General features: G+C 58.9%; 55 protein-coding genes, 1 tRNA gene and 2 rRNA genes. 36 read left to right on the top strand and 22 right to left on the bottom strand.

Features of this window, described 5'->3' with window-relative positions:
* Window positions 1-76 precede the first annotated feature (76 nt).
* The 3 genes from PYR65_RS26610 (at window position 77) to PYR65_RS26620 (ending at window position 3635) form a co-directional block, all read left to right on the top strand.
* A 23S ribosomal RNA gene (locus PYR65_RS26610) occupies window positions 77-2962 on the top strand.
* A gap of 236 nt (window positions 2963-3198) precedes the next feature.
* A 5S ribosomal RNA gene (gene rrf / locus PYR65_RS26615) occupies window positions 3199-3313 on the top strand.
* Between the two features lie 245 nt (window positions 3314-3558).
* A tRNA-Met gene (locus PYR65_RS26620) sits at window positions 3559-3635 on the top strand.
* A 172-nt stretch (window positions 3636-3807) separates the two neighbouring features.
* Here the strand turns inward: PYR65_RS26620 and PYR65_RS26625 are convergent.
* Complete coding sequence (locus PYR65_RS26625; RefSeq protein WP_276122308.1) at window positions 3808-4707, bottom strand: LysR family transcriptional regulator; 900 nt, start codon at window positions 4705-4707, stop codon at window positions 3808-3810.
* A 119-nt stretch (window positions 4708-4826) separates the two neighbouring features.
* On the opposite strand from PYR65_RS26625, the gene PYR65_RS26630 reads away from it, so the two are divergent.
* The 7 genes from PYR65_RS26630 (at window position 4827) to PYR65_RS26660 (ending at window position 12260) form a co-directional block, all read left to right on the top strand.
* Window positions 4827-5756, top strand: coding sequence for a ring-cleaving dioxygenase (locus tag PYR65_RS26630; protein WP_276122310.1), 930 nt, complete (start codon window positions 4827-4829; stop codon window positions 5754-5756).
* A gap of 106 nt (window positions 5757-5862) precedes the next feature.
* Window positions 5863-6552, top strand: a complete 690-nt coding sequence (locus PYR65_RS26635; RefSeq protein WP_276122311.1) for a hydrolase — start codon at window positions 5863-5865, stop codon at window positions 6550-6552.
* Window positions 6553-6623: 71 nt separating this feature from the next.
* The gene (locus PYR65_RS26640) at window positions 6624-6914 is read left to right on the top strand and encodes a XapX domain-containing protein (RefSeq protein WP_276122312.1); all 291 of its coding nucleotides are present in this window, start codon (window positions 6624-6626) and stop codon (window positions 6912-6914) included.
* The gene (locus PYR65_RS26645; protein ID WP_276122313.1) at window positions 6914-8896 is read left to right on the top strand and encodes an amidohydrolase; all 1983 of its coding nucleotides are present in this window, start codon (window positions 6914-6916) and stop codon (window positions 8894-8896) included. The genes PYR65_RS26640 and PYR65_RS26645 overlap by 1 nt, the downstream gene beginning before the upstream one ends.
* Before the next feature lie 200 nt (window positions 8897-9096).
* A complete protein-coding gene (locus PYR65_RS26650; RefSeq protein WP_276122314.1) occupies window positions 9097-9540 on the top strand; it encodes a DoxX family protein in 444 nt (147 codons plus the stop codon).
* Window positions 9537-11138, top strand: coding sequence for an MFS transporter (locus tag PYR65_RS26655; protein WP_276122315.1), 1602 nt, complete (start codon window positions 9537-9539; stop codon window positions 11136-11138). The genes PYR65_RS26650 and PYR65_RS26655 overlap by 4 nt, the downstream gene beginning before the upstream one ends.
* A gap of 285 nt (window positions 11139-11423) precedes the next feature.
* Window positions 11424-12260, top strand: a complete 837-nt coding sequence (locus PYR65_RS26660; RefSeq protein WP_328518525.1) for an alpha/beta fold hydrolase — start codon at window positions 11424-11426, stop codon at window positions 12258-12260.
* A gap of 94 nt (window positions 12261-12354) precedes the next feature.
* Here PYR65_RS26660 and PYR65_RS26665 read toward each other — a convergent pair whose 3' ends face one another.
* Window positions 12355-13275 (bottom strand): helix-turn-helix transcriptional regulator, encoded by a 921-nt coding sequence (locus PYR65_RS26665; protein WP_276122317.1) that lies wholly within the window; start codon window positions 13273-13275, stop codon window positions 12355-12357.
* 271 nt (window positions 13276-13546) lie between these two features.
* Here PYR65_RS26665 and PYR65_RS26670 point away from each other — a divergent pair, with 271 nt between their 5' ends.
* The gene (locus tag PYR65_RS26670; protein ID WP_060637717.1) at window positions 13547-14380 is read left to right on the top strand and encodes an AraC family transcriptional regulator; all 834 of its coding nucleotides are present in this window, start codon (window positions 13547-13549) and stop codon (window positions 14378-14380) included.
* A gap of 72 nt (window positions 14381-14452) precedes the next feature.
* Here PYR65_RS26670 and PYR65_RS26675 read toward each other — a convergent pair whose 3' ends face one another.
* The 5 genes from PYR65_RS26675 to PYR65_RS26695 form a co-directional block, all read right to left on the bottom strand.
* Complete coding sequence (locus PYR65_RS26675) at window positions 14453-15184, bottom strand: aspartate/glutamate racemase family protein (RefSeq protein ID WP_276122318.1); 732 nt, start codon at window positions 15182-15184, stop codon at window positions 14453-14455.
* A 6-nt stretch (window positions 15185-15190) separates the two neighbouring features.
* Window positions 15191-16012: an ABC transporter permease gene (locus PYR65_RS26680; RefSeq protein WP_060637719.1), complete on the bottom strand. Its 822-nt coding sequence runs from the start codon at window positions 16010-16012 to the stop codon at window positions 15191-15193.
* Between the two features lies 1 nt (window position 16013).
* Entirely contained in the window at window positions 16014-16883 is an 870-nt protein-coding gene (locus tag PYR65_RS26685; protein WP_276122336.1) for an ABC transporter permease, read from the bottom strand.
* 210 nt (window positions 16884-17093) lie between these two features.
* The gene (locus tag PYR65_RS26690) at window positions 17094-18383 is read right to left on the bottom strand and encodes an ABC transporter substrate-binding protein (protein ID WP_276122319.1); all 1290 of its coding nucleotides are present in this window, start codon (window positions 18381-18383) and stop codon (window positions 17094-17096) included.
* 32 nt (window positions 18384-18415) lie between these two features.
* Entirely contained in the window at window positions 18416-19504 is a 1089-nt protein-coding gene (locus PYR65_RS26695) for an ABC transporter ATP-binding protein (protein WP_060637721.1), read from the bottom strand.
* A gap of 267 nt (window positions 19505-19771) precedes the next feature.
* On the opposite strand from PYR65_RS26695, the gene PYR65_RS26700 reads away from it, so the two are divergent.
* The 6 genes from PYR65_RS26700 to PYR65_RS26725 all read left to right on the top strand — a co-directional run bounded on the left by PYR65_RS26700 (window position 19772) and on the right by PYR65_RS26725 (window position 24908).
* Window positions 19772-20476: a GntR family transcriptional regulator gene (locus PYR65_RS26700; RefSeq protein WP_060637722.1), complete on the top strand. Its 705-nt coding sequence runs from the start codon at window positions 19772-19774 to the stop codon at window positions 20474-20476.
* Between the two features lie 183 nt (window positions 20477-20659).
* A complete protein-coding gene (locus tag PYR65_RS26705; RefSeq protein WP_060637723.1) occupies window positions 20660-20848 on the top strand; it encodes a YlcI/YnfO family protein in 189 nt (62 codons plus the stop codon).
* Window positions 20849-20853: 5 nt separating this feature from the next.
* On the top strand, window positions 20854-22554 hold the full coding sequence (kaiC, locus tag PYR65_RS26710; RefSeq protein WP_276122320.1) for a circadian clock protein KaiC: 1701 nt from the start codon (window positions 20854-20856) through the stop codon (window positions 22552-22554).
* Window positions 22551-22898, top strand: a complete 348-nt coding sequence (kaiB, locus tag PYR65_RS26715) for a circadian clock protein KaiB (protein WP_082546710.1) — start codon at window positions 22551-22553, stop codon at window positions 22896-22898. The genes kaiC and kaiB overlap by 4 nt, the downstream gene beginning before the upstream one ends.
* Before the next feature lie 32 nt (window positions 22899-22930).
* Window positions 22931-23224 (top strand): circadian clock KaiB family protein, encoded by a 294-nt coding sequence (locus PYR65_RS26720; protein WP_244490144.1) that lies wholly within the window; start codon window positions 22931-22933, stop codon window positions 23222-23224.
* Window positions 23217-24908 carry a response regulator gene (locus PYR65_RS26725; RefSeq protein WP_276122321.1) on the top strand — a complete coding sequence of 564 codons (1692 nt, stop codon included), beginning with the start codon at window positions 23217-23219 and terminating at the stop codon, window positions 24906-24908. The genes PYR65_RS26720 and PYR65_RS26725 overlap by 8 nt, the downstream gene beginning before the upstream one ends.
* A gap of 48 nt (window positions 24909-24956) precedes the next feature.
* Here the strand turns inward: PYR65_RS26725 and PYR65_RS26730 are convergent, their stop codons facing one another.
* Both PYR65_RS26730 and PYR65_RS26735 read right to left on the bottom strand, forming a co-directional pair.
* The gene (locus PYR65_RS26730) at window positions 24957-25241 is read right to left on the bottom strand and encodes a hypothetical protein (protein WP_276122322.1); all 285 of its coding nucleotides are present in this window, start codon (window positions 25239-25241) and stop codon (window positions 24957-24959) included.
* Window positions 25242-25480: 239 nt separating this feature from the next.
* On the bottom strand, window positions 25481-25963 hold the full coding sequence (locus PYR65_RS26735) for a pyridoxamine 5'-phosphate oxidase family protein (protein WP_276122323.1): 483 nt from the start codon (window positions 25961-25963) through the stop codon (window positions 25481-25483).
* 243 nt (window positions 25964-26206) lie between these two features.
* Here PYR65_RS26735 and PYR65_RS26740 point away from each other — a divergent pair, with 243 nt between their 5' ends.
* The gene (locus PYR65_RS26740; RefSeq protein WP_276122337.1) at window positions 26207-28123 is read left to right on the top strand and encodes an AI-2E family transporter; all 1917 of its coding nucleotides are present in this window, start codon (window positions 26207-26209) and stop codon (window positions 28121-28123) included.
* A 70-nt stretch (window positions 28124-28193) separates the two neighbouring features.
* On the opposite strand, the gene PYR65_RS26745 is transcribed toward PYR65_RS26740, so the two are convergent.
* The gene (locus tag PYR65_RS26745) at window positions 28194-28538 is read right to left on the bottom strand and encodes a DUF4112 domain-containing protein (protein WP_060637730.1); all 345 of its coding nucleotides are present in this window, start codon (window positions 28536-28538) and stop codon (window positions 28194-28196) included.
* 376 nt (window positions 28539-28914) lie between these two features.
* On the opposite strand from PYR65_RS26745, the gene PYR65_RS26750 reads away from it, so the two are divergent.
* Window positions 28915-29235, top strand: a complete 321-nt coding sequence (locus PYR65_RS26750; RefSeq protein WP_276122324.1) for a hypothetical protein — start codon at window positions 28915-28917, stop codon at window positions 29233-29235.
* 53 nt (window positions 29236-29288) lie between these two features.
* Window positions 29289-29807, top strand: coding sequence for a 2'-5' RNA ligase family protein (locus PYR65_RS26755; protein ID WP_276122325.1), 519 nt, complete (start codon window positions 29289-29291; stop codon window positions 29805-29807).
* Here the strand turns inward: PYR65_RS26755 and PYR65_RS26760 are convergent.
* Both PYR65_RS26760 and PYR65_RS26765 read right to left on the bottom strand, forming a co-directional pair.
* Complete coding sequence (locus PYR65_RS26760) at window positions 29791-30006, bottom strand: hypothetical protein (RefSeq protein ID WP_060637733.1); 216 nt, start codon at window positions 30004-30006, stop codon at window positions 29791-29793. The genes PYR65_RS26755 and PYR65_RS26760 overlap by 17 nt on opposite strands.
* Before the next feature lie 106 nt (window positions 30007-30112).
* On the bottom strand, window positions 30113-30508 hold the full coding sequence (locus tag PYR65_RS26765; protein WP_276122326.1) for a response regulator: 396 nt from the start codon (window positions 30506-30508) through the stop codon (window positions 30113-30115).
* 261 nt (window positions 30509-30769) lie between these two features.
* Between PYR65_RS26765 and PYR65_RS26770 the strand changes: the two genes are divergently transcribed.
* From PYR65_RS26770 to PYR65_RS26785, 4 genes are all read left to right on the top strand, one after another.
* Complete coding sequence (locus PYR65_RS26770; protein WP_156383115.1) at window positions 30770-30916, top strand: hypothetical protein; 147 nt, start codon at window positions 30770-30772, stop codon at window positions 30914-30916.
* A gap of 58 nt (window positions 30917-30974) precedes the next feature.
* Window positions 30975-31208, top strand: a complete 234-nt coding sequence (locus PYR65_RS26775) for a hypothetical protein (RefSeq protein ID WP_276122327.1) — start codon at window positions 30975-30977, stop codon at window positions 31206-31208.
* A gap of 171 nt (window positions 31209-31379) precedes the next feature.
* Window positions 31380-31625 (top strand): DUF982 domain-containing protein, encoded by a 246-nt coding sequence (locus tag PYR65_RS26780; protein ID WP_276122328.1) that lies wholly within the window; start codon window positions 31380-31382, stop codon window positions 31623-31625.
* A 151-nt stretch (window positions 31626-31776) separates the two neighbouring features.
* Window positions 31777-32040, top strand: a complete 264-nt coding sequence (locus PYR65_RS26785; protein WP_162252653.1) for a DUF982 domain-containing protein — start codon at window positions 31777-31779, stop codon at window positions 32038-32040.
* A gap of 25 nt (window positions 32041-32065) precedes the next feature.
* Here PYR65_RS26785 and PYR65_RS26790 read toward each other — a convergent pair whose 3' ends face one another.
* From PYR65_RS26790 to paoA, 6 genes are all read right to left on the bottom strand, one after another.
* Window positions 32066-32533 carry an MgtC/SapB family protein gene (locus PYR65_RS26790; protein WP_276122329.1) on the bottom strand — a complete coding sequence of 156 codons (468 nt, stop codon included), beginning with the start codon at window positions 32531-32533 and terminating at the stop codon, window positions 32066-32068.
* 88 nt (window positions 32534-32621) lie between these two features.
* Complete coding sequence (locus tag PYR65_RS26795; RefSeq protein ID WP_276122330.1) at window positions 32622-33068, bottom strand: PRC-barrel domain-containing protein; 447 nt, start codon at window positions 33066-33068, stop codon at window positions 32622-32624.
* A 197-nt stretch (window positions 33069-33265) separates the two neighbouring features.
* Window positions 33266-34198 carry an XdhC family protein gene (locus tag PYR65_RS26800; RefSeq protein ID WP_276122331.1) on the bottom strand — a complete coding sequence of 311 codons (933 nt, stop codon included), beginning with the start codon at window positions 34196-34198 and terminating at the stop codon, window positions 33266-33268.
* A 44-nt stretch (window positions 34199-34242) separates the two neighbouring features.
* Window positions 34243-36438, bottom strand: a complete 2196-nt coding sequence (gene paoC / locus PYR65_RS26805; RefSeq protein WP_276122332.1) for an aldehyde oxidoreductase molybdenum-binding subunit PaoC — start codon at window positions 36436-36438, stop codon at window positions 34243-34245.
* 3 nt (window positions 36439-36441) lie between these two features.
* Window positions 36442-37392: an FAD binding domain-containing protein gene (locus tag PYR65_RS26810; protein ID WP_276122333.1), complete on the bottom strand. Its 951-nt coding sequence runs from the start codon at window positions 37390-37392 to the stop codon at window positions 36442-36444.
* Window positions 37389-38027: an aldehyde dehydrogenase iron-sulfur subunit PaoA gene (gene paoA, locus PYR65_RS26815; protein ID WP_276122334.1), complete on the bottom strand. Its 639-nt coding sequence runs from the start codon at window positions 38025-38027 to the stop codon at window positions 37389-37391. The genes PYR65_RS26810 and paoA overlap by 4 nt, the downstream gene beginning before the upstream one ends.
* Window positions 38028-38627: 600 nt before the next feature.
* Here paoA and PYR65_RS26820 point away from each other — a divergent pair.
* Genes PYR65_RS26820 through PYR65_RS26835 form a run of 4 tightly spaced genes read left to right on the top strand, consistent with a single transcriptional unit; the run spans window position 38628 to window position 45036 of the window.
* A complete protein-coding gene (locus PYR65_RS26820; protein ID WP_276122335.1) occupies window positions 38628-42065 on the top strand; it encodes a response regulator in 3438 nt (1145 codons plus the stop codon).
* Window positions 42066-42070: 5 nt separating this feature from the next.
* Window positions 42071-42901, top strand: coding sequence for a CheR family methyltransferase (locus PYR65_RS26825; RefSeq protein ID WP_276121840.1), 831 nt, complete (start codon window positions 42071-42073; stop codon window positions 42899-42901).
* On the top strand, window positions 42898-43464 hold the full coding sequence (locus PYR65_RS26830) for a chemotaxis protein CheB (protein WP_060637744.1): 567 nt from the start codon (window positions 42898-42900) through the stop codon (window positions 43462-43464). Before PYR65_RS26825 ends, PYR65_RS26830 begins: the two co-directional genes overlap by 4 nt.
* Before the next feature lie 6 nt (window positions 43465-43470).
* Window positions 43471-45036: a response regulator gene (locus PYR65_RS26835; protein ID WP_276121841.1), complete on the top strand. Its 1566-nt coding sequence runs from the start codon at window positions 43471-43473 to the stop codon at window positions 45034-45036.
* Between the two features lie 61 nt (window positions 45037-45097).
* Here the strand turns inward: PYR65_RS26835 and PYR65_RS26840 are convergent, their stop codons facing one another.
* Together PYR65_RS26840 and PYR65_RS26845 are read right to left on the bottom strand one after the other, a co-directional pair.
* Window positions 45098-45991 carry an SDR family oxidoreductase gene (locus PYR65_RS26840; RefSeq protein ID WP_276121842.1) on the bottom strand — a complete coding sequence of 298 codons (894 nt, stop codon included), beginning with the start codon at window positions 45989-45991 and terminating at the stop codon, window positions 45098-45100.
* A 62-nt stretch (window positions 45992-46053) separates the two neighbouring features.
* Window positions 46054-46707, bottom strand: a complete 654-nt coding sequence (locus PYR65_RS26845) for an O-methyltransferase (RefSeq protein WP_276121843.1) — start codon at window positions 46705-46707, stop codon at window positions 46054-46056.
* A 90-nt stretch (window positions 46708-46797) separates the two neighbouring features.
* Between PYR65_RS26845 and PYR65_RS26850 the strand changes: the two genes are divergently transcribed.
* From PYR65_RS26850 to PYR65_RS26870, 5 genes are all read left to right on the top strand, one after another.
* Complete coding sequence (locus PYR65_RS26850) at window positions 46798-47433, top strand: TetR family transcriptional regulator (protein WP_276121844.1); 636 nt, start codon at window positions 46798-46800, stop codon at window positions 47431-47433.
* A 291-nt stretch (window positions 47434-47724) separates the two neighbouring features.
* A complete protein-coding gene (locus PYR65_RS26855) occupies window positions 47725-48549 on the top strand; it encodes a transporter substrate-binding domain-containing protein (RefSeq protein WP_060637748.1) in 825 nt (274 codons plus the stop codon).
* 54 nt (window positions 48550-48603) lie between these two features.
* Window positions 48604-49884: an NAD(P)/FAD-dependent oxidoreductase gene (locus PYR65_RS26860; RefSeq protein ID WP_276121845.1), complete on the top strand. Its 1281-nt coding sequence runs from the start codon at window positions 48604-48606 to the stop codon at window positions 49882-49884.
* 19 nt (window positions 49885-49903) lie between these two features.
* Window positions 49904-50875: an amino acid ABC transporter permease gene (locus tag PYR65_RS26865; protein WP_060637750.1), complete on the top strand. Its 972-nt coding sequence runs from the start codon at window positions 49904-49906 to the stop codon at window positions 50873-50875.
* A 55-nt stretch (window positions 50876-50930) separates the two neighbouring features.
* Complete coding sequence (locus PYR65_RS26870; protein WP_276121846.1) at window positions 50931-51680, top strand: amino acid ABC transporter ATP-binding protein; 750 nt, start codon at window positions 50931-50933, stop codon at window positions 51678-51680.
* Window positions 51681-51743: 63 nt separating this feature from the next.
* Here PYR65_RS26870 and PYR65_RS26875 read toward each other — a convergent pair whose 3' ends face one another.
* Together PYR65_RS26875 and PYR65_RS26880 are read right to left on the bottom strand one after the other, a co-directional pair.
* A complete protein-coding gene (locus PYR65_RS26875) occupies window positions 51744-52556 on the bottom strand; it encodes a PfkB family carbohydrate kinase (RefSeq protein ID WP_276121847.1) in 813 nt (270 codons plus the stop codon).
* Between the two features lie 133 nt (window positions 52557-52689).
* Window positions 52690-53703, bottom strand: a complete 1014-nt coding sequence (locus PYR65_RS26880; RefSeq protein WP_276121848.1) for an SIS domain-containing protein — start codon at window positions 53701-53703, stop codon at window positions 52690-52692.
* Window positions 53704-53945: 242 nt separating this feature from the next.
* Here PYR65_RS26880 and PYR65_RS26885 point away from each other — a divergent pair, with 242 nt between their 5' ends.
* The 3 genes from PYR65_RS26885 to PYR65_RS26895 all read left to right on the top strand — a co-directional run bounded on the left by PYR65_RS26885 (window position 53946) and on the right by PYR65_RS26895 (window position 55835).
* Window positions 53946-54677: a GntR family transcriptional regulator gene (locus PYR65_RS26885; protein ID WP_060637754.1), complete on the top strand. Its 732-nt coding sequence runs from the start codon at window positions 53946-53948 to the stop codon at window positions 54675-54677.
* A 326-nt stretch (window positions 54678-55003) separates the two neighbouring features.
* Window positions 55004-55450, top strand: coding sequence for a hypothetical protein (locus PYR65_RS26890; RefSeq protein WP_276121849.1), 447 nt, complete (start codon window positions 55004-55006; stop codon window positions 55448-55450).
* A gap of 118 nt (window positions 55451-55568) precedes the next feature.
* The gene (locus PYR65_RS26895; RefSeq protein ID WP_276121850.1) at window positions 55569-55835 is read left to right on the top strand and encodes a DUF982 domain-containing protein; all 267 of its coding nucleotides are present in this window, start codon (window positions 55569-55571) and stop codon (window positions 55833-55835) included.
* The last annotated feature ends 350 nt before the right edge of the window (window positions 55836-56185 follow it).

The raw sequence follows: 56185 nt of genomic DNA on the forward strand, positions 1-56185 counted from the left end.
CGAATAGTTTGAAAATTCTATTCGCTATTCGCTAGCACCTATTCGCTTCCTATTGATGAGCATTGGCAATGAGAACGATCAAGTGAAATAAGGGCAATTGGTGGATGCCTTGGCATGCACAGGCGATGAAGGACGTGATACGCTGCGATAAGCCGTGGGGAGCTGCGAATAAGCTTTGATCCATGGATTTCCGAATGGGGAAACCCACCTTAAATGCTTGGGAATCTGGCGCCGTTGGCGCCGCGAATAGCCAATAGTGATTAGCGAATAGTTTGAAAATTCTATTCGCTATTCGCTAACACCTATTCGCTGCGTCGCTTAGGCGACGCCAGGTTCCAAGCATTGTGATAAGGTATCTACACCTGAATACATAGGGTGTAAGAAGCGAACCCAGGGAACTGAAACATCTAAGTACCTGGAGGAAAGGACATCAACCGAGACTCCGCAAGTAGTGGCGAGCGAACGCGGACCAGGCCAGTGGCCTTGGGGAATAAAGTGGAACGGAATGGAAAGTCCGGCCGTAGCGGGTGATAGCCCCGTACATGTAGAACACCCAAGGTCCTTGAGTAAGGCGGGACACGTGAAATCCTGTTTGAAATTAGGGGGACCACCCTCTAAGCCTAAGTACTCGTGCATGACCGATAGCGAACAAGTACCGTGAGGGAAAGGTGAAAAGCACCCCGACAAGGGGAGTGAAATAGAACCTGAAACCGGTTGCCTACAAACAGTCGGAGCCCGCAAGGGTGACGGCGTACCTTTTGTATAATGGGTCAACGACTTAGTGTGACGAGCAAGCTTAAGCCGATAGGTGAAGGCGCAGCGAAAGCGAGTCTGAATAGGGCGTTCAGTTCGTCGCATTAGACCCGAAACCGAGTGATCTAGCCATGAGCAGGTTGAAGGTTGGGTAACACCAACTGGAGGACCGAACCCGCATCTGTTGCAATAGATTGGGATGACTTGTGGCTAGGGGTGAAAGGCCAATCAAACTCGGAAATAGCTGGTTCTCCGCGAAAACTATTTAGGTAGTGCGTCGACCGAATACCCTCGGGGGTAGAGCACTGGATGGGCTATGGGGACTCACCGTCTTACTGATCCTAACCAAACTCCGAATACCGAGGAGTACTAGTCGGCAGACACACGGCGGGTGCTAACGTCCGTCGTGAAGAGGGCAACAACCCTGACCTCCAGCTAAGGTCCCCAAGTCATGGCTAAGTGGGAAAGGATGTGAGGATCCCAAAACAACCAGGATGTTGGCTTAGAAGCAGCCATCATTTAAAGAAAGCGTAACAGCTCACTGGTCTAAATAAGGGTCTTTGCGCCGAAAATGTAACGGGGCTAAAGCCATGCACCGAAGCTGAGGATTGTAGCAATCTAACGATTGCCGCAGTGGTAGCGGAGCGTTCCGTAAGCCTGTGAAGGGATACCTGTGAGGGGTCCTGGAGGTATCGGAAGTGCGAATGTTGACATGAGTAACGATAAAGGGGGTGAGAGACCCCCTCGCCGAAAGACCAAGGGTTCCTGCTTAAAGTTAATCTGAGCAGGGTTAGCCGGCCCCTAAGATGAGGCAGAAATGCGTAGTCGATGGGAACCACGTTAATATTCGTGGGCCTGGTGGTAGTGACGGATTGCGTAACTTGTTTGCTCTTATTGGATTGAGCAGGCGGGGAAGCGGTTCCAGGAAATAGCTCCACCGTATAGACCGTACCCGAAACCGACACAGGTGGTCAGGTAGAGTATACCAAGGCGCTTGAGAGAACTATGCTGAAGGAACTCGGCAAATTGCACGCGTAACTTCGGAAGAAGCGTGACCTCTTCGTACGCAAGTATGGAGGGGTGGCACAGACCAGGGGGTAGCGACTGTTTATCAAAAACACAGGGCTCTGCGAAGTTGCAAAACGACGTATAGGGCCTGACGCCTGCCCGGTGCTGGAAGGTTAAAGGGAGAGGTGCAAGCTTTGAACTGAAGCCCCAGTAAACGGCGGCCGTAACTATAACGGTCCTAAGGTAGCGAAATTCCTTGTCGGGTAAGTTCCGACCTGCACGAATGGCGTAACGACTTCCCCGCTGTCTCCAGCATAGACTCAGTGAAATTGAATTCCCCGTGAAGATGCGGGGTTCCTGCGGTCAGACGGAAAGACCCCGTGCACCTTTACTATAGCTTTACACTGGCATTCGTGTCGGCATGTGTAGGATAGGTGGTAGGCTTTGAAGCGGGGACGCCAGTTCTCGTGGAGCCATCCTTGAAATACCACCCTTATCGTCATGGATGTCTAACCGCGGTCCGTTATCCGGATCCGGGACAGTGTATGGTGGGTAGTTTGACTGGGGCGGTCGCCTCCGAAAGAGTAACGGAGGCGCGCGATGGTGGGCTCAGAACGGTCGGAAATCGTTCGTCGAGTGCAATGGCATAAGCCCGCCTGACTGCGAGACTGACAAGTCGAGCAGAGACGAAAGTCGGTCATAGTGATCCGGTGGTCCCGTGTGGAAGGGCCATCGCTCAACGGATAAAAGGTACGCCGGGGATAACAGGCTGATGACCCCCAAGAGTCCATATCGACGGGGTTGTTTGGCACCTCGATGTCGGCTCATCGCATCCTGGGGCTGGAGCAGGTCCCAAGGGTTTGGCTGTTCGCCAATTAAAGCGGTACGTGAGCTGGGTTCAGAACGTCGTGAGACAGTTCGGTCCCTATCTGCCGTGGGTGTAGGAATATTGACAGGATCTGTCCCTAGTACGAGAGGACCGGGATGGACATATCTCTGGTGGACCTGTTGTGGCGCCAGCCGCATAGCAGGGTAGCTATATATGGAATGGATAACCGCTGAAGGCATCTAAGCGGGAAACCAACCTGAAAACGAGTATTCCCTTGAGAACCGTGGAAGACTACCACGTTGATAGGCCGGGTGTGGAAGTGCAGCAATGCATGAAGCTTACCGGTACTAATCGTTCGATTGGCTTGATTGTTCTCATTGCTACTGCTCATCTCGCCGCAAACGCATCGCGTTTGTCGGCTCATGAGCGAATGGCGAATAGGGAGTAGCGAATAGCGCTCCCAATCGCCGCCAAAAAACGTGTTCAAAACAGACCGGATAGACAAGCGAAACCCCTATTGGCTATTCGCTACTCCCTATTCGCTCATCAAATCCAGCTTCTCATTTTGGTTTGTCACCGTCGCCGGTGACATTCTTGCCCTTAGTTGACCTGGTGGTTATTGCGGGGTGGCTGCACCCGTTCCCATTCCGAACACGGCCGTGAAACGCCCCTGCGCCAATGGTACTCCGTCTTAAGACGCGGGAGAGTAGGTCGCTGCCAGGTCTATTAAAGGCAAGATAAAATACCAAATACACAATCTTCTCTTCTACCCCCGGCCCAGCCGAACAACAGGCCGCCCTCAAGCGGCCTTTTTGCTTCGGTAAAATGCAGGGAAAAGAATGCAGACACGAGAGGCGCATTTAACTTCGCTAAGTGCGCCGCGCAGGGCAAAAGCCCTTCGGACTTTCGCCAGCGCGATTTTGCTCACGCAAAACGCCGGCGACTTTGCTAACGCAAAACGCTGATAACGCGGGGTGGAGCAGCCCGGTAGCTCGTCAGGCTCATAACCTGAAGGCCGCAGGTTCAAATCCTGCCCCCGCAACCAAAGCAAAACAAAAAGCCCGCTCGGTAAAACCAGCGGGCTTTTTGGCGTTTAAGGCGCAGGTGAGTGCCTGATCGGGAGATCTGTCATCTGCCGATCAGGCGCCACGCGTCTGCCTGCTGCGGTCCTTATAGGATTGTGTCGTCTCCCTCCCCCAAATCAAAATCACAGACGATCACTCGATCGCGGTCATGAATGCCGGTGCCTGTTGTTCGAAAAATTTCGAGAACGACGCGATCCGGGGTGGCAAGGCTTGGTAGGGCGGATAGTACAGCGTTAGCCAGAGGTCTGGGGGCGACCAGCCGTTGAGGACGTGGATCAATCTTCCTGTGCGCAGATGTTCGGCGACGTGGAATTTTGGGAGCATCGCGACGCCTGTGCCATGTGCGGCCATGTTGGCGAGAACGCCGCCGCTATTGGCGCTGAAGGCTCTACCCGCCGAAATCGTGGCACTGCCGCTTCCATCCGACAAGGTCCAGGTCTCGCGCCGGCTTTCGCCGCTATAGGCTAGGCAATCGTCCGGTGTCAGCTCGTTCGGATGTTTCATGCTCGCAAACCGGCTCCCCGGCGCGGCGACGAGGATGCGGTGTACGATGCTGATCTTTCGCCAGATGGTGAACTTGTCCGAAGGTGCGGCCGAGATGCGGATCGCCAGATCGTAATCATCATCGATAATGTTCACCAGCCCATCCGCGAGCGAGATTTCGAAGCTGATCTTTGGGTAAAGCTCCGTGAAACCGGACAGGATCGGGGGCAGGATCTGCTGGCCGAACCAGGTCGGCGCACTGATCCGCAGCCGGCCGTGATCGGCCTTATGCGTGTTCATCACCTCTTTGCGCGCGTTTTCCAGCACCTCCATCGCCGGCTGAACCTGCGCGGCATAGATCGCTCCATCCGTCGTCAGGGAGACCTGGCGTGTGGTTCGAACGAAGAGCTGAACCCCGAGATCGTTTTCAAGGGCGGCAATGGCGCGCGTGACGGCAGCCGGCGTCATGTCCAGTTCGCGTGCCACTTGAGCAAAATTCCGCTTCTCGGCAGCCAGAAGAAACGTTCGCAGAGCCTTGTAGTCATTCATCGGATTGTTTCACTTTATGCAATGCATTGACAAGAATTATTACAATTCTGGCCATTGAGCAACTGACGTAAGTTCCAATCACGCAAGACGAATGACATCTGCACCGAAAGGAAAACGTCATGATCAAGGATATCAAGGGGCTGCATCACATCACGTCGATGGCATCCGGCGCGCGGGAGAATAACGCTTTCTTCACGGACACGCTTGGCCTGCGCCGTGTGAAGAAGACCGTCAATTTCGACGATCCCAATGTCTATCATCTCTATTACGGCGACGAGACCGGCACCCCCGGTAGCGTCATGACCTCTTTTCCGTTTCCGAATATGATGCGCGCACGCCCTGGCGTCGGCGAAGTCAGCGAAACGCAGTTTTCCGTTCCAAAGGGCGCCCTCTCCTTCTGGCAGGATCGCCTGACATCAAAGGGCGTAGGCAATGTCCGGAGTGGAACGGTGTTCGGCGCCGGCAGCCTCATGTTCCAGGGACCGGACGGCGAAGGTTTTGCCCTGATCGAAGCCGACGATGTCCGCCAAGGCTGGACTGGCTCCGGTATCCCCGGCAGTGCGGCTATCCGTGGATTTTCAGGCGCGAAGTTTAGCCTGCATGAGGCCGCTGCAACGGCCGAACTTCTCGGCTTCATGGGTTACGAGCGGGCTGAGACGGACGGGAATGTGACCCGCTTCATCATTCCCGGCGGCAATGGCGCCGATACGATCGATCTTCAGGCGCTGTCCGGGACGCCCCATGCCCGGCAGGGTGCCGGTTCGGTTCATCACATCGCTTTTGCGGTCGAAAATCGTGAAAAGCAACTCGAAGTCCGCAAGGCTTTGATGGATACGGGCTATCAGGTCACGCCGGTCATCGACCGCGATTATTTCTGGGCGATCTATTTTCGCACGCCCGGCGGCGTGCTGTTCGAGATTGCCACCAACGAGCCCGGTTTCGACCGCGACGAGGATACGGCGCATCTCGGCGAGGTTTTGAAGCTGCCGGCCCGGTACGAGCCGTACCGCGATCAAATCGAAGCCGGTCTGCAGCCACTGGCGGCCTAACATGACCGCCACGTCGCTTTCCGACAATTCAGCGTCCGAACATTCAAGACGAAATGTCTCCCCTGCCCCATGCGTAGATTCAATCCAGTCAAAAGGAAAATGTCAGATGTCTGATAAACTCCAGGTCCTCACCCCGCAGAACAGCCAGATCATCTTCATCGATCAGCAGCCGCAAATGGCCTTCGGTGTCCAGTCGATCGACCGCCAGGTCCTGAAGAACAATGTCGTCGGCCTTGCCAAGGCGGCCAAAATCTTCAACATTCCGACGACGATCACCACCGTCGAGACAGACAGTTTCTCGGGCAACACTTTCCCGGAACTGCTCGCCGTCGTTCCCGGCAATGACATTCTCGAGCGCACATCGATGAATTCCTGGGACGATCAGAACGTCCGCGATGCGCTTGCCAAGCATGCCGCCGATGGCCGCAAGAAGATCGTCGTCGCTGGTCTCTGGACCGAAGTTTGCAACACGACCTTTGCGCTCTCCTGCATGAACGACACCGACTACGAAATCTACATGGTTGCGGATGCATCCGGCGGCACGTCCGTCGATGCGCATAAATATGCGATGGACCGCATGGTGCAGGCGGGCGCCGTTCCCGTCACCTGGCAGCAGGTCCTGTTGGAATGGCAGCGCGACTGGGCCCGCAAGGAAACCTATGATGCGGTGACCTCCCTGGTGAAGGAACATTCCGGAGCCTATGGCATGGGGATCGACTATGCCGTGACGCATGTGCACGGTGGCACTGAGCGCGTCAGCCATGGCAAGCGGATCGGTCCAAACCCCGCGCAGTAAAGCCGTCACCCCTTCGGCAGGACGCCACCTGCCGAAGGGGATCCGCGTCCTCATAGCGAAGGTCATCCCTGATGAAACTCTATCTCCTGTCACTTGGCGCCGGTCTGCTGGTGGGTGTGGTCTACAGCCTGCTCAATGTCCGCTCGCCTGCCCCGCCTGTCGTCGCGCTCGTCGGTTTGCTTGGAATTCTCGTGGGCGAGCAGCTGGTGCCGTTGGTCAAAAGCATCTGGGCCCGCGAGCCTGCCGCCATGTCCTGGCTGCATCAGGTCAAGCCGCATATGTTCGGTCATCTCCCCAAAGGTGGGGTGACGATCGCTACGGCGGCTTCCCAGGGTGACGATCCGGTATCGGGGAAAGGCTGATGACGACGCGCCGCACATTCCTGGGCGCGGCATCAAGCCTCGCCTTTGCAAACCTGTTTTCACCGGCCAATGCCGCCGATCCTTTTCTGACCGGAGACGCTTCCATGCACGCCGATATTGTTCTTCATAATGGATTGATCACGACGCTTGATCGCGCCAATCCGAACGCCACCGCGATTGCCATCAAGGATGGATTGTTCATCGAGGTGGGTACGGACAGCGACGTCATGGCGCTGGCCGGGCCGGAGACGAAGATCGTCGATCTCAAGGGCAAGCGCGTGCTGCCGGGATTGATCGACAACCACACCCATGTCGTGCGCGGTGGCCTGAACTTCAACATGGAACTTCGCTGGGATGGCGTGCGCTCGCTTGCCGATGCGATGGATATGCTGCGGCGGCAGGTCGCCATCACACCTGCCCCGCAATGGGTGCGCGTGGTCGGCGGTTTCACCGAACACCAGTTTGCCGAAAAACGTCTGCCGACGATCGACGAGATCAATGCGATTGCGCCAGATACGCCTGTCTTTCTGCTGCATCTGTATGACCGCGCCCTGCTCAATGGTGCTGCCCTTCGCGCTGTCGGCTATACCAAGGACACGCCGAACCCGCCCGGCGGCGAGATCACCCGCGATGCCAATGGCAACCCAACGGGGCTGCTGCTCGCCAAGCCAAATGCCGGCATTCTGTATTCGACGCTGTCCAAGGGGCCGAAGCTGCCGTTCGAATATCAGGTCAATTCCACCCGCCATTTCATGCGGGAGCTGAACCGGCTCGGCATTACCGGCGTGATCGATGCGGGCGGCGGCTTTCAGAACTACCCGGATGATTACGCTGTCATCCAGAAGCTCTCGGACGAAGACCAGCTCACGGTGCGCCTTGCCTATAACCTGTTCACGCAGAAGCCGAAGGAGGAGAAGCAGGACTTTCTCAACTGGACGCAGTCGGTCAAATACAAGCAGGGCAACGATTATTTCCGCCATAATGGCGCTGGCGAAATGCTTGTCTTTTCCGCTGCGGATTTCGAAGACTTCCGTCAGCCGCGGCCCGAGATGGCGCCGGAAATGGAAGGCGAGCTTGAAGAGGTGGTTCGGGTTCTCGCTGAAAACCGCTGGCCGTGGCGCATGCATGCCACCTATGACGAGACCATCAGCCGGTCGCTTGACGTCTTCGAGAAGGTCAACAAGGACATCCCGCTTGAAGGTTTGAACTGGTTCTTCGACCATGCCGAGACGATTTCGGATCGCTCCATCGACCGGATTGCGGCTCTTGGCGGCGGGATCGCGACCCAGCACCGCATGGCCTATCAGGGCGAGTATTTTGTCGAGCGCTATGGCCATGGTGTCGCGGAAGCCACGCCACCGATCAAGCGGATGCTGGAAAAAGGCGTCAATGTCTCGGCCGGTACCGACGCGACCCGTGTGGCCTCCTATAATCCCTGGGTCTCGCTCTCCTGGATGGTCACGGGCAAGACGGTTGGGGGCATGCAGCTTTATCCCCGCGCGAACTGCCTCGACCGCGAGACCGCGCTGCGCATGTGGACGGAAAAGGTCACCTGGTTTTCCAATGAGGAAGGCAAGAAAGGCCGGATCGAAAAGGGCCAGTTCGCCGATCTGGTCGTGCCGGACAAGGACTTTTTCACCTGCGCCGAGGACGAGATTTCGTTTCTGTCCTCGCTGTTGACCATGGTCGGCGGCAAGATCGTCTATGGTGCTGAAGACTTCAAGGCGCTTGACGAAAACGACGTGCCGCCCGCCATGCCGGACTGGTCTCCCGTGCGCACGTTCGGTGGCTATGCGGCCTGGGGCGAGCCGCAAGGCGCGGGCTTGAATTCGTTGCGCCGCACCGCGATCTCGACCTGCGGCTGCACCAGTTCCTGCAACGTCCACGGCCACGACCATGCCGGAGCATGGACAGCGAAGCTGCCGATTGCAGATTTGAAGGGCTTCTTCGGGGCGCTGGGTTGCGCCTGCTGGGCCGTGTGACGGCGGGCAACTGCCGGCAAGGGTTGGGCCGCCGTCGCCGCTGGCCAGCCTTTCCGGACTGATGTCAAATTGTTCATTGCGAAAATCGCAATGAACTCGAAAGAATTGATGCAATTGTCGGCGATAATCTTTCCAGGCACTATCGCTCCATCAGCCGCAAACAAAGTGATGGCTTTCGCGACAGCATTACAGGAGCAGATATGATCGACCCTCTTTTGTCCATCCGCCGCCAGGGCTCGCTTCTAGCCCGTATACTCGCTGCACCGGCAACGCGGGTTGTCGCACTGCTTGCTCTGTGTGCAGCCTATATCCAGGGGCCGCTCACCAAGCTGTTTGATTTTCCAGGGGCGGTTGCCGAGATGGAGCATTTCGGCCTCCATCCGGCAACTCTCTTTGCCGCCGGTGTCATCGCATTCGAACTCACGGCCTCGGCAATGGTTATATCCGGCATCCTGCGCTGGCTGGGCGCGCTTTCTCTCGCCGTCTTCACGCTTCTGGCGACTTTCGTTGCGCTGCGGTTCTGGGAGATGCCCGCCGGCATGGAGCGCATGATGGCAACCAATGCCTTCTTTGAGCATCTTGGCCTGGCTGGTGCCTTCGTCCTGGTTGCCATCACCGACCTCACACAGGGAGCGCGCAAATGACCGCCATAAAATCGTCAGGCGGCAGTTTTGCGCCGCTTCGTCAGCCAGTATTTGCGGTCCTCTGGGCAGCGACGGTTCTGGGCAATACCGGTAGTTTCATGCGCGACGTCGCCAGTTCCTGGTTGATGACCGACCTTTCGGCAGCCCCTGCGGCCGTCGCGATGGTCCAGGCCGCCGGTACACTGCCGATTTTCCTGTTGGCAATCCCGGCAGGTGTGCTTTCGGACATCCTGGACCGTCGCAAATTTCTGATTGCAATCCAGCTTTTGCTTGCCAGCGTCAGCATCTCGCTGATGGCATTGTCACACTTCGGCATGCTGTCGGTCAGCGCGTTGATCGGGCTGACGTTTCTCGGCGGCATCGGAGCGGCGCTGATGGGGCCGACGTGGCAGGCGATCGTGCCGGAACTGGTGCCGCGCGAGGATGTGAAGGGTGCGGTTGCGCTCAACTCGCTCGGGATCAATATCGCGCGCTCCATCGGTCCGGCGGCTGGGGGCTTGCTGCTCGCCGCATTCGGCGCCGCCGTGACCTATGGTGCAGATGTTGCAAGCTATATTCTTGTCATTGCCGCCCTCGTCTGGTGGCCGCGCGCCAAAAACGCCGATGATGCACTGTCGGAAAACTTCTTCGGCGCATTCCGGGCTGGGCTTCGCTACACCCGCGCCAGCAAGCCTCTGCATGTCGTGCTGTTGCGGGCGGCGATCTTCTTTGCTTTTGCCAGTGCCGTCTGGGCGCTTTTGCCGCTGGTCGCCCGTCAGCTCCTGGGCGGTGATGCAGGCTTCTACGGTCTCCTTCTCGGCTCGGTCGGTGCAGGCGCCATCGGCGGCGCGCTGGTGATGCCGCGTTTGCGCCAGCGCCTTGATGCCGACGGTCTTCTTCTCGGTGCGGCTGTCGTCACGGCTCTGGTCATGGCTGTGCTTTCGCTCGCTCCGCCGCAATGGGTGGCGATCGCCGTCCTTCTTTTCCTCGGGGCTGCATGGATCACCGCCCTTACCACGCTGAATGGTGCGGCACAGGCCGTCCTGCCAAACTGGGTGCGCGGCCGTGGACTGGCCGTCTATCTCACGGTCTTCAACGGCGCGATGACGGCTGGCAGCCTTGGATGGGGTGCGGTCGCGGAAGCGGCGGGTGTTCCCGGCACGCTTCTGATCGGGGCCGTCGGGCTCCTCATCGCCGGTCTTGTCATGCACCGGATCAAGCTTCCGTCCGGTGAGGCCGACCTGGTCGCGTCCAATCATTGGCCGGAACCGCTCGTGGCCGAGCCGGTCGCCCATGACCGCGGCCCCGTGCTTATCCTGATCGACTATCACGTCGAAAAGCTCAACCGTACCAAGTTCCTGCACGCGCTTAACGACATGTCCTCGGAGCGCCGCCGGGACGGGGCCTATGGCTGGGGCGTGACGGAGGATTCGGCCGATCCGGAAAAGATCACAGAATGGTTCATGGTCGAATCCTGGGCCGAGCATCTGCGCCAGCATAAACGTGTCTCGCATGCGGATGCCGACCTGCAGAGCAAGGTTCTGGCTTTTCACACCGGCCCGGAAAAACCGCTCGTTCGGCATCTGCTGACGATCAACAAGCCGGGCAGAGCGACCTGATACGAGACATCAAACGCTATCCGCAATTGTGATGAGGGCAGTTGAGCCATGAGATTTATTGCAATTGTAGGGGATAGCGTGCTGGTTCATTCCCTTCCTCATGAACCGGCACGAGACAAAACAACCGCATCCAACCTGGCAGGAGCCGCTATGACTGACCGTCTTTTTCCGCTCACCCGGCGTGATACACTTCGTGCCGGCGCTGTCCTTGCGGCAGGCATCACGCTGCCGTTCCACTCAACCTTCGCTGCAACCGCCACACAGGCACAAACAGGAGAGAACACCATGGGCTTTGTTAAAACCACAGACGGCACGGAGATCTTCTATAAGGACTGGGGTCCAAAGGACGCGCAGCCGATTGTTTTTCATCATGGCTGGCCGCTCTCGGCCGACGACTGGGATGCGCAGATGCTGTTTTTCCTGGCACAGGGCTATCGTGTCGTCGCCCATGACCGTCGTGGTCACGGACGTTCAGCGCAGGTTTCAGGCGGTCACGATATGGACCACTACGCCGCCGACGCCTTTGCCGTCGTTGAAGCACTCGACCTGAAGAACGCGGTTCATATCGGGCATTCAACGGGTGGCGGTGAAGTGGCCCGCTACGTTGCCAAGCATGGCGAACCGTCTGGCCGTGTCGCCAAGGCTGTGCTTGTTTCCGCCGTGCCGCCCTTGATGCTGAAGACCGATGCCAATCCTGAAGGCCTTCCGTTGGAGGTCTTTGACGGTTTCCGGTCCGCATTGGCCGCCAACCGGGCGCAATTCTTCCGTGATGTGCCTACCGGGCCGTTCTATGGCTTCAACCGTGAAGGCGCTGTGGTGCATGAGGGGGTCATTCAAAATTGGTGGCGTCAGGGCATGATGGGTGCCGCAAACGCCCATTATGACGGCATCAAGGCCTTTTCGGAAACAGACCAGACCGAAGACCTGAAGGCCATCAGCGTGCCGACACTGGTTTTGCATGGGGAAGACGACCAGATCGTGCCGATTGCAGACGCCGCGCATAAATCCATCAAGCTGTTGAAGAACGGCACGATCAAGACCTATCCGGGCTTTTCGCATGGCATGCTCACCATCAATGCTGACGTGCTGAACGCCGATCTCCTCGCTTTCATCAAGGCGTAAAGGAACAAGCAGGATGGCGCCGAAGGCGATGTGCCTTTGGCGTCAGCCAATCACCAGACTACCGCAGCGTTGCGGGAGAAAGCTTTCCCTGATGTCAGTGCCGGTTGCGCGAACGCCATTCCTGCGGCGCCATACCTGCCACTTTCTCGAAGATTTCGACAAAGATATCTTCATCGGAGAAACCGCAGATTTCGGCGATTTTGGCGATGGGTTCACCGCTTTTGCTGAGAAAGGATTTGGCCATGTCCACGCGGCATTCCGAAATCCATTCGAGCACCGGCTGTCCGGTTGCCGCCAGGAAGCCGGAACAGAGGTCGTCCGCATGAAACCCGCTCGCACCGGCAATCTGATGGATCGTCATCGGTCTGGAGAGGTTGGCGGTTATATATGTCTTGATGCGTTTTTCCTGCATGGACGTCAGCCGGCCGGACGGCGCAAGGCTCTGGGCTGGAGACCGTCCGTAGCGGTGCGCAAGATGGGCATTGAATGCCAGCCCGACATGCGGAAGCAGCATGTCCCTCACCTCGTCCGGCATGTCGAACATCGGCATCAGGGCCGCCCCGATGTTGCGGATGACCTGATCGTCAATGCCGCGGCAGATTTCAAGATTGTCGATCTGCGGCTCGCCCGCCTCCTCTGTCAGCTCGGCGAGATGAGCACTGGGAATATGAAAGGCGAGCGCTTCGAAACGTCCCTGCACCGAAATTGCAGAGCCGTTTTTCAGGCTGATCAGGCAGATCGAGCCCTTGGCATATGTCTTCACGGGTGCCGGCGGCCGATCCGACCAGATGTCGCAGTGATCCACGTCGATCAAATACAGCATCACCAGAAATGCATCATCGGGGGGCAACAGGACCGGAGCGTCGCCGTCTTCGTAAAAGCGATCGAGATGCACGACGGAGAGATGCGCGTCGCGAAGCGGCCGGATCACCAATGTCCTTGCTGTTGGGATGCCGAAACCTGCCGCAATTCCGTCGCCAGCCGCCAATGCTTCACTCACATCTGTCTCGATCATCTCACCTGCGAATCCGGGTCTGCGCCCCGGATGTCCGCCATTGGACCGTATCTATCCTTCATTCCAACGTCTATCTTGTAGAAAAGCATCTTTGGAGAGAAAATTCGACGATCAGGAAAAAACCGCGTAGAACCGGAAGGCAGCGGCAGTACCCTGATTCAGAACCCAGTATTTTCGCGAGGAAGGTAATCCTTTGGCCCAAGTCTCCGACCGTACGATCGGAACCGCTCCTGCAAAAGCAACCGATGGGTTCGGCTGCCCGTTGACGCAATTGTCGGTCAATCAATCGCTGACAGGGTCCGACATCGCGATTTTCCGCAAGGCCACGAGCGGTGCCCGGCTCGATCAGGTCAAGACAGCGGCCAGTGATCGGGGCTTTGTGCTCGGAGTCTCCCTGGCCGCAGGCCATACCCGCCGCATCTTCCACCCGCATCAGGTCACGACCCACGAATTCGCCGAGAATACGATCTATATTCGCGATCTCGCTGAAAACTACAAAGCGGATCTGAGCACGCCCTTTGATTTCCTCCTTTTCCAGATTTCGCAGGCGTCGCTCACCAGGTTTGCCGATGACGCCGAACTGAGCGGAATAACGTCGCTTTCGGTGGAAACCGCATCCAAGGACATCGTGCTTTCCAATCTTGCGCGCGCGCTGATGCCGGCGCTTGAACGGCCGCAAGAAGCCAGTGCGCTGTTCGTCGAGCAGATGACCACTGCGATCGGGACCTATCTGGTTCAACGGTATGGCGGGCAGGGAAAAGCGGCGCCGGTGCGGATCAGAACCCTCTCGCGGGTCCATGAGGATCTGGCAAAGAGCATCCTGCTTGAGAATCTGGAGGGTGACATCTCGATTGCGCAGGTTGCGGAGGCCTGCAATCTGTCACGCGGTTATTTCATCCGCGCCTTCCGGGAAACGACCGGGATGACACCGTATCAGTGGCTTTTGAGCGAACGGATCAACCGGGCCCGCGGGCTGCTGCGAACGTCCAATGCACCGCTCGCCGAGGTGGCCATTGCCTGCGGCTTTGCCGACCAAAGCCATTTTACCCGGGTATTCTCCACGATCGCCGGCGTGACGCCGGGGAATTGGCGCAGGAATTCCTGATCGGAAGACGCCATGTCTACGCGTGTCTCGCGCGCAAAATCACAATGTGGAACTCGGGACGCCGCAGGCGCCCTATCTGCCGCCAGGTGAAAACTCCGCCATCGCGCCTGAATATGTCTTGGCAAACGGCGTGACGTAGGAGCCCCGCTTGCTGGTGGTCAGGCGCTGGGCGACCAGTGCTTCCGCCTGCTTGACGGCTGCAGACACGCCGTCGATGACGGGCACGCCGTATTCCTGTTGCAGCGCAAAGGCCAGATCGGCCATGCCGGCGCAACCGAGAACGATCGCCTCGGCGCTATCCTCGGCAAGCGCGAGTTCGATCTGCCGCCGCAGCTTGCCAAGTGCCCCGGAGGCGACGTCTTCCAGTTCGAGCACGGGAATGTCGGCCGCCCTCACCCGCGCCCGCCCGCCAAAGCCGTAATGGCGCGTCAGGTTTTCCAGGAGGATGCGCGAGCGTTCCAGCGTCGTCACGACGGTGAAGCGCTGCGCCAGGAAACTCGCCGTCACCAGCGCGGATTCGCACAAGCCAAGCACGGGAAATTTGGCCAGCGCGCGGGCAGCGTCAAGCCCCGTATCATCAAAGCAGGCTATGACGGCGGCATCGATGCCTTCGGCGGCTGCGATCTCCGAGAGCAAACCTGGCAGCGCCAGCGCGCCGTCATAATGGCCTTCGATGGAAGCGGGGCCCATCCTTGCAGTCGCGGTGACGATTTCGGTGCCAGGGTTTGCAACCGCGCGGGCAGCCTCTGCCGCCTTGTCCGTCATGGATCGGGTGGTGTTGGGATTGACGATAAGGATGCGCATGCGGGATCAGATCACTTTCGCCTGACGGCGGCGCAGGCCCAGAATGATCGCGAGCGCCAAGAGGATGATGGAGAAGGAGAACAGCGTGGTGACGGTACCGAGCGCATAGAGCACCGGCGTGGTGACATTGGTCGTCATGCCGTAGATTTCCAGCGGCAAGGTGTTGTAGGTGCCCGACGTCATCAGCGTGCGGGCAAATTCGTCATAGGAGAGCGTGAAGCCGAACAGGCCGACGCCGATCAGGCTCGGTGCAATCATCGGCAGAACGACATGCGCAAAGGTCTGCCAGGACGACGCGCCGAGATCGCGCGCGGCTTCCTCATAAGCCGGCGAAAACCGGTTGAAAACGGCGAACATGATCAGCACCCCGAACGGCAGCGTCCAGGTGAGATGCGCTCCGAATGCCGAGGAATACCAGGCGGGCTTCAGGCCGAACTGCTGGAAGACGACGCCGATGCCGAGCGAGATGATGATCGACGGGACGACGAGGCTGGCAACCGTGAGATAAAACAGCACGGTCGATCCCCGGAACTTGCGCCGAAAGGCAAGACCGGCCAGCAGCGATACCGCGACATTGACGATCATCACCATCAGCCCGAGCGTGAACGAACGTTTGAACGAGGCGCCGAAGTCGCCGACCGCCTGCTGTTCGAACAGGTTGAAGAACCAGTGCACGGAAACGCCGTTAAGCGGAAATGTCAGGCCTCCATCCGGGCCCTGGAACGACAGGATGAATACGGCCGATAGCGGTCCGTAGAGGAACAGCACAAACAGCGTAAAGAAGGCGGCCAGCACGTAGAATTCAAGGGTGCGTTTCTCGTGGCTCATCTTAAAGCTCCTTGCGGATATCGACGACGCGCAGGATGGCGGCGACCATCAGGAGTACGACGATCAGAAGCACGACGGCATTGGCGGCGGCCGCTGGATATTGCAGCAGAGACATCTGGTTCTTCATCATCAGCGCCACCGACGCGCTCTGCCCGCCGGACATGACTTGCACTGTGGAGAAATCCGCCATAACGAGCGTCACCACGAAGATCGAGCCGATGGCGATGCCCGGTTTTGCCAGCGGGATGATGACGTTCCAGAGGATCTGCCAGCCATTGGCGCCGGCATCGCGGGCTGCTTCGATCAGCGAGCGATCGATGCGCATCAGCGTATTGAAGATCGGCGTCACCATGAACAGCGTGTTCAGATGCACCATGGCCAGTATCACGGCGAAATCGGAATAGAGCAGCCACTCGATCGGGCTCGGGATGATGCCCATTTCGATCAGGGTTGTATTGACCAGACCATTGCGGCCAAGCACCGGGATCCAGGAGATCATCCGGATGATGTTCGATGTCAGGAACGGCACGGTGCAGATCAGGAACAGCACCATCTGCATGGTCGTCGTGCGGATGTGGAAGGCGAGGAAATAGGCAACCCAGAAACCGATCAGCAGCGTTAGCCCCCAGACCAGCACCGTATATTTCAGCGTGTTCAGATAGGTCTTCCAGGTGACCCAGGAGCCGAGCGTGTCGGTATAGTTCATGGTCAGGAAATCGGGATAGAGCCCGGCAAAGTCATAGTCCCAGAAACTGACGACGGCGATCATCAGGATCGGCAGCAGGAAGAAGAAGCCGAGGATCAACGCCAAGGGCACCGCCTGCAGGTAGGAGGCGAGTGTGGCCGCAGCCCTGCCAATACGCTCAGACAGCCCCGGCTTCCCGCCCGCTTCGATCTGCGTCTCGTCCTGCGTGATGACTGCTGTCACGTGTCGGGTCTCCGGTTGTTTCTTTACCTCCCCCTTGAGGGGGGAGGTCGCAGCAAAGCTGCGGGTGGGGGTGATCCCTTGTTTGGCGCAATACGATCACCCCACCCCGGCACTGCGTGCCGACCCTCCCCCTCAAGGGGAGGGTAGAGATCATCAAGCAGCGATGAACTCGTTCCAGCGCCGTACCATGTAGCGGTCCTCGTCCATGACCGAGTTCCAGCAGGCGACCTTGCCCATGCGTTCTTCGAACGAACCGCCATCGCGGATGGCGCCGGCTTTTTCCATGATCTTGCCTTCCGGAGACATGATGTCGCCGGTCGCGGCCTTGCCTTCGATCCAGTAACCCCATTCGTCGGCGGTCATGAATTCCTTGGCGGTGTCCATGGCGGCGGAATAGTAGCCCTGGCGGTTGAGATAACCGCCGACCCAGCCGGACGTGTACCAGTTGATATACTCATAGGCCGCGTCGAGCTGCGCACCTTCCAGATGCGCGGCAAGGCCGAGACCGCCGCCCCATGAGCGATAGCCTTCCTTGAGCGGCTGATATTTGCAGGCGATCCCCTTGGAGCGGACGGCGGCAACGGCCGGCGACCACATTGACTGGATGACCACCTCGCCGGACGCCATCAGGTTGACGCTCTCGTCGAACGACTTCCAGAAGGCGCGGAACTGGCCGTCCTGCTTGGCCTTGATCAGGAAGTCGATCGTCGCGTCGATCTCTTCCTTGGTCATGTTGCCCTTGTCGGCATATTTGATATTGCCGAGTGCTTCCATGATCATCGCCGCATCCATGATGCCGATCGACGGGATGTTGAGGATCGAGGTCTTGCCCTTGAAGGCCGGGTCCATGATATCGGCCCAAGACGTGATGTCGCGGCCGACGAGATCCGGGCGGATGCCCAGCGTATCGGCGTTATAGATGGTCGGAACCATGGTAAAGAGTTCGGTTTCGCCCTTGGCGAATGTCTTGTCGCCGGCTTTTTCGACATAGCCGACCGTATGCGGCGCGGTGCCCTGGGCGATGACGCTGTCGGGCTTGAGCTTGCCGGTTTTGAACAGTGGCACGATCTTGTCGTAATATTTCAGCTTCTTGACATCCATCGGCTGGATGACGCCGGCCGGGAAGACCTTCTTGAGGATCCAGTATTCGATATCGGCAATATCGTAGCTGTCCGGCTGGGTAACGGCGCGCTGGGCGGCAGCGTCGCTGTCCGTCGCCGTCATCTCGAGCGTGATGCCGAGATCGGCCTTGCACTTTTCTGCGATGGCATTGATGTTGGAGACGCCGGTGCCGAACTGGCGCAGCGTGATCGGGTTCTGCGCCCAGATGGTCGGGAAACCGGTGATGAGGCCGGAGCCGATCATGGCGCCGGTCGCGGCGGCACCGGTTTTCAGCAGGCCGCGCCTTGAAATTCCCTTAGATGTCTTGGTTTCATTGGTCATGTCAGTTCCCTCTTTTTTGATTGTGTGACTGATCAGGCGGCGATGCGGCCCAAAAGAACGGCATCTTCGAGGCCCCAGCTGAGCGGCACCGCATCGCCGACCGATACGGGTTTCTCGAAATAATCGGCATCGGTCGTGATCACGGTGAAATCGTCGCTGCCGGCCCCAGTGACGGTGATTTTCACCGAGGCGCCGCGGTATTCGACATTGGAGACCACGCCGTTGAAGCCGAGTGTCTTCTCCGATGGCGCGGCCAGCCGGACGCGGTCGGTGCGCACGCCGATATCGATCGGAGCGCCCGGCTCCTGATCGGGACCGGCCACGGTGAATGTCTGGCCCTCCGCCACTTCCAGCGTCACCCTGCCCTCGCCGCTGCCGATGACGCGGCCGGTCAGAACGTTGTGATCGCCCATGAACCGGGCAACGAAAGCCGTCGCCGGGCGCTCGAAGACGTCGCGCGGATGCGCTGCCTGCTCGATGCGGCCGTCATTCATGATGACGATGATATCGGCCAGCGCCATGGCCTCTTCCTGGCTGTGGGTCACATGCACGAAGGTGATGCCGAGGCTTTTCTGCAGCTTCTTCAGTTCGGCGCGCATGCGGATCTTCAAAAACGGATCGAGCGCCGACAGCGGCTCGTCGAGGAGAAGCGCTTCCGGATCGGTGATCAGAGCGCGGGCCAGCGCCACGCGCTGCTGCTGGCCTCCGGAAAGCTGGGCCGGGCGCCGATTGGCATAGGGCTCCATCTGCATCAGTTTCAGCATATCGAGCGCCTTGGCGCGGCGTTCCTGCTTATCAACGCCCTTCATCTTCAGGCTGAAGGCGACATTGTCGATGAGATCGAGATGGGGAAACAGCGCATAGGACTGAAACATCATCGCCGTGCCGCGCTTGGCCGGCGGAAAGTCGGTGACCACAACATTGCCGAGCCGGATATCGCCCGACGAAATGCTTTCGTGACCGGCAATCATCCTCAGCGTCGAGGTCTTGCCGCAGCCGGAAGGGCCGAGGAAACAGCAATAGCTGCCGGAAGGTATTTTCAGGCTGATGGCATGGACGGCGGTCGTGCTGCCATAAACCTTGGAAACGGATACGATATCGATTTCAGCCGCTTTGGACATCATGTCTCCCCTGTGACGGGAAGAGCAATGCATCAAGCGTGCCAGACTCCATCGCCGCAGACAAATATCTGACAAGATTGGGAAAAATTGATAACGGTGAAATCGCTTGAAATTTGGACAATTTCAGTTTTGCTTAAAATATAGACATTCGTCTGCAATGTGCTCATCAAATCGTATACAATTTGGCCATATGAGTGCCGACAAATTCGGGTTAACTTTGCTGGGGGAAAACGCTAGTATAGAGCAAGCAACCCGGAATGAGATGCAATGAAAACCGCAGCAGCGCCCGCCGAAGACCAGATCGACGTCAGCACCGATTATATCCGGGATTCCATTCGTGATGCGATCGTCGATCGCCGGCTTGCCCCCGGCACCAAGCTGTCGGAGGCCGATGTCGGCGCGCTGTTCAATGTCAGCCGCACGCTGGTGCGCGGCGCTCTGCAGGCTCTGTCCTATGAAGGCCTCGTCAATGTCGAAAAGAACCGCGGCGCCTTCGTTGCCTATCCCTCGCCGGAGGAGGCCCGCCAGATCTTCGCCACCCGCCGGATGATCGAGCCGGGCATTTTGCGCGAGGCCGCCAAGCATATGGGGCCGTCGCATTTCCAGCATTTGCGGCAGGTGCTTTTGGAAGAGGGCCGCCTGATGAACGAGCGCGGCCAGACGGCACGGCGCGCTGAGATCAAGGCGTCGGGCGATTTCCATCTGATGCTGGCATCGATGACCGGCAATGCCGTCATGCAGCGCTTTATGGATGAGCTCGTCGCCCGCTCCTCGCTGGTCATCGCCCTTTATGGTCAATCGGCCATTTCAAGCTGCGGCCACCAGGAACATCAGGACATCGTCACCGCCATCGAACGCGGCGATCTCGACAGCGCCTGCCATCAGATGATCCATCATATCGACCATATCGAAGCCGATCTCGACATGCGGGAAAACAAGGGACACAACCTGCGCGAAGCATTCCGGCTATAGGCCGCTGGTCCCTGTAAAGAGTGCATCTTTCATTATCCTCAATGTCTGCAGCAAGCCGGCCGGGAGCGATCACGGTGCTGCCTCCGGCCCGCGTTGTTCAAGGCTTTAAAATTACGATAGGCCGTATTGCAAATGGCATTGCCTGCTCCATGTACCCCCTCAAGACCAACCGGAGCAGCGCCTATGAAAATCCCCATCACAGTGCGTATCGATCCGGATCTCTTGGATGCCGTTCGCGATTGTGCGGTTCGAGAAAATCGCAATCTGACCAATTTTATCGAGACAGCGCTTCGAGACCGCATCGGAGCCAATATTGCGCTTGCGCCCCATACCCGGCCCAAGACGATGGCCGGATCGACGGAAGGACGATAAACAGCATGACATCCATCTCTCCCTCCCTCGTGGCAGGAACGGCGCTTCCGAAAGCCGCAACCGGGATCCTAGGCTTCGACGACGTTACGCTGGGCGGTCTTCCCGCCCAACGGCCGACCCTCGTCTGCGGCGGGCCGGGCTGTGGCAAGACCCTGTTTGCCATGACGGTTCTCGTCAATGGCGCGACGATGTTTGACGAGCCGGGCGTGTTCATGAGCTTCGAGGAAGCCAGCGAGGATCTGGCCTTGAATGTCCAGTCGCTGGGCTATGATCTGCAGAGCCTGATGGATGCCAAGAAGATCGTGATGGACTATGTCCGGGTGGAGAAGAGCGAGATAGAGCAGTCGGGAGATTATGATCTCGACGGATTGTTCATCCGGCTCGATCACGCGATCAAGAGCATCGGCGCCAAGCGGGTCGTTCTGGACACGCTTGAGGTCCTGTTTGCCGGTCTTGGCAATACGGATATTCTTCGCGCTGAACTGAGGCGCCTGTTTGCCTGGCTGAAGGAACAGGGCGTCACTGCGATCATCACGGCGGAGCGGGGCGAAGGGTCCCTCACCCGTTACGGGCTGGAGGAATATATTTCTGACTGTGTGATCCTGCTCGACAATCGCGTCGAGCATCAGATCACCACGCGTCGCATCCGCATCGTCAAATATCGCGGCTCTGCGCATGGCACCAACGAGTATCCGTTTCTCATCGACGATCAGGGCATCTCCGTTTTGCCGATCACCTCGGCCGGGCTTGCCCATTCGACCAATAACGACGCGGTATCGACCGGGATCCCCGGCCTTGATGGCATGTTGGGCGTCGGTGGATTTTATCGCGGCTCCAGCGTCCTCATCTCGGGGACGGCAGGGACCGGAAAAACCAGCATCGCCAGCAGCTTCGTCGATGCTGCCTGCCGGCGCGGTGAAAAGTGTCTGTATTTTGCCTTTGAAGAATCGCCAGCGCAGATCGTCCGCAACATGCGATCGATCGGCATCGATCTTGAGCCATGGGTCGATGCCGGCCTGTTGAAGTTCGAGGCCGCACGCCCGAGCCTGTTCGGGCTTGAGATGCACCTGGCCCGCATGCACCGCGAAATCGAACGGTTCAAACCGGACGCCGTTGTGCTCGATCCGATCTCGTCGTTGCGCGGGGAACAGGGCGAAGTCCACTCGGCCTTGCTCCGCGTCATCGACCTTCTCAAAAGCAACGGGACGACCGCAATTTTGACCAATCTCGTCTCCGGCCAACAGGTGACCGACGCCACGGATATCGGCATGTCGTCGCTGATGGATACGTGGCTTTCGCTTGTACATGTCGAATCGAACGGCGAGCGCAACCGGGGTCTCTACGTTTTGAAATCCCGTGGTATGAGCCACTCCAACCAAATCCGCGAATATGTTCTGGGCACCCGTGGTATCCATCTCATCAATGCCTATGTCGGCGCCGGCGGGGTGCTGACGGGGTCTTCGCGCTTGGCACAGGAAGCGGCGGACGCGGTGGAAGAAACGCGCCGGGAACAGGAGAACACGCGGCGCCGGCGTGATATCGAGCGGCGGCGCGAAACGATCGAGCGCCAGATCGCCGACCTTAGATCTGCACTCGAGGCGGAGGAGGAGGAGGTCAACCGGGTACTCGAACAGGATGCCGCGCGCGAGACGTCCTTTGCCAAGAACAGGGACGCGATGGCCGCGCGCCGGGGAGCTGCGGAATGAGCGGGTTGGATGATGAAGAACAGGGCCTGAATGACGGTTTGGGAGTAGGCGGCGAGGCCGTTGACGACGGTCATTACAATTTGCGCCTTTACGTGGCTGGCAATACGCCCAAGTCCGCTGCGGCTTTGGCCAATCTTAAGCAGATTTGCGAGGAACATCTTGCCGGACGGTACCGGATCGAGGTCATCGACCTCCTGGAAAACCCGCAGCTTGCTGCCGGTGACCAAATCCTGGCGGTCCCTACCCTCGTGCGGCGTCTGCCGCCACCATTGAAACGCATCATCGGTAATCTTTCAGACTCCGAGCGCGTTCTCGTCGGCCTCGACCTGCAGCCGTTGACGTGAGCGGCATGGATGAAACCCCGAGGCGGACATATGTGTTGAGACTTTACGTAACCGGAACGACCGCACGCTCCGTGCATGCAATTTCAAATGCCCGGCGCATCTGCGACGCGCATTACACGGATGACTATGAGCTTGAGGTGATCGACCTCTATCAGCATCCGGAGGCGGCAAGGGAGCATCAGATCATTGCCGCGCCGACGCTGGTGAAGATCATGCCCGGCCCTATCCGGCGCATTATCGGTGATCTGTCCGACGAGCCAAGGGCCCTCGAGGCGCTGGGCATCGTGCAGCGAAAGAGTACGAACAGGACCGGCAAAGATGATTGAAGACGGCAGCCTTTCTCGCGAGACGGAGGCATTGCGCGAGCGCCTGAGGGAGGCGGAAGAAACACTCGATGCGATCCGCAATGGTGAGGTCGATGCAGTTGTCGTTGCCGGTGATGGTGGCGTGCCGCAGGTCTATACATTGGAGACCGCCGACCAGACCTACCGGATCCTTGTCGAGGAAATGCGCGAAGGTGCCGTGACCCTGTCGGCCGACGGGACTGTTCTCTACAGCAACAGGCGGTTTGCCGAACTCGTCGGCGTCAATACCAGCGCTATCGTTGGCGGCCTCCTGTCACGGTACGTGTCTCCAAACGACATCGCCCGGCTCGACGCGGCTGCGGCCCAGTCCGGCAAGGGTGAATTCGATCTGGTCTCGGTGAACGGCTTGCTTGTTCCTGTTCACTTCTCCTTCGCCAGGCTCGGTGGAGACGAACGGTCGCCTGAGACGTTCTGTTGCGTGGTGACGGATCTGACCGATCAGAACCGCACGGGAGAGGAACTGCGTTCCGCACATGAACGGCTGCTGTTGGAGGTGGAGGAGCGCCAGCGCACCGAGGAGCTTCTGCGCCACAGCTTGAAGATGGAAGCCGTTGGCCAGCTCACCGGTGGTGTTGCGCACGATTTCAACAATCTGCTGATGGCGATTTCCGGTGGTCTCGATATGCTGAAGCGAACCGACGATCCGGTTCGCCGCGAACGGATCGAGATCGGCATGCGCCAGGCCGTTGACCGGGGCGCCGGGCTGACCCGCCAGCTTCTGACGTTTTCCAGGCGCCAGGCCATCGATCCCGAAGCGATTGACATCCCCCGCCAGATTGCCGGAATGCGCGAGCTTTTGGAGCGGTCGCTGCGCGGCGACATCCAGGTGGTCACCGATTTCGCTGCCGACCTGTGGCCGGTCTATCTCGATACCAACGAGTTCGAGCTCGTGGTCATGAACCTGTGCATCAACGCCCGGGATGCCATGCCGAACGGCGGTACGATTACCGTTTCTGCAAAAAACAAACCTTCCCTAAAAGCCGGCCGGTTCTCCGGCGATTTCGTTCAGGTCATCATTGCCGATAATGGGTCCGGCATGACGCCTGAGGTTCTCGCGCATGCTCTAGAGCCGTTCTATACGACAAAGGATGTCGGCAAAGGTTCCGGGCTCGGATTGGCGCAGGCATATGGGTTTGCAAACTCGGCAGGTGGCAAGCTGGATATCAAGAGCGAGGTGGGACAGGGCACGAGTATTTCACTGCTGTTTCCCCGTTCCGACCTCTCGCCCAACGCCCGCACTGCCAAGATTGGCCATGCGAAAACGGAGCTGGATCAAGGGCCGGGCAACGGCCATGTGCTCCTCGTCGAGGACGATCATGAAGTGGCAGAATTCACCGCAGAGATGATCAGGAGTTCCGGATACCGGGTGACGCGCGTGGCCTCTGCCCAGGCAGCGCTTGGTGCCTTGGCCAATGGCCGCAACATCGATCTGGTCTTTTCCGATATCATGATGCCCGGCGGGATGAACGGCGTGGACCTCGCCAAGGAAATCCGCACGCGCAAATACGATGTCCCGGTTTTGCTGACCAGTGGATATGCCGCCGCATTCCAGGCCGAGGCCCATGCATTGGGCGTGCGGATATTGGCAAAGCCCTACAGGATGGAAGAGCTGTCTGCGGTACTGCTGGAACTGATGCAGCCATAGCGATTGCCCGCGGGCAAGATGGCTAAAAGAGTTTTTCAGGAAGCAATGTCAGCCGTCGAGGCTCGTCAGCAATGGCAACGTGGCTGCTGGCTCATTTGCATCCGCGTTTTTGACCTTTCGCTTCACAGGCTTGCGGGTTTTGCGCGGTACTTCCTCGGTCAATGAGAGCGTCAGTGGCTCACCTGCCGGCGCCGGGTCTAGGTTTAACGGAGCAGCTTCGACATCTTCAACGGCTTGCCCCGCTACTGCGGCTGTTGCGCGATCTGCATTCGGCTTTGATGGTGTTTTTTGGACCTTCGTGTCCGGCTCATCGTGGCGTTTGTAGCGGATCATCTTGGATTCCCTTATTCAATGTTCCCCTCTTGTTCTCATTGGGCGATGCTGGTGTCAAACCATTTCGGTAGGTTCGCCCGGTTTGCCATCCCCATCAGCAGGTTCTGCGCCTAAAGTTCCGATGCCAGAAACGGAAAAGCGCCTTGAACAGTGGACCGTTCAAGGCGCTTTGCTATCGGTGAAGGCAGAGTTGGGCGACTGCAGAATTTTTTGCGAAGCGCCTTTCCAGACCCGGCTTGTTACAGGTCAACCTTCGCGTTTTTACCCATGTCCGGCCTGCTGTCGCTCACTGCGGCAGCAAACATCTTGATATAGCTGACCACCGTGCCGGGGCTATCCCAGTATTCGGCGGACGAAGGATCGATCTTGAGCACGCGGATCGACGGGTCGTCAGCATCGTCCCACCAGGCTTTCGATGGGGTGGAAAACAGCTCCCGGATCTTTTCGCGATCATTGGAAACCGTGGCTTTGCCGGAGACCGACACGTATTTTTGGCCCTTGGAATCCGCGAAAGCCAGACACACGTCCGGAAACTTCTCGATCTCCTCGTCCTTGTGACTTTCAGCGTCGGTAAGGAAATAAATCGCGTTTTCCATGCGCTCAACATGGGCCGCCATTGGCCTGGCGCGGATGTCGCTGTCATCCCGCGTCGCAAGCATGCAGAACATGATCTTTTCCATCAGGTCATAGGCCCGCGTCACGTCATCTATCGTCTGGGTCATTTCGTCTTTCTCCATGGCTTCGCACCAGCAACCCGCAGACCCCTGTAAGGTTCCGCCAGCCGGCAATTTGCTGCCGCCTGATCGGCTCTTTGCAATCCGTGCCCTTGGCGATCAGCCAATATTTTTAAAGCCACCTCGATAAACACCCAGGCTGCCGTATCTAAGCGTTGAGGCGCCAGGTTGCCGCCGCATAGCATCACGAGGAGTCGGCCGTTGAGCACGCAAGCATCCAAGGTCACAGATATGCACGGCGCGGTTCCAAGCCAGGGGTCACTGGCCAACACTGCTTTGTCAGGTCGGACGATCCTGATCCTGATCGGCGTCGCCGTCATCCTGCGGGTGGGGCAGGAAATCTTCGTGCCGCTGGCGCTCTCACTCCTTTTGACCTTCACCCTTGCACCGATCGTCTCCTTCCTGCGCAAGCGGTATGTGCCGAAAATTGCCGCCGTGATCCTGGCGGTCGTCTCCGCGTTTCTGGTGATTGCTGCCTTCAGCTTCATTGTCGCCGGGCAGGTTGCCAATCTGGCGGAGAATATTCCGACCTATCAGCGCAACATCGTTGGAAAGGTCCATGCCCTCAGTCAGGCGGGATCCGGCAATGGTGTGCTCGAACACCTGAGCAAGGTCGTCGAGCGGGTCGGAGCTGAGATGCAGAACCGCGCGGTGGAAAGCCAGGACGCGTTTGCACCGGAGGCGAACATCCGCGAACCGATGCCGGTCGAGATCATCACGCGCTCCAAGCCGATCGAAACCCTGGTGAACGTCATCCTGCCCCTCATCAGTCCGTTCGCGACTGCGGGCCTGGTCATCGTTCTGGTGATTTTCATGCTGCTGGAACGCGAAGAGTTGCGCGACCGCTTCATCCGCCTGGTCGGGCTTGGCGATCTTCACCGCACCACGGCCGCCCTGCAGGACGCGGGGAAACGCGTCGGCAAGTACCTGTTGATGCAATTGGTGGTCAACGCTCTCTATGCCATTCCGATCACCATCGGGCTCTGGCTGCTGGGTATCCCAAACGCCGTGCTGTGGGGCCTGCTGACGCTGGTGCTGCGGTTCGTGCCTTATATCGGCCCGGTGATCGGCATGATCCTGCCGCTCTTCCTGGCTTTGGCGATTTCCCCTGGCTGGTCGCTTGTCGCCTGGGTCGCGGGATTGTTCATCGTCACCGAGCTGATCAGCAATAATGTCATCGAACCATGGCTCTATGGCAGCCATACCGGCCTGTCTCCACTCGCCATCATCATCTCAGCCATTTTCTGGTCTTGGCTATGGGGGCCGCTCGGGTTGATGCTCTCGACACCCCTAACGGTCTGCCTGGTGGTCCTTGGACGATATGTTCCGCAGTTCAGCTTCCTCGACGTTCTGCTGGGCAACGAGCCTGTGCTCCAGCCCCAGGAAAAACTCTATCAGCGCCTGCTTGCCGGCGATCCCAGCGAAGCCACCGATAATGCGGAGGAGTTTCTCGAGGATGAGTATCTGATCGACTATTACGAAAAGGTCGGCTTGCCGGCGCTGGTGCTGGGCGAGACGGATCGTCAAAGAGGCGTCATGTCCGAACAGCAGATCGCACTGGTCGCTTCAAGCGCGCAGATCCTCATCGGCAATCTCGCCGAGATCGCCGAGGAAGAGGAAAACGAAGAGGATGAGGATGAGGCGGATAAGCCGGGTGATGGCGGCGAGGCCGAAAAAGACCTCGACCTTCCCGATGGAAAAGGACGCACAATCGTCTGCGTGGGGGGCAGAGGTGCGCTCGATGACGCTGCCGCATGGATGATGGCGCAGGTCATCGCCGTTCAAGGTGCAGACGTGGTGACCGCGGAACACACCATCTTTGCGGGCCGCAACGCGATATCCACGGAAGGCGCTGACACGGTTCTTGTGGCTTTCCTCAACGACAATTCCAAATCACACGCGCGTCAGATCGTCCGGCGCCTGAAGCGCGCCAAACCGTCTTTGCGCGTGGGCATCATCATGCCAATGGCAGACGGTGATGAGCGGCCACGTATCGAACCTGAGGAGATCAATGCAGACTTTGTGTCCATCAGCTTGACGGAAGCTGTTCGCAATGCGCTTGGTGAGACCGATGCCGTGGTTTTGAAAAGCATCGCGCGAAAGCTGTTAAAACCACGCCCGCGGGCTGGTCAGGCTGTGGATGCGTAACGGCGATGGTGGCCACACGGAGGGAGAGCTTTCGCACGGCAAGGGTGGACCGGACCTGCGATTGCTCGCTTTACGTCCTTCTGCGCGTCCGCAGAAGCTCCTCTTCCGAAATGCCGAAATGATCGAGAACGATGTTCAGGTTACGGCGATTGGATTTGAAGTAGACGTCAAAGATATCGCCAAGCAGCGGCACGCTTCCACCGATGGTATCGACGCCCAGATTTCCCAGCATGCGCAGGAGAGTTTGAGGTGGCACACCAAGCTGGCGGGCCTCGTTGACGAGAAACAGGCCCACCAGCGCGGCGCCGGCATCGCCCACGCCGGGCAGGAGCCCGAGGATCGAATCCGCGCCCAGTCTAACACCCGTTCCGGGTATCCGGATCGCCGTATCCATCAGTCTGGCGATACCATGCATCCGGCGCAGCCGCCGTATCCGATCCTCATGGTCGATGCCGGGAGCGTTCAATTTGCACCTGCCTTCGGTGCCGGATCATCCGCCATGTGTCGCCTCGGATTTGGGGGTGGAAAATCGGGACCGTCGTCACGCTCGACATCGTCGCACTTGAAAAACCTGCCGGGTGGATATCTGCGCGGCATGTCACTCACTTAGGAAGGCTTAAAGGCCGCTGCCAGTGCCTGGCTCGGCGAATTGCGGAGAAATATCCGCCACGCGTTCACAACCTTTTGCCGTTCCTAAACACCAAGCGGACGCAAAGGTTCCATACGCCAGCTCACGCTGGTCGTTGGCAAAAGCAGCAGCATAGGGTCAGACTGGTTGGGAGGGAAAACGCTTGAGCCACGCGGCTTATCCGAATACGCCGGACGGCAGGTATTTTGTCGTTCGCGGCCGCCTCTGGCGCCGGAGCAATCCGGACCTAGATGAGGAAACCCGTGAGCGCCTGGTCAAGGCGCTGATGTCGGCCCGCCGTGCGGTTCGCGATGCGAAGGGTGATGCCGCTGCGCTGGCGCTGGCCCGGCAGCGTGTCGATGACGCCAAGGTTTCGCTCGGCGAACGTGGCCCTGTCTGGTGGAACGACGGCGCGCCGGACTTCAACCGGCATCTGGTCAAGAACACGCCCTATGCCGTTTGGGCCGAGGATTTGCTTCTATGATTGTGCTGTCGTTGTTTGGGCAGAGATTACGGAATGAAAGGTAGCGCCGCACAGTGAAGACGCTTCATCCCCTTATTGTGACCGCGCAGATTGCGCAGGATCATCTGGAACCGTTCGACCGTCTGCGGCAAGCGCACTTTCCCCAGGCTAGAAACTTTCTGCGTGCGCATCTGAAGGTGTTTTACCGCCTGCCGGGGGAATATGCCGCCCAGATCATGAAGCAACTCACGGACGCTGCGGCAGCAACCAGCATAATCAAGGCAGAGGTTAACGGCGTTCGCCACATTGGTGCAGGCGTGGCGTTCACGGTCATCAGCCCGGAACTCCAAACTGTCCGTGCCGGGCTGAAAGCCGCCTTCGCGCCTTATCTGGTGTCGCAGGATATGCAGAAATGGCAGCCGCACATCACGGTGCAGAATAAAGTATCACGACCCGCAGCAGACAGGCTTGACACCGATCTCGCCGGGACCTTCAGTCCGCATGAGATCGATATCATCGGGCTCGACCTGTGGAGATATCTGGATGGTCCGTGGAAACACGAATTTGCCGCGCCGTTCAGGAGCGGTGCTTGAGTTCGATATCCCCGTTAAAGCAGACCGGGTCGGCGTCAATGCAGTCGATGCAGATCCCGCAGCAATCCTGATCGAACTGGCTCGCAAGCTTTCTCTCGCGGCAACAGTCACACATCATGATGCGATCCATCGAAGTCTTTTCCGGTGGAATGATCTCAATCAGCAACGCTTTTGAAGCATTGGCGCCCGTCGTTGACATGATAACCTCACTTGACTGATGTCTAATCAAGGAAATGGGGACGCTGGTCCAGGCTTTCCATGGGCTTGGCGATATTTTTGGCCCCTTGGACAACCGTTTCCACAATCTAGGATGCTGTTTTCTGAGCACCTTCGCGCTGCCGGTCCGGCTGGGCCAGAAACATTTCGCCGAGCAGCAAAAGCATCGCAACCACGCTATAAGGCTTCGGGACAAAGCGGGCCTCGCCCGGCAGTATATCGTCGTCGAGTTGGTGACCGCCGGAGGTTACGATCGTGGAAATACGTTTCCCATAGCCTTGCAGGAGCTTTGCGAGATCAAGTCCGTTCAAACCGCCCGGCATGTCGATATCGGTGATGACGGCATCAATCTCGTGCAGTCCCAAGATCGCGACGGCCTCAAGGACGGTCCGCGCCTCGCGGACGCCGTAGCCTTCGTCTTCGAGCGCCTCGGTCAAGAGCATCCGGATGAGCGGCTCATCTTCGACAACGAGTATGGTACGCATGTCATTGTCCATGGCCGTCTCCACTCTGGTTACTCGATCAACGCCTGGTTACTCGATCAACGCGCCTGCCCAGATTTAGATTGCCTTCGGCTGACAGTATTTGGAAACAATATGAATAAAATGCCAACAATCGGCTGTGAAGCGCGCCGGGACTGCAGATAGCGCGCGGTCAGCTGCCAGTCCCCAGTTGGCGTATCGCTCGCAATCACGGCCGGAACTTTCTCCGATCGATGGGGTTCCCTTGCTCAAAGGAGAACCACGATGGACGACGATATTTTCGCAGTCGCGCTGATGAACCTTGCCTTTGGCGTGCTGGCACTGACGATCGGCTATATCTACACGCTGCCCAGCGGCAGCACACTCCCGATAGACTCCGCTCCTGTCGTCATCGCCATTGGCGCGCAATGAAGCATGTCAGCCGTTTTTGCCCACCCCGCCCTCCAACGCAGATCTTGAGTGACGCTTGATGGCTGAGCCCTTCCGAGGCAATGTTTTCATCCATCCGATGCACTTCGATGCCGGCGGCACGCTGGTCGATAGTGACCTCGTCGTGGTGTCAGGTCTGACGTTAGCTGAAGCGATAGAAAAACAGTTTGGCGCCGGTACGCTTGAGAGCGGTGAAAAGCATTGCCTTGTAGGCACGGTATCATTCGTCGAACAGGGCAAGATTTTCACACGGCCGATCTATCGGCGCCCGTAGTGCTCGTATCCTCTCTGGGGTGCCGCACGTCCCGCTTGGTACCTCTTCACGCAACGACGAGGGCCCGCCATCAATTTCGCGGTCGTATTCCCATCTTTCGGACACGGCTGCGTGATGGCTGGGAACATTGCCCTTCCTCGAATGTTGCGCTGTTTTGCAGGAAGGACTGATATGCCGGACATCATTTGGGAAATTCCCCTTACCATCACGAGCGACGAGGGCCCGTACACGATCAATGGCCCGAAAGAGGCCTTGCATTATCTCGAAAATAATTTGCCGGTTGACTGTGGTCCGCTGTGCGAAGCTGCCAAGGTCGCATGCACCGCTGCGCTGCAGCCCGGTGAAGAAATTGAGGAATCCCGCGGCGCTTTCGTCCGCGCGGCGATCGAGGCCGAAAATCCCGTCCTGGCGCCTTAGAGATTCGGGTAATTGTCACAGCTTTTCCCCGCAAATTTGGTGAAAGCGAACCATCCGCAGCGTCAAAAATCATGCTGTTCAACTGCCGTGGAACAAAGTCTCTCATCCAACGTTTGCGGCGCGGGAGATCTCGTTTCTTATGGAGGAAGGCATGCACCCGAATGAAATCTGCAATCCGACTGAAATCCAGTGGCAGCCCGTTATTGTCCGGCTGCGGGGCGGCATCGAGCGGAAGGTCTGCGGGCCGCTTCAAGGGTTTGAAATCCTGAGCCGGCATATGGTCGGTCCAAACAGCAATATCTCTGCGAATGCTGCCCGCTGTTGCCGGCTGGCGCTTGAGCGCAAGATGACGCCGGAACAGGCCCGCCAGGCATTTGTCGCTGCCACGATGGACCAGGAGCTACGCGCCAATTGATACGGTGCCGACCGCGGCTTCCAGATCAGCGCTCGGGATTTTTCTCGCCGGGTTCCTCGGGTGGCTTGAAATTGCCATTCAAGCGAAGCGTGAGGAAAGTCATGACGGACAGGACGAGCGCGATATCATAGGCGCCTAGCCCGACAGCGGTGCCGATCGCGCCGGTGGCCCAAAGACTGGCAGCGGTCGCGGTGCCACGTACGCTTTTGCTCACCACCAGAATAGCGCCGCCGCCGATAAAACCCATTCCGGTGATCAGGCCTTCGACAATGCGCGCGGTGGCTTCTGCATTTCCCGCCGTCAGGTTCTCCGTGGCTTGAATGAAGCCGCAACTGGCAATGGCCACGAGGGGAAATGTTCTCAAGCCCGCGCTGCGTTCGCTCTTTTCGCGATCCCAGCCGATGGGCAATGCCAGGATATAGGCGACGACGAGCGCGCCGATATGCGGCACGATATTGAAGGACAGGCCGATGTCGTAGATCTGGTTCAGCATAGCCTTGTCCCCATATTGATGCAGAAAGGTTCCTTATCGGCGCGCCCCGGAGGCTAAGGGCCAGCCCGAAAGCTGGCCCAAGACCGGTTTATTTTTTCATCTTGGAATAGTCGAGCTTGGGTGCGTTCGACAGATCATCCTTGGTCGTATCGACATAGGCTTTCCAGGTTCCGTCCGTCTCGGCAAGAGCAACCGAGGCGGGGTCGAGCACGACATAGCTTTCGCCGATGCTGAGGAAGCCGCCAACGCTGGCAACGATCCCGATGACCGCCTTGCCGTCGCCGACAACGATATCGGAAATCTCACCGATTTCCTCATTCTGCTTGTTGACGATGTCGATGCCGATCAGCTTCGACGTCATCAGGTCGGTGTCCTGAATGTTCACATACTTGAGCGGAATGGTGGCAGCAGTGCCCATTGTAATACCGGGACCGCTGAGGGTCGCATCGGCGCCTGTTGCGGCGGCAGTCTGCGCGAAGGCGGCGCCGGCGAAAAGGGAAAGTGCGACGCCAGCGAGGATGGGACGTAGGCTCATATTGGGTAGGCTCCTGTATGGAATGCATGCGACAGAGATGAAGCCGTCTGCCCGGCGGCACTTAACACGCGACCGGGCAAAAGGTTCCAGACCTTCGGTTCAAAACGAGCCGGCGCGACCACTCCCCATCGCGATGGGAAGCGGCTATGACCTTGGCTTTTCAAAGCTATCCGGCAAACCGGTGATGCCTGGCATGGTCATCCATAAGACATCAAACGGGACGCTGCGATATCGGCGAGCACCGACAGCGCCAGCGAAGCGGAGTCCCGTGCCGGGCCGAAGACGCCGATCGGTGCCTTGATGCGGCGCAATTCCGCATCACCATATCCCAATGCCGTCAAGCGCTCGATGCGGTGCCGGTGCGTTCTCGTGCTTCCTAATGCGCCGATGTAAAAGCCGGGTGAGTGGAGCGCTACCTCCAGAACTGGTATCTCTTGATCCAGGTCGTGATGCAGCATGACGATGGCGGTGTATGCATCGATCTGTGAGGTCATAACCGGCTTGCCCGCCCCCGCGCGGGTGAGGACAACGTCATAGCCGGACGCTTTGCCGAGCCGTGCCACGGTTTCCGCTTCGATCGACTGTCCGGAAACGAGCAGCCGTGTGCGCGGGCGGTACGCCGTCAGAAATGTGTCCTCCTGCCAACCAGCCCGTGGGGGAACTTCCACAAGGTCCAGCGACTGATGCCTGGCCGCATATTTGAGACCCATTGGCTGGCGTTCGTTCAGACTTTCAAGCACCCGTTCTATGCCGGTGACGTCGCGTAGCAGGTGGATCGCGACGGAAATTCCGCCGCCACATGGGAGAACAATATCCATAAAGGGCGAGCCATCGCCGAACAGGACCGTGCGGTCGCGTCCGGCCTCCATGGCAAGCAGAGCCTCTGCGGCAACCGCTGCCTCGACACAGCCGCCGGAAACGTAGCCGCAAAAACGGCCATCGGCTGCGACCACCACATGGGATCCCAGAGTGCGGGCCGCGCCGCCGCGTATTTCGACGAGGGTGGCCAACGCAACTCCGGCACCTTCGCGGAAACACTCGACTGCGAAGCCAAGGATTTCCGCAGGATCATCTGTCAACAGCGCCCTGACCGGTGTTGGGAGCAGAGCTGTGGTGGAGAATTCAAGCATGCTGTTCCCTTTCCCAACATCAGCCATCGATACTGGCTGCAAGGTCACGCGATCTCCGGAAGACCGCCGATCAGCTTGTCCAGCGTGACCGGATAGTCGCGCACCCTGACACCGGTCGCATTGTAGACGGCATTGGCGATGGCGGCCGCCACGCCGCACAGGCCAAGTTCGCCGACCCCCTTTGCCTTCATCGGCGACGACATCGGATCGGTTTCGTCCATGAAAATGACCTCCTGATGGGGGATATCGGCATGAACCGGCACTTCGTAACCGGCTAGATCGTGGTTGACGAAGAACCCACGGCTCTTGTCGACCGCAAGCTCTTCAAACAGCGCACCACCAGCGCCCATCGTCATGGCTCCGATCACCTGACTGCGCGCCGTGACGGGATTGAGGATACGTCCGGCCGCACAAACGGCCAGCATTCGCCGGATTCGGCTTTCTCCCGTCATGGCATCGACGCCGACTTCAACGAAATGCGCGCCAAACGTCGATTGCTGATGTGTCTTTGAGAGGTCACCCCATGTCATCGTGTCTTCGCCCACCAGACCACCGGAACCTGCCGCCTCGGCAAGCGGCACGGACCGGTTGCCGGAGCGAACGGTGCCATTTTCGAAGACCACATCGTCGGAATTGAAGCCAAGTTTTTGCGCTATGGCCTCCCGCAGCTTTACGCAGGCGGCATAGACGCCGGATGTCGCGGAATTGGCACCGAACTGTCCGCCGGAACCGGCCGACACAGGAAAACGGGAATCGCCGAGGTGGACGCCGACCTTGTCCATCGCGACACCCATCATTTCTGCGGCCGTCTGCGCGATGATCGTGTAGCTGCCGGTGCCGATGTCGGTCATATCAGTTTCGACCGTGATGACGCCTTCGCTGTCCAGCTTCACGCGCGCGCCTGACGGCATCACAAGGTTGTTGCGAAACGCCGCCGCAACGCCTGTACCGATCAGCCATTGGCCCTCGCGCTTCGAACCGGGTTTGCCACGGGCATCCCAGCCAAAACGCTCCGCACCAAGCTTCAGACAACCGACGAGGTCGCGATGGGAAAATGGCCGCTCGGGCTTTTCGGGATCAACCTGGGTGTCGTTGAGAATGCGAAACTGGACGGGATCGATGCCGACTTTCTCGGCGATCTCGTCTATCGCGATCTCCAGCGCCATCAGGCCAGGCGCCTCTCCCGGTGCCCGCATGGCGTTGCCCTCTGGAAGATCGAGCGTCGCCAGCCGCATCGCCGTCATGCGGTTTTCACCGGCATAAAGCAGACGTGTCTGCATGACGGCGGTCTCGGGATTTCCACCCTCAAGGTCGCCCGACCAGCTCTCATGCGCGATGGCCGTGATCTTGCCGTCGCGTTCGGCGCCGATGCGGATGCGCTGGATGGTCGCTGGGCGGTGGGTCGTGTTGTTGACGAGAAGCGGGCGCGGCAGCGAGATCTTGACCGGGCGTTTTGCGGCCTTGGCCCCGAGAGCAGCCAGCAGGGCATCTGCCCGCAGAAACAACTTGCCACCGAAACCGCCGCCAATGAAGGGCGACATCAGATGGATTTTCTCCTTGTCGATGTCGAGCGTGGTCGCCAGATCGGATCGCCACCAGTCGATCATCTGGCTCGACGTCCACAGCGTCAACGTGTCGCCGTCCCATGCGGCGATAGAGGCATGCGGCTCCATCATCGAATGCGATTGGTCAGGCGTTGTGTAGGATTGGTCGAGGGTGACGGGCGCGGTCTTGAAGGCACTTTCAAAGTCGCCGGCGGCCGAGTCCGGCTCTTCCGTCTCGGGCTTCACGGCCGTGTCCATCGCTGCTTTCAGGTCGAATGCGCCCTTTTCTTCGGTGTAATCGACCTTGATCAGGGCTGCAGCCGCGCGTGCCTGCTCGAAGGTTTCCGCCACCACGACGGCGATCGCCTGATGATAGTGCTGTATTTCGTCGCCACCGAAAAGATTGGCGGTGTTGTATTTCCCCTTCTTCAGCTTACCGACCTCCGGTGCCGTCACCACGGCGATCACGCCCGGCGCATTCTTTGCCGTGGAGATATCCATCGATTTGATACGGCCCTTGGCGATCGCAGCACCGACCGGATAGCCATAGGCGTAGCGCACATCTGCATCGTGCCATTCATAGGCGTATATCGCCCGGCCGGTGGTCTTCAACTGACCGTCGATGCGGGGGATCGGCTGACCGACGACCTTCAGATTGTCGATGGGATTGGTGGTTGCTGGTGTATCGAACTGCATGGCTCAACCCCTTGCTTCGGCGATGACTGCGCCGAGCGTGCGCTCGACGAGATCGACCTTGAATCGGTTCTGTTCGGTCGGGTGGGCATCGGCAAGAAGAATACCGGCCGTTGCCCGCGCACCTTTTGGCAGTGCTTCATCTGCTTCATCGATGCGCCAGGGTTTATGGGCGACGCCGCCGACCGCGACCCGTCCAGTCCCGTCCGGTTGAATGACAGCCCCCACAGACACAAGCGCAAAGGCATAGGAAGCGCGGTCCCGGACCTTCCGGTAGATGTGCCGGCCACCGATCGGTGCGGGCAACACCACAGCGATGACGAATTCGCCGGGATCCAGAACGGTTTCGATATGTGGCGTATCACCCGGCAAGCGGTGAAAATCGGCGATCGGGATCGAGCGGCGGCTGCCGTTCGCTTTCACGGTTTCTACGACGGCATCGAGCGCCCGCATGGCGATGGCCATATCGCTGGGATGGGTCGCAATACAGGCTTCGCTGGTTCCAGTGACCGCGTGCTGGCGGCTGAAGCCGCCAATCGCGGAACAGCCGCTGCCCGGCTGGCGCTTGTTGCACGGCTGGTTGGTGTCATAGAAATACGGACAGCGGGTGCGCTGCAGGAGATTGCCGGCGGTCGTCGCCTTATTGCGAAGCTGGCCTGACGCTCCTGCGAGAAGTGCCCTCGACAACAGCCCGTAATCGCGGCGTACGGTTGCGTGGGCGGCAAGATCGGTGTTTCGAACCAGAGCGCCGATGCGCAGGCCGCCGTCCGGTGTGACCTCGATTTCGGCGAGGCCAAGACCGTTCACGTCGATCAGATGCGTCGGGGTCTCGATCTCAAGCTTCATCAGGTCGAGCAAATTGGTGCCGCCTGCAATGAATTTGGCGTCCGGATTGGAGGCGGCTGCCTTGGCGGCCGCTTCGATGGAGGACGCGCGTTCGTAGGTGAAGGCTCTCATGCTCGTGTCCCCGCTGCTTCGACGATCGCTTCGACGATGTTGGAATAGGCGCCGCACCGGCATATATTGCCGCTCATGCGTTCGCGAATTTCGTCGGGGGTAACGCCTGCGTCTGCGGTCAGATTTTCGGTGACGTGGCTGGGGATGTTCGCCTTGATCTCCTCCAGCATCGCCACGGAGGAACAGATCTGTCCCGGCGTACAATAGCCGCACTGAAACCCGTCATGCTTGACGAAGGCGGCCTGCATGGGATGAAGGTCGCCGGGTTTGCCCAAACCTTCGATCGTTGTGATCTCGTCTCCTTCGTGCATGACGGCGAGTGTGAGACAGGAGTTGATACGGCGGCCATCGACCATAACAGTACATGCACCGCATTGGCCGTGATCGCAGCCTTTTTTGGTTCCGGTCAAATGAAGATGCTCGCGAAGGGCATCCAGCAGCGTGGTTCTGTTATCGACGGCGAGATCCCGGCTTTCTCCGTTGACCACGAAAGATAGGTTGGTCATATCCGGCATCTGGTTTCCCCCTGTTTGTGCTGCGGCTTTGTTCGTCGTGGCGCCGGTGATCGCAATCGTCGCAGCCGACGAGATCAGTAGGTTCCGGCGGGATATTTCCAGTTGGATCGTAGGCTGCATATCCAGCTCCCGTGTTTTGGCCCAATGGGCAGGTGTAAGGGCGAAGTTTGACTGGGTTGGCGTGGTGAAAGAGGCTGACGCACCATCGCGCCATCATGACCCTCGCATCGGCAGTCCGCGTTCGTTCAAGCAAAACGAGTCCTGCCCTGACCCGATAACCATCGAGCGGGTGAAAAGTTCGCGATAAATTTTTCCGCTGCGTTCACGCTTCCGTCAGACGGTTCAGAAATCTCTAAAAGCGCAGGAACGCACACGTCTGCCGCACCTCGATGGGCGGCGGTGCAGTTGATGCCTGGCTGTTTTGGAGAGGACAGAACCGGCGCGGGTTATCGCCTCCTGCCATCGCCCGCAATCAGAAGGACGGCCTTTGGGCGGTTTGCCCTTATCGGGCGTCGAAAGAACCGGAAACTTGCTTTCCTCTCGCTTGAAGGTTTCGTCCGGCGCGCTACATCGCGCGGGCGTGGTCGAATTTCCGGGGCAGTTGGGGTCGCCCTGAAAATAATGCGTGTGTTTCTAATTTACGGGGTTGCGCTGAACAGTTTCGCATGACGACTTGGCCCCGCGCCCACCTGTCCTCTTATATATCCGACGAGATCTTTCATGAAGCAGAGCAATATGCCCAACACATCAGCGCGAAAGTTGGGTCTGGACCCGGTTGTGGCCTTCAGCCTGGCTGGCGCCATCGCTTTCTTTCTGATCAGCGGGCTGGTTGCCTATCTCAATCTCCAGAGCCTGCGCGAAAACAATGGGGAAGTCGTTCACTCCCATGACGTGATCGTCGCTCTGGACGAGCTGCTGTCGAGGGTACAGGATGCCGAGACCGGGCAGCGCGGTTTCCTGCTGAGCAACAACCAGCGCTATCTTGAGCCTTATAATTCCGCCGTGGCCGCGATCCCGCAAAAGCTGACTGAAATCACTGAACTGACCAGCGATAACCCGGCGCAGCAACGCCGGATCGGGGCACTCAAAACCCATGTGGAGGCCAAGCTTGCCGAGCTGAAGGAGACCATCGATCTGCGCGGGACGCAGGGTATTGATGCCGCCCTTGCGGTTGTCAATTCGGACCGGGGCAAAGTCCAGATGGATGCCATCCGGACGCAGCTTTCGGCCATGGGCAAAGAAGAAAGCGATCTGCGTGTGAAGCGCCTTGCCGAAATGGATGGTGCCTACCGTACGGCCTATGCCAGCAGCATACTCTCTGGCCTTCTTGGAATTCTCCTGACGGCCGCGATCGGGGTGTTGTTGCGCCGGGCGACGCTCGCGAGAAGGCGTGAGGAATGGCTGCAGTCCGGCCATGTCGGATTGAGCGCCGCGATCATGGGCGACAAGCGTACCGAGCAGTTGGGCGAGAGCATCCTTGAATTTCTGGCAGGATATGCCGGCGCGATCGCCGGCGCGGTTTTCGTTGGAAGCAAGGGCGTGTTCCGCCGCGCCTCGATTTATGGCGTGCCGGACGTATCAGCGGTTCCAGAGCAATTCAAATTGCGGGAAGGTCTGCTTGGACAAGCAGCGGCTGAGGGGCGGCCCAACGTGGTCAGCGATATCCCCGACGGCTACATCACCTTCGGATCGGCACTGGGGCGGGACAAGCCGCGGCATCTGGTCATTTCTCCCGGCAGCGTCGATGGCGATGTCAATACGGTGATCGAACTGGGCTTTCTGCGGCCGGTCGACGAAAGTGTACTGGTCTTGCTCGAGCAGGTTTCCCCTTCGATCGCGACAGCGGTCCGATCGGCAAATTATCGTGTCGAGCTGCAGAACCTGGTCGAAGAAACACAGCGGCAGTCCGAAGAGCTGCAGGTTCAGAGCGAGGAGCTGCGCGTTTCCAACGAAGAGCTGGAGGAACAGAGCCGGGCGCTGAAGGAATCGCAGGTGCGCCTGGAGCAGCAGCAGGTTGAGCTGGAGCAAACGAACTCGCAGCTTGAGGAACAGACGCAGCAGCTGGAAGGCCAGCGCGACGATCTTGAGCGCGCGAATGCTGCCGTTCAACTGAAGGCGCGCGAGCTGCAGCAGGCCAGCCAATATAAATCGGACTTTCTCGCCAATATGTCGCATGAGCTGCGCACGCCGCTCAACTCTTCCCTCATCCTCGCCAAGCTGCTTGCGGATAATCCGGATGACACATTGACGGCAGAGCAGGTCAAATATGCGCAGACCATTCAGTCGTCGGGCAATGACCTGCTCAACCTGATCAATGATATCCTCGACCTCTCGAAGATCGAGGCGGGACATATCGATATCAGGCCGGAAGCCGTGTCAGTGGAGCGCCTGGCCAACAATATCAGCCAGCTGTTTCAGCCGATCGCGGAAAACAAGCGGCTGACATTCGACATCGACATTGCACCGGAATGCCCTGCCATCATCCAGACAGATCTGCAGCGGCTGGAACAGGTGCTGAAGAACCTCCTGTCCAACGCGTTCAAGTTCACGGAAACCGGACGTGTCGGTCTCTCGATCCGGCGTGCTCCTGACGGGCAGATCGCGCTCGCCGTGACGGACAGCGGCATCGGCATTGCCGAGGAACAGCAGCGCAGCATCTTCGAGGCTTTCCATCAGGCCGACGGCACGATCAGCCGCAAATATGGCGGCACCGGTCTTGGCCTCTCGATTTCGCGCGAACTCGTGCGTCTGCTCGGCGGCGCGATCCATTTGACCAGCCGTCAAGGGCATGGAAGCACGTTCACGATCACCATTCCGGAAGCTTATGACCCGGCAACCGTTGTACCCCGCGACGCCCGCAGCGCGGCGGTATCAGCCGCGCCTACGATTTCCCCGGCGATCGAAACACGCACCGTTGCCATCGAGCGGCACAATCTCGTGGACGACGACCGGGCGGCGCCATCTGACGAAAAGCGGGTTCTTCTGGTCATCGAAGATGACGATACATTTGCTGCCATCCTGCGCGATATCTCCCGCGAAATGGGCTTTCGAACCCTGGTGGCCGGAACGGCGCAGGAGGCTCTGGATCTTGCAAAGCAATTCATGCCGAGCGCCATCGTCCTCGACGTCGGCCTGCCGGACCAGTCCGGCCTTTCCGTTCTCGACAGGCTGAAGCGCGATGTCCGGACGCGCCACATACCCATCCATATCGTCTCCGGCGACGATCACGCCGAAACGGCCTTTTCGCTCGGCGCCGTCGGCTACATGTTGAAGCCGGTGAAGCGGGAGCAGCTGGTCGAGGTGTTGCAGAAGCTCGAAGCGAAGCTCTCGCAGCGTGTCCACCGCGTCCTGATCGTCGAGGATAACCAGGTCCAACGCGATGCCGTGGCAAAGCTTTTGACCTCGCATGACGTCGAGACCATGGTCGCCGGTACTGCGGCTGAATGCCTGCAGCTTCTGAAGGAACAGACATTCGACTGCATGGTGCTGGATCTGTCCCTGCCGGACGCATCCGGCTATTCCCTGCTGGAGACGTTGAGCAAGGAAACCGCCTACGCCTTTCCGCCCGTGATCGTCTATACCGGCCGCGTGCTGTCAGCCGATGACGAACAGCAGCTGAGGCGCTACTCCAAATCGATCATCATCAAAGGCGCGAAATCGCCGGAGCGTCTGCTCGACGAGGTCACGCTGTTCCTGCATCAGGTCGTCTCCGAGCTGCCGGACGAACAGCAGAAGATGATCCGCAAGGCGAGAAACAGAGACGCGCTGCTTGAAGGGCGGCGTATTCTGGTCGTCGAAGACGATGTCCGCAATGTCTATGCGCTCACCAATATCCTCGAGCCGCGCGGCGCCATCATCGAGATTGCGCGAAACGGCCAGGAAGCGCTCGACGCGCTTGCAAAGGCCGCAAGTCAGCCTGGATCTGCGATCGACCTCGTGCTCATGGATGTCATGATGCCGGTCATGGATGGGCTGACCGCCACCCGGGAAATTCGCAGGAATGCGGACTGGAAGAGGCTGCCGATCATCGCGCTCACCGCCAAGGCGATGCCGGATGATCAGCAGCGCTGCATCGACGCCGGCGCCAACGACTACATGGCTAAACCCCTGGATGTCGAAAAACTTCTGTCCCTCGTTCGCGTCTGGATGCCCCGGTGACCGAAATGTCAGCGCCAGAAAAGGTAGAAGACATTGAAATCCGGCTTCTGCTGGAAGCGCTCTATGTCCGCTATCATTATGACTTTCGCAATTATGCGATGGCGTCGATCAAGCGCCGCCTGCGGCAGGCACGCGATCAATTGGGGTTCGCAACGATTTCGGCGATGCAGGAAAGTGTTTTGCACGATCCGCAGATGCTGCCCCGCGTGCTCGGATATCTGACCGTGCAGGTCAGCGAGATGTTCCGGGATCCGAGCTATTTCCAGGCGATCCGCGAACAGGTCGTGCCTCACCTGAGCACCTATCCATCCTTGAAGATCTGGATTGCGGGATGCAGCGGCGGCGAGGAACTGTACTCGCTGGTCATCCTGTTTCGCGAGGAAGGGCTCGAGAGCCGGACGATCTTTTACGCCACGGATATCAGCCAGGAAGCGCTTCGCACTGCGGAAGCGGGGGTCTACACTCTCGACCGCATCCAGCTGTTTACCGAAAACCACCGGAAATCCGGCGGCAAATCCTCATTGTCGGACTATTACAGCGCGGCTTATGGCAGAGCCGTTTTTGACAAGTCGCTGCGGCAGAATGTTGTCTTCTCCGATCATAGTCTGGTGACCGATGCGGTTTTTGGCGAAATGCACCTGATATCCTGCCGGAACGTCCTGATCTATTTCGACCGGCCGCTCCAGGATCGCGCCATCGGCCTGTTCAAGCATTCGCTCGCCCGCAAGGGCTTTCTCGGCCTCGGTGCCAAGGAAAGCCTGCGCTTTTCCGATCATTCCGGGGCCTTCAAGGATTTTGTCCGCGAGGAGAAAATCTATCAGAGGTCAGGCGAATGAACCAGAACCGGCCACAAGCCATCGTGATTGGAGCCTCGGCGGGTGCGCTGGAGGCCCTGTCGGTCATTCTGCCGGCACTGCCCGGCAATTTCGATCTGCCTCTCATCGTGGTCGTTCATATTCCGCCCGACAAGCGCAGCGTGCTTGCGGAACTCTTCCAGGCGAAAAGCCGGATCGTTGTCCTTGAGGCCGAAGACAAGCAGCCGATCCGTGGCGGCACCGCCTATTTTGCGCCGCCGAACTATCACCTGCTTGTCGAAGCCAACGGAAGCTTGTCCTTGTCCAGCGACGAAGCGGTGCTGTTTTCGCGTCCATCCATCGACGTTCTGTTTGAAACGGCTGCCGATGCCTATGGCGCCGGTCTGATCGCCATTGTTCTCACCGGCGCCAATCACGATGGCGCTGCCGGTCTGCGTGCGGTTGTCGAGGCCGGCGGAACGGCGATTGTTCAAACTCCAGACGGCGCGTTTGCGCCGGCGATGCCGCAAGCGGCAATAGCGATGTGTCCCACCGCTCACGTCATGCCGCTCGACGCCATCCTCTCATTTTTGCAAAAGGTTTGACCGAACATGAGCCCCGTATCCTTTCTTTTGGTCGATGATCTTGAGGAAAATCTCCTCTCTCTGGAGGCGCTTTTGCGCCGCGAAGGTCTGGTCCTTCTGAAGGCGCGCTCCGGCGATCAGGCGCTTGAACTGCTTTTGCAAAACGATGTGGCGCTCGCCCTCATCGACGTCCAGATGCCGGGTCTCAATGGCTTTGAGCTGGCAGAGCTGATGCGCGGCAATGAGCGCACCCGGCGTGTGCCGATCATCTTCGTGACAGCCGGCAGCGCCGATGGCCAGCGCCGCTTTCGCGGCTATGAGGCAGGCGCTGTCGATTTCATCCAAAAGCCCATCGAAACCGATATTCTGCGCAGCAAGGCCGATGTGTTCTTCGAACTCTACCGGCAGCGCCAGCAGATCGCATCGCAGCGTGATGAATTGGAGACGCAGGCCGACGCCTTAAAGCAGGCCGATCGCCGCAAGGACGAGTTTCTGGCAACCCTGGCGCATGAATTGCGCAATCCGCTAGCGCCCTTGCGCCACGGGCTGGATATCCTGCGCCGGGATCCCGACGGGCCGGATGCCGGCAGTATTCGCGATATGATGGATCGGCAAATGGTGCATCTGGTGCGGTTGATCGACGACCTTCTGGACGTCTCGCGGGTCAGCCAGGGCAAGATCGAGCTTCGCAAGGATGCGATCGTGGTCGGGGATGTCGTGCGATCGGCGATCGAGGCGAGCCGTCCCCTTATCGAAGCGGCGCAGCATTCACTCACTGTCGATATTCCGCCAGAGCAGCTCTGGCTCGACGCCGACCATACCCGCATTTCGCAGGTCATCGCCAATCTTTTGAACAATGCTGCGAAATACACACCTTCTGGCGGCCGGATCGATGTTTCCGTGCGCGCTGTGGGTGGAGAGGCTGTCATCGAGGTTTCGGACAATGGCATCGGCATACCCGCCGCCATGCGATCCGAAGTGTTTCAGCTCTTTGCCCAGGTCGATGATCATCTCGGCCGGGCGCAGGGAGGCCTCGGAATAGGTCTGGCGCTGGTCAAGCAGCTGGTGGGCCTGCACGGCGGGACCGTTGAGGCAAAGGGCCGCGCCGATGGTATTGGTAGCGTGTTCAGCGTTCATTTGCCGCTTTCGTCCAAAACGGAAACGCAGGACCGTCCGCCGAAGGTTTTATCGAGCGAAATCCCGGCCGCGCAGTCCTTGAAGGTGCTTGTGGTCGATGACAATGCCGAGCTCGCCTTCATGCTGGGCTTGATGCTGGAAGAGATGGGACATGATTTCGAAATCGCGTCGGATGGCCCAAAAGCGCTTGAAGCCGCACAGCGGTATCGTCCCGATGCGATCCTTCTGGATATCGGATTGCCCGGCATGGACGGCTACGAGGTGTGCCGGGCTTTCCGCAAGGACGAACTCTTCAAGACTACGCCGATCATCGCGCAGACAGGCTGGGGCCAAAGCCGGGACAAGACGCTGGCGCAGGAGGCAGGGTTCAATCATCATCTGACCAAGCCCGTGGCCTTCGAGGATCTTGAAAAGCTTTTGGCAGAGGCCGCCGTGCCGCAGGCTTCTGGAATGTGAGAGCCGGTTCCCCTGGAGGTGGTTCTGACCACGCATCTCCAGGGTGACGGTAGTTTTCCGATCAGGCGGCGTAATAGTCCGGCTGATCCAGGTCGGACAAGAGATCCGGACCGGCCGGAGCCCATCCAAGGACAGCGCGTGTCCGGGCGCTAGACGCCGCCATAGTGCCGCCGGCCATGCTGGCAAACCAGCCGAAATGCTCGCGGGGGCGCGGCTCGACGGGTAAGCCCAACTGGCGTCCAATAACCTCTGCAATCTGCCGGAATGGGACCGCCTCGTCAGCTACGGCATGATAGACGCGCTCCGTCACGCCGGTTTCAAGCGCGAGGCGATAGATGCGGGCGGCATCATCGCGGTGCACCCCCGACCAGCAGTTCGAGCCGTCGTCGAGATAAGCCGAGAGACCTGTCTGACGGGCAAGGCGGACGAGGACCGGGATGAAGCCGTAGTCTCCCAAACCATGAACGGAGGGAGCAAGCCGCACGGTCGCTGCACGAACGCCGCGCTCGGCAACGGCCTGGGCGGCCAATTCCGGCTTGCGTGGCGCAGCCGGGTTCGGGAGGTCGGTTTCGATGGCGCCGAGCGGCAGGCCCGAGAGGCCCGAGGTTACCAGCAACGGACGGTCTGAACCTGATAGAACCTTGCCGAGAAATTCGATGACCCGCTGATCGAGCGCCGCACTTTCCAGAAACTTGGAAAAGTCGTTGCCCAAATTTCCTTGGATGAAATCGTGATTGAAAGCCGTGTGAATAACAGCATCCGCTTCCATGGCAGCCTGCTGCAGCACGGCAAAGTCCTCCAGGCTGCCTGTAACGGCGCGGGCGCCGCTCGCCAACAGTGCAATCGCCTTGTCCGCTGATCGCGACAGTCCGGAAACCGTATGACCGGCTGCGATCAGGTCCTTGACGATCGCCGATCCGACCCAACCGGTCGCCCCTGTAACAAATACATGCATTGATATTCTCCTTGATAAGGTCGCCGCCTGAGCGGGTGGACGTTTGTGTCTGAAACGCCGGATCAGGCGCTGCGCATGGTCACTAAAATATCGTCTGCGACGGATGTGGACATATAGCGGCCGGGGTTGGACCGGATATAATCGACATATTCCGGGCAATCATCCGCATCGTCTGCAATGATCAATGCACCGGGGCTCAGTTGCGGCTCGATCAGCTTGAAAATGTCGAGGTAGAGGGCCTTGGCACCATCAAGCAGAACCAGGTCGATCGCGTCGGGAAGATCGGTGAACGTTCTGAGCGCATCGCCCTGCCTGACATCGACAAGGTCAAGAAGTCCGCCTGCATCAAGGTTCTGTTTTGCGCGAAGCACTTTGGATGGTTCGAATTCGCTCGTAATCAATTGGCCGCCGCCATTGTCGCGCAATGCTGCAGCCAGGAACAGCGTGGAGATACCGAAGGACGTTCCAAACTCCACGATCGTGCGGGCGTAGCTGGAGCGCGCCAACAGGTACAGAAGACGGCCTGTCTCGCGCGACACCGGAAGCCAGAGTTCCTTTATCAGGCCGTAGAAATGCACATAGTCCGTCTTGCTGTGCAGGAGGCGCTCACGCTCCTCTTCGGATAGGGCGCCCATGGCGGGGCTGGTCGCCGCATCGGCCTCGTCGAACAGGCGGTCAAGAAGTGCGGCCAGCGGCTGGCGTGTCAGGGTGGTCATCGGGAATGCCTTTGTGTCAGGTAACTTGCTTTCGAGAATGAAAATACGAATAATTCGTCGTGTTCGCTAATCGCATTGCAGGTGCCCCGGATGACAGATCGCGCAAGTGCCCGTATTTCTTCACGTAAAGCACCAAAGCAGGCCCGCTCGAACGATCTGGTCACAGCCATTCTCCAGGCTGCTATTCAGGTTTTGGCGCAGGAAGGCGCGCAGCGTTTCACCACAGCGCGGGTTGCGGAACGGGCGGGTGTCAGCGTCGGTTCGCTCTACCAGTATTTCCCCAACAAGGCGGCAATCCTGTTCCGGCTGCAAAGCGACGAGTGGCGGCAGACGTCGAGCCTGCTCGGCGCGATCCTCACTGATTATTCCCGGCCACCATTGGATCGGCTACGATCCCTCGTTCACGCTTTCCTCCGGTCCGAATGTGAGGAGGCGGCAGTGCGTGGAGCCTTGAGCGATGCGGCCCCGCTTTATCGCGACGCGCCGGAGGCTCATGCCGCCAAGGAAACGGACGAGCCGCTGATCGCCCGGTTCATGCTGGAGCTTCTGCCACAGGCATCGCCGCAAGCGCGCGAACTCGCCGGCGATCTCGTCACCACAACGCTGAGCACGGTTGGAAAAGAATTTTCCACCAGCCCACGCACAGACAAGGAAATCGAGGTCTATGCCGGTGCGATGGCCGACATGTTCAGCTCATACCTGCTCGGTGTGGCAGAGGGGAAATGAAGCAGACGGGTGCCGGACTCGCAGTAACTTTTAGCGCTGGGTATCCTTGCTGACAGCTGTGAAATGCAAGCGCTCGGGAAACTGAAACCGGACTTGAGACTTTTCGTTAGGGCCTGTCTTCCCCTGCGCTGCACAAAAATGTTGCGCCGCATACATTGTGACCCCGTCGCACATGCTCATCCTGATTCCTCATGAACTCCGGCAATGCATCGATTGACAGCCGTGGCTGCACCCTCAATATGTCGTTGTCAGACATCTTACAAAATGTCGCTGAGTATGCTGGGAGGCACTATGAATATTTTCGCAAAGCTTATTGCTGGCACTGCGTTGCTGGCTGCCGCAAATTCTGCCTATGCAGGCGAAACGCTGGATCGCGTCATGGAAAACAAGGCGATGGTTGTTGCGACCAACAGCAGCTGGCCGCCGCAGAGCTTTCTCGATGACAACAATGAAATGGTTGGCTTCGATATCGATGTCTCCCGTGAGATCGCCAAGCGCCTGGGCGTTGAAGTGAGCTTCCAGACGCCGGACTGGGCGACACTGACGGGTGGACGCTGGCAGGGCCGCTACGACATTGGCGTCGGCTCCGTCACGCCGACCAAGGCGCGCGCGCAGGTCATCGATTTTGCCGGCATCTACTATTACAGCCCCTATGTCTACGTGGTTCACAAGGATAGCCCCGCCAAGGCGGTGAGCGATCTGAACGGGAAGGTCATCGGCGTCGAGACCGCAACGACATCGGAAGACTTTATCCGCCGTCAGCTGGAAATCGATGCTCCCGGCCTGCCGCCGATCGAATACAAGCTGGAGCCGGGCGAAATCCGCACATTTGCCGATTCGATGCTGCCGTTCGACGACCTGCGCCTTGGCGCTGGTGTGCGTCTCGATGCCGTCATTGCGCCCGAGCAGACTGCCAAGAACGCGATCAAGAATGGCTATCCGCTGCGCATTCTCGAAGACGGCTATGCCTTCCGCGAACCGCTGGTCGTCATCGGCGAAAAGACCGATCCGGAATGGACCGCAAAGATCGGCGGCTTCATCGCCGACATGAAAAAGGACGGCACGCTCGCTGCCCTGACGACCAAATGGTATGGCAAGGACTACAGCGCCGACTAAGCCTTCAATAATGCCGGGCGCAAGCCCGGCATCTTCTTGCCAGATGAGCCTCCCATGACCTATCCAGATACCTATTACCGCCGCACCTTGGCGAACGCGGCCGAGCGTCCTGCACTCTCCGGCTCCGTCGATTGCGACACCGTGATCATTGGCGGTGGCCTCGCCGGCCTGACGACCGCCCTGCAGCTTGCCCGTGCGGGCCACTCCGTCACCGTTCTCGAAGCCAGCAGCGTCGGCTTTGGCGCATCCGGCCGCAATGGTGGCTTCGTCAGCCCCGGTTTTGCAACCGGCAGCGACGCCATCGCCCGTGCCGCAGGCCCTGATGCTGCGCGAAAACTGCATCTGCTTTCGATCGAGGGCGTGGATTTTATCCGCAACACGATCCGGGAACTGGGAATCTCGGAGGCAAAACCGCAGGCCGGCATCATGAGCGTGACACGCTACGATGACGGCGCAAGCCTGAAGGCGCATGCGGACCATATGCGCCGCGAATACAACTATGAACTCGAGTTTCTCGGGACTGACGCGGTCCGCGGCCGCCTCAAATCCAACCGCTATTTCCAGGCGCTGCGCGATCCGAAAGCCTTCCACATGCACCCGCTGAATTATCTGCGGGCGCTCGCAGCCGAGATCGAGCGGCTGGGGGGGCGTATCTACGAAAATTCACAGGCGACGCGTTGCAGCCTGGCGGGCGCACAAAAGCTCGTTACATGCCAGGGCGGACAGGTGCGCGCCCGCCAGATCGTCTTTACCACGGGGGGCTACACATCCTCGCTGGTCGGAAAACTCAATCGCGCCTATTTGCCGATTGCCACCTATGTCATGCTGACGGAGGAAGCGCCGGACCTCATCCGCAGCGCGATTGCCACCCGCGATGCGATAGGCGACAACCGCCGTGCCGGCGACTACTACCGTCTCGTTGAGGATGGAAAGCGTATCCTTTGGGGCGGCCGCATCACCACGCGGGCTGCCTCGCCCGCAGCGCTTGCCGGTGAACTGCGCCGCGAGATGACGACCACCTATCCCCAGCTGAAAGACCTGAAGACCGAGCTGGCATGGTCCGGCCTCATGTCCTATGCCCGCCATCTCATGCCCCAGATCGGGGAAATGCAGCCGGGTGTGTGGCATTGCACCGCCTTCGGGGGACACGGCCTCAACACGACGGCGATTGGCGGCAAGCTGGTGGCTGAAGGCATTCTTAAGCAATCGGACCGCTACCGGCTCTTCAAACCGTTCGGCCTCGTTTGGGCGGGCGGTCTTGCGGGGCTTGCGACCGCACAACTCACCTATTGGAAATTGCAGGCGCAGGACTGGTGGCGCGAACGCGCCGCCTGATCAAAAAGTCGGGGACATTATGCTCGGAAGACTGTTACTCACCTATCCCACGGTGGCGCGCCGCATCGGCGTCCTACTGATTTTTGCCCTGGTCGCTGCGGCACTTTACGCGCTGGGAATAAGCTCCGCCTGGATCGGCAAGCTCTATCCGCCGGCGATCGACTGGCTGAAGGACAACAAGCAGCTTGGGCGCGCCCTTTCTGCCGTCGCGATTGCCCTGATCATCGCGTTCAACTGGAAACTGCTGCAGCTTCTGCCCCGCCGGCAACAGATCGTGACGGTCTGGATCGAGCTGTTCGTCCTCCTGATGCTGTTCTTCTACTCCTTCGACCTCTCCTTGTCCTTCATCGCCCGCAAGATCGGTTTCATGATCTCGCAAGGCGTTGTCACGACGCTCTACATCTCCGCCATCTCGATCGCGATCGCGACCGTGATTGCCCTGGCGGGGGCAATGGCGAAGCTCTCTAAGAATGGTGTGGTCTACGGTCTTGCCACTTTCTATACGTCGCTTTTCCGTGGCCTGCCCTTGTTGATGCAGATCTATATCATCTATCTCGGGCTGCCGCAGGTCGGCTACGTCATCAGCGCTGTTCCGGCAGGCATCCTCGCTTTGTCGCTCTGCTACGGTGCTTACATGACCGAGATTTTCCGCGCCGGCATCGAGAGCATCTCGCGTGGCCAGACGGAAGGGGCGACAGCGCTTGGACTGAGCCCCAATCAGACGATGTTCCTGGTCATTCTTCCACAGGCGATGCGGGTTATCGTCCCGCCGACCGGCAATCAGTTCATCGCCATGCTGAAGGACTCGTCGCTCGTCTCCGTCGTCGGTGTCTGGGAGATCATGTATCTCGCCCGCACGCAGGGACAGACGGAGTTCCGCCATATCGAAATGCTGATCACCGCCTCGATGATCTACTGGGTTCTGTCCATGGGCCTCGAATACCTGCAGTCGCGCATTGAAGGCCATTTCGGACGTTTCAACGCCCGCTGATCCCACAATGCCTGCCGGAACGAAACCAGTGCGGGAAATCCTTGAAGGAACGTCCATGCCATCATCCAAGCCTGACATCGAGATCGCGCTGACCGGCGTGCACAAATGGTACGGTGCGTACCATGCGCTCACAGATATCAACCTTGAGATTGCCAAGAAGGAGCGGATCGTGATCTGCGGGCCATCCGGCTCAGGCAAATCCACGTTGATCCGCTGCATCAACCGGCTCGAAGCCCACCAGGAAGGCATCATCGCCGTTGGTGGCATCGAATTGAACGAGGACGAGAAAAACATCAACGGCGTGCGCCGCGAAGTCGGCATGGTGTTCCAGCACTTCAATCTCTTTCCGCACCTGACCGTTCTGCAGAACTGCATTCTCGCACCCGTCTGGGTCCGCAAGATGAGCAAAGCAGCAGCAACCGAAATCGCCATGCACTTCCTGGAACGCGTGCGCATTCCAGAACAGGCTAACAAATATCCGGGCCAACTGTCCGGGGGCCAGCAGCAGCGGGTGGCCATCGCCCGCGCGCTGTGCATGAGCCCCAGGGTGATGCTGTTTGACGAGCCGACCTCGGCGCTTGATCCGGAGATGGTCAAGGAAGTGCTCGACACGATGGTGTCGCTGGCGCAAGAGGGTATGACGATGATCTGCGTGACGCATGAGATGGGCTTTGCCCGTCAGGTGGCCGACCGGGTGATCTTCATGGACCAGGGCCGTATCGTGGAAGAGGCACCGCCGACCCAATTCTTCGATAATCCACAGAACGAACGGAGCCGGCTGTTCCTCAGCCAGATCCTCCACTGACATCTGGACGATGAAAAGAGCCGGACCGGTCGCACCGGCTCTTTTGCTGCGCGGTCGGCATACTCAGAGCAGATGCGGTTCCTGCGGAAAGCCGCCCACATGGGTGCAGGTGCGGGCCGCATTATCGCGGCCTGAGATGACGCAGGCTTGAAGTCCGTTTCCTGCGATAAACGCATGCAGAAAACCGGCGATAAAGCTGTCGCCGGCACCCGTGGTATCGACGATATCGACAGGAGTTATGCCGGTCTCAGCCCATTCGTTGCCGTCGGTTGCCGCCGACCCCTCGCTGCCGCGCGTGACGACTGCAAGCTTTGCGCCCTTAGCAAGCAATTGCTTCATCAACGCCTCGGCTTTGTCCCGGTCTTCACCCGCCGAACCGAAAGCGATGCGCAGACCGTCTATTCCGAGATGGACCGGATCATTGTTGACGGAAATATCCTGCGACACGCCGATGCCTGCGGCGGCCAGACGGCGGCGCGCGGCCCCTTCATCGGCAATCCAGCCGATGTGAACGTGATCCATGGTTAAAAGTGCGGCAAAATCTGTGTCGTTTGGCCTGTAGTCCTGGCAGACACCAAAATCCTCAAAGGCGAAGATGCGATCTCCGCTCTCTGTGATCTCGATATTTGTGTAGGCGGTCGTTCCAGGCAGCGTCTGCAGATGGTCAAGCTTCACACCGTTCTGTGACAGCAGGCTGCGGGTGCGCGCACCATCGGCATCCTCGCCCACGGCGCCGAAATAATACACAGTGTGGCCCAACAGAGCGAGCTGGACGGCAACATTGACGGCGTTACCTCCGACCAGCGACTGGCCGACGGGAGGCTGGAAGCGATCGACGCAATTGTCGCCAACGATGGCGAAACGGTAGTGAGACATGGAACCTCAAAGATTGATTGCAACGGCAAGGCCGCGACTGTCATTTTGACGGCCGCGGCCTTCTTAACTCAGCCAGCTTTGACGCTTGCAAAAACATGCGCCGCCGCCTGACGGTCATCTTGCCGATGAGGGCTCAGTAGGCAACCTTCTTGTAATAGCGCCGTGTCGTCAGAGGATGGTTGCGCATGACTTCGAGATGCGCGCTGATGCGCTCCAGCACGGTTGCCAGCAGGATCGGCGAGATTAGGCCACGCACCTCCGGCGAAATGCCCGGCAGCACGAAGTCCGCCGTGTCCAGTACCGTCAGCTTGTCGGTGTAATTGGGTGCGAATTTTTCGACCCGGTCGGCAATCGGCCGGCATGCGTCCTCGCCCTTGAACAGGATGACGCTCACGCCCTTCTCGACCAGTTCGAGCGTGCCGTGGAAAAAGTCGGACGCATGGACGGGGCGGGTGCGGATCCACTGCATTTCTTCAAGAATGCACATGCCGTAATAGAAAGCCTGCGGCCAGACGTTCCCGCTGCCGGTGACGATATGATAATTGGAGGCGGCAAGGATTTTTGCAAAACCGTCGGCCTTGTCTTCATAGGCGCGCTTGACCTCGACAAGACGTTTTGGAAGCTGCTGCAGTTCACCGGCGAGCTGATCGTAGTTCGAAATCTCGTTGCGATGCTTCATGATCGACAGCGCGATGAACAGCGACTGAAGATAGAAGGATTCGCAGGACGTATCGTCTTCGGCGAAATTGACGAAGACATGATCGCCGCCCTTGCCGAGCGGTGTGTCCTCGTGGCCAACCAAGGTGAGGACCGTAGCGCCGGTCTCCTTGACCTTTGCCAGCAGCGCGACGCTCTCCTTGGTCGTTCCCGACAGCGACGGCATGACGACGATCGAGTTTTTCGTCAGATTTGCCGAGCCCGTGATGAAGAGTTCGGCTGTCAGATCGATGAAAGACGGAAAGCGGGACTTGCGCTGCAGCAGCTGATACGCCGGCTGCATCAGGATGGCGGCGCCACCCGTTCCAAGGAAGAATATGTTTTCGGCGCCCGCTTTAAGGCAATCGGCAATCACCTGGTCAAACCGTCCGGCAAGACCGGCAGCGCCGGACTGGATGCGCAGGTATCTTTCTTCATCGAAATTCAGCATGGAAAACTCACTGTTATGGAGACCACGGCCCACCCGCGATCATTTGATCCTGCCATGGCCGGCAAGTTGTAAGACAACTGACATCTTGAAATTATGGTGTCAAGGGCCTTTGCTCCGTTGAAGGGCCCAAAATCACCAATGTACGGCGCACCATACTGCTGCAGAGTTTTGACACTTGGCTTGACCTCCCGACATTTGTCAGACAATGAGAAGAATAGCCGGAACGGAAATCGAGGATTGCCTTGGACGAACCCCTTCGTGATGCCCGCACTCTGGTGATCCAGCTTCGTGATCGCATTGCCGATCTCATACGGGACGAAGGCCTGAAACCAGGCGACAAACTGCCGACCGAGGCCCAGCTGACCGCGCGCTTCAAGATTTCGCGCCCGGCTGTGCGCGAGGCGCTGAAACTGCTGGAGCAGGACAATATCATCTATGTCGAGCATGGGCGTGGCCGCTTTGTCTCGGCTATCTCTGCCGTACAGGTCGACCGGCCGATTACCGTCTTTGAAAGCGTCACGGAGATGGCGCAACAATATGGCTACACGCCCAAGAACAAGGTCCTGTCGATCTCCGAACTTGCTCCGGACGAAACCGTCGCGAAACAGCTGCGGCTCGAACCGGGCGACCGCGTCATTCGCATCGAGCGCCTGCGCCTGGAAAACGACACCCCGATCATGTACTGCATCGACTATGTGCCGCGCGCCATTATCCCGATGCGCCTTTACGATATCGACTGGAGCGGATCGCTCCTATCCTTGCTGGATCAGCAGAAGCAGCGGCCACGCATGTCCGCCGCCTCGGTAACGGCCGTGATGCTTCCCGATGACGTCGTCGCGCGCAACGACTTGCGTGATTTCGGCCCGGCACTCCTGATTACCGAAACCTGTTTTAACGCGGCGGGTACCCCCGTCATTTACGCAATCGACTACCATCGCGGCAGTCATTTTTCCTTCAGCCTGGTGCGCAAGTAGACTTGAGCGGCCGCCACGCCCCAGCGCGCGCCAGGTAAATGGTCATTGCCACCGCTGGTAAATTTGCGAACAGTCGATAAATTACCGCTACGTTCAAAGGTCCACGCTCAAAGGTTTCAAATGCACGTATGGGTTCGCGATGACGAAATCGATCAGGCACGATGCGTGCTGAAGAAAAAACGCCAGCGCAAAGCCCCCTTCCCGGCCGCAATGCACTCTGGTCCCACCGGTCGCGCTTGAGCAATTCCTGTCTTTCCTTCATCCGTAGTCAGCCGCTTTATCGAACCCAGCGTTAAAGCCTTTCTACCCATCAGTTTGGGTGCCGCATGGCGATATTTTTCAAAACCGCGATTACCGATGCCACAGCATTCGAGATGCTGGAGGAACGGCTGTCGAGCGGACAGGGTTTCGACGGCTACTTCAATCAATATGGTGAGGAGGACGAGCTGACTCTGTCCTGGGCTCCGGCCATGAGCGCGGATGAGTTCAAGGACGAGGTGACGGATGCATTTAGAACATTATGGCAGACCACGCGCTTTTGGCTGGTCTACCAGCGCAATGAGAGCCGCGACGATCTCAGCATCAACGAAATCCGCAGCGCTGCAATCCGCCTGAGCCGCAGTTATGCGCAAGCCGTCGTCGTCACGTTCTGCCTGCTGGGCCGGGCCGACAGCAACAGCGATCTCGAACTGATTTTCGTCTGCTTTCGCGACGAAGCGGAACGCCGCAATTTTCGGGTGCGCTATGAGGGAAAATTCATCCCGGCGTCATAACCGTTTCTGCTGCATCCGACTGTCTGACAGCCAGCCTTGTCAGAACAATGCCGTTTTCTGGCATGGAACAAATATTAGCGATCCGAGTTGTTTTGATGGCTCTGGGAGGAGCCCCAAAATGATCATCGAAACGGAAATGAATTGCAGCGATATCTGCTGGGCCGAGCCCGTGCGCGTGCGCGTCGGCCATGGTGTCCCCGTCGATATCGATGGCCCGCAATCCGCCTTGAACACCATGATGCAACGATGGCCGCAGACACGCGGCGAACACTATGAGCGCGCCCGAAAACTCTGCATGGCGGCGCTTGGCAGACGCGTCCCGGCGGCATCCATCCGCGACGACTTTGTCGCCGCATGCGTTGAGGCTGATATACTCGCCGAGTGATATTGTCTTCAGGGCGCCAGAGTCTGAACAGGTCTTCGGAAGCACGCCATTCATGCTGCGCCCGGTCGCAAGTATCTTACTTCCAGTTATGCAATGGCTGAAAACAGTGCAAGAGCCTCTGGATTGGCCAGCGCCATCTGGTTTTGGCTAGCGTTTCCGTTGATTCCAATTTTGTCGCTTAGTCAATGTGCCTAGAAAAAAATGGTATTTTTGGCGGAGGGGTCGGGCATATCGGAGCGTGTTCCGGTCAGCCTTCCAATTCACATGCGATGCGCGCTGAACGCACATGAAGGCGGCGGGGCTTTAATCAACGGAACAAAAGGCAGATGAGGCGATTGTGTTGGCTCTAT

The organism is Pararhizobium qamdonense, from assembly GCF_029277445.1.
In the GTDB taxonomy this organism is placed as follows: domain Bacteria; phylum Pseudomonadota; class Alphaproteobacteria; order Rhizobiales; family Rhizobiaceae; genus Pararhizobium; species Pararhizobium qamdonense.

Coding starts and splice junctions, on each gene's coding strand:
- PYR65_RS26860 (WP_276121845.1), top strand. CDS start 48,604: ATGACCTATCCAGATACCTATTACCGCCGCACCTTGGCGAACGCGGCC.
- PYR65_RS26630 (WP_276122310.1), top strand. CDS start 4,827: ATGATCAAGGATATCAAGGGGCTGCATCACATCACGTCGATGGCATCC.
- PYR65_RS26645 (WP_276122313.1), top strand. CDS start 6,914: ATGACGACGCGCCGCACATTCCTGGGCGCGGCATCAAGCCTCGCCTTT.
- PYR65_RS26770 (WP_156383115.1), top strand. CDS start 30,770: ATGGACGACGATATTTTCGCAGTCGCGCTGATGAACCTTGCCTTTGGC.
- PYR65_RS26700 (WP_060637722.1), top strand. CDS start 19,772: ATGAAAACCGCAGCAGCGCCCGCCGAAGACCAGATCGACGTCAGCACC.
- PYR65_RS26880 (WP_276121848.1), bottom strand. CDS start 53,703: ATGCTGAATTTCGATGAAGAAAGATACCTGCGCATCCAGTCCGGCGCT.
- PYR65_RS26665 (WP_276122317.1), bottom strand. CDS start 13,275: ATGATCGAGACAGATGTGAGTGAAGCATTGGCGGCTGGCGACGGAATT.
- PYR65_RS26850 (WP_276121844.1), top strand. CDS start 46,798: ATGACAGATCGCGCAAGTGCCCGTATTTCTTCACGTAAAGCACCAAAG.
- PYR65_RS26690 (WP_276122319.1), bottom strand. CDS start 18,383: ATGACCAATGAAACCAAGACATCTAAGGGAATTTCAAGGCGCGGCCTG.
- PYR65_RS26635 (WP_276122311.1), top strand. CDS start 5,863: ATGTCTGATAAACTCCAGGTCCTCACCCCGCAGAACAGCCAGATCATC.
- kaiB (WP_082546710.1), top strand. CDS start 22,551: ATGAGCGGGTTGGATGATGAAGAACAGGGCCTGAATGACGGTTTGGGA.
- PYR65_RS26800 (WP_276122331.1), bottom strand. CDS start 34,198: ATGCTTGAATTCTCCACCACAGCTCTGCTCCCAACACCGGTCAGGGCG.
- PYR65_RS26845 (WP_276121843.1), bottom strand. CDS start 46,707: ATGACCACCCTGACACGCCAGCCGCTGGCCGCACTTCTTGACCGCCTG.
- PYR65_RS26830 (WP_060637744.1), top strand. CDS start 42,898: ATGAACCAGAACCGGCCACAAGCCATCGTGATTGGAGCCTCGGCGGGT.
- PYR65_RS26725 (WP_276122321.1), top strand. CDS start 23,217: ATGATTGAAGACGGCAGCCTTTCTCGCGAGACGGAGGCATTGCGCGAG.
- PYR65_RS26695 (WP_060637721.1), bottom strand. CDS start 19,504: ATGTCCAAAGCGGCTGAAATCGATATCGTATCCGTTTCCAAGGTTTAT.
- PYR65_RS26790 (WP_276122329.1), bottom strand. CDS start 32,533: ATGCTGAACCAGATCTACGACATCGGCCTGTCCTTCAATATCGTGCCG.
- PYR65_RS26775 (WP_276122327.1), top strand. CDS start 30,975: ATGGCTGAGCCCTTCCGAGGCAATGTTTTCATCCATCCGATGCACTTC.
- PYR65_RS26760 (WP_060637733.1), bottom strand. CDS start 30,006: ATGTCAACGACGGGCGCCAATGCTTCAAAAGCGTTGCTGATTGAGATC.
- PYR65_RS26835 (WP_276121841.1), top strand. CDS start 43,471: ATGAGCCCCGTATCCTTTCTTTTGGTCGATGATCTTGAGGAAAATCTC.
- PYR65_RS26765 (WP_276122326.1), bottom strand. CDS start 30,508: ATGCGTACCATACTCGTTGTCGAAGATGAGCCGCTCATCCGGATGCTC.
- PYR65_RS26730 (WP_276122322.1), bottom strand. CDS start 25,241: ATGATCCGCTACAAACGCCACGATGAGCCGGACACGAAGGTCCAAAAA.
- PYR65_RS26890 (WP_276121849.1), top strand. CDS start 55,004: ATGGCGATATTTTTCAAAACCGCGATTACCGATGCCACAGCATTCGAG.
- paoA (WP_276122334.1), bottom strand. CDS start 38,027: ATGCAGCCTACGATCCAACTGGAAATATCCCGCCGGAACCTACTGATC.
- PYR65_RS26875 (WP_276121847.1), bottom strand. CDS start 52,556: ATGTCTCACTACCGTTTCGCCATCGTTGGCGACAATTGCGTCGATCGC.
- PYR65_RS26870 (WP_276121846.1), top strand. CDS start 50,931: ATGCCATCATCCAAGCCTGACATCGAGATCGCGCTGACCGGCGTGCAC.
- PYR65_RS26735 (WP_276122323.1), bottom strand. CDS start 25,963: ATGACCCAGACGATAGATGACGTGACGCGGGCCTATGACCTGATGGAA.
- PYR65_RS26660 (WP_328518525.1), top strand. CDS start 11,424: ATGGGCTTTGTTAAAACCACAGACGGCACGGAGATCTTCTATAAGGAC.
- PYR65_RS26865 (WP_060637750.1), top strand. CDS start 49,904: ATGCTCGGAAGACTGTTACTCACCTATCCCACGGTGGCGCGCCGCATC.
- PYR65_RS26840 (WP_276121842.1), bottom strand. CDS start 45,991: ATGCATGTATTTGTTACAGGGGCGACCGGTTGGGTCGGATCGGCGATC.
- kaiC (WP_276122320.1), top strand. CDS start 20,854: ATGACATCCATCTCTCCCTCCCTCGTGGCAGGAACGGCGCTTCCGAAA.
- PYR65_RS26705 (WP_060637723.1), top strand. CDS start 20,660: ATGAAAATCCCCATCACAGTGCGTATCGATCCGGATCTCTTGGATGCC.
- PYR65_RS26675 (WP_276122318.1), bottom strand. CDS start 15,184: ATGCGCATCCTTATCGTCAATCCCAACACCACCCGATCCATGACGGAC.
- PYR65_RS26810 (WP_276122333.1), bottom strand. CDS start 37,392: ATGAGAGCCTTCACCTACGAACGCGCGTCCTCCATCGAAGCGGCCGCC.
- PYR65_RS26785 (WP_162252653.1), top strand. CDS start 31,777: ATGCACCCGAATGAAATCTGCAATCCGACTGAAATCCAGTGGCAGCCC.
- PYR65_RS26650 (WP_276122314.1), top strand. CDS start 9,097: ATGATCGACCCTCTTTTGTCCATCCGCCGCCAGGGCTCGCTTCTAGCC.
- paoC (WP_276122332.1), bottom strand. CDS start 36,438: ATGCAGTTCGATACACCAGCAACCACCAATCCCATCGACAATCTGAAG.
- PYR65_RS26780 (WP_276122328.1), top strand. CDS start 31,380: ATGCCGGACATCATTTGGGAAATTCCCCTTACCATCACGAGCGACGAG.
- PYR65_RS26855 (WP_060637748.1), top strand. CDS start 47,725: ATGAATATTTTCGCAAAGCTTATTGCTGGCACTGCGTTGCTGGCTGCC.
- PYR65_RS26795 (WP_276122330.1), bottom strand. CDS start 33,068: ATGAGCCTACGTCCCATCCTCGCTGGCGTCGCACTTTCCCTTTTCGCC.
- PYR65_RS26655 (WP_276122315.1), top strand. CDS start 9,537: ATGACCGCCATAAAATCGTCAGGCGGCAGTTTTGCGCCGCTTCGTCAG.
- PYR65_RS26625 (WP_276122308.1), bottom strand. CDS start 4,707: ATGAATGACTACAAGGCTCTGCGAACGTTTCTTCTGGCTGCCGAGAAG.
- PYR65_RS26640 (WP_276122312.1), top strand. CDS start 6,624: ATGAAACTCTATCTCCTGTCACTTGGCGCCGGTCTGCTGGTGGGTGTG.
- PYR65_RS26820 (WP_276122335.1), top strand. CDS start 38,628: ATGAAGCAGAGCAATATGCCCAACACATCAGCGCGAAAGTTGGGTCTG.
- PYR65_RS26680 (WP_060637719.1), bottom strand. CDS start 16,012: ATGAGCCACGAGAAACGCACCCTTGAATTCTACGTGCTGGCCGCCTTC.
- PYR65_RS26745 (WP_060637730.1), bottom strand. CDS start 28,538: ATGCATGGTATCGCCAGACTGATGGATACGGCGATCCGGATACCCGGA.
- PYR65_RS26825 (WP_276121840.1), top strand. CDS start 42,071: ATGTCAGCGCCAGAAAAGGTAGAAGACATTGAAATCCGGCTTCTGCTG.
- PYR65_RS26895 (WP_276121850.1), top strand. CDS start 55,569: ATGATCATCGAAACGGAAATGAATTGCAGCGATATCTGCTGGGCCGAG.
- PYR65_RS26740 (WP_276122337.1), top strand. CDS start 26,207: ATGCACGGCGCGGTTCCAAGCCAGGGGTCACTGGCCAACACTGCTTTG.